Genomic DNA, 56,803 nt, shown 5'->3' with positions numbered 1-56,803 from the left:
AACTTTATTTATCTAAATCACATTATTAAGGTTTCGAGGCTTAATCGTGAAAGTCCAATCTTTATTTACTAAATCAGAAAAGGTATAGGTGTCGTTATCTATATTTGCTTTTACGATATAAGTTCCTGCATTGATAGCAGAAGTACATAATTCATTCTGCTCATTATAATAAGACAATGTGAAATCACCAATGTTTTCAGTATTTGTTAATGAAGCGTCTTTGGAATGCCCATCATATACTAAATTTCGGGGTGCAGCAAAAGTAAAGTTTATAGGTACGAAGGTATTATCTTTTTTATTAAAATAATAGGTCTGTGTTGTATCTCCGACAGAAATAGTGTGTGTTTTACCGGTTAGCCATGCGTACAGGTCCTTATCATTTACATGATTATATGTTCCCCAGTCATCACCATCTATCCTTATTACTTTTTTTTGAGGATTAGAAATAGTACAACAGTAAACCTCACCTTGGGCGTTTGCTGGGGAACTGGATACGGAAGAGGCTTTTACAGAACCGCCATTAATAATAATACCAGAGTTTTTACCGCCGATATCAGTTCCACGTGCGGAAGATGCAGTTACTGAGCCACCATTAACAGTAATATTATTGCAAGAGCCGTAATAGCCGCCACCAATTCCGGCACTATGCCAAGATTCAGCATTTACGGAACCACTATTAATGGTAATATTATCGCAAGAGCCGTCATAGCTGCTACCGATTCCAGCACCATACACACCACTAGCTTTTAAGCTTCCTGTAGTAGCGTTTGAAGCACTGGTTATTATGAGCTGAACTTTGTTATTTTTCTGTAAACCAGCAGAGTCTTGATCAGTTGTTATAAGGTTATTTTTGCCTGTTAAATATATAGTAACTTTAGCCTTAACAATATCAGCTATTTGCAGTGCCGGACCAGCAGATGTTTTGATATTTACGTTATCAAGATAAATGTTGATGTTGTCTTGCTCTGAAGTATTCTTTCCATCAACCACAATTCTATTTGCCGTTTCCTGATCATTACTGCATGTAAATTTGTAATCTCCTGCCGAACTTATAGTATAGTCTTCAGTACTATTGATTAAGTCAATTTCTTTAATCTGTGTATTTTCCGCAGCAGCCATTGCCTCATCGGGGGCATCATTAAACTCAGGAGCCTCTTCTGAACTGAATACAGACAGTTCCTCATCTGTCTCTCCTACTGCTTCCTGCTCCTCATTGGTAAAAATCTCCGGCGTTTCTTCCTCAGACACTATATCCGGATTTCCGGAAGTAAATTCCCCCGCAAATATAGTCTGGGGCATATTGGTGGAACACAGTGCAAGTGCCAGAATCCCGGCTAATAACTTTTTCTTCATACATTCACCTCTCCTTTCTTTATACATGATCTTCTGCATCTTGACTCTTTTGTCCTCTGTTTCTGAATTTGATACATAATGCGGTAATCACGACTGCCACAGTAAAGGAAATGACAGCCACCAACACATAGCCGCCTGCGCCTTCATGCAGCAGAATTGTGCCGTACATTCCCGTGGCGTTTATTGGCTGGCTTTGCATAATCTCCATTGCCCCCACAAGGGACAGGAACAGCAGGGTACACAGAACAGACAGACGGCAGACTGTGCGCCGCTCCTGGCGGCGGTGGTATTCATGCATTCGTTTTTTTACCAATTCGATACGCTTTTCTGTATCATACATGCCTTCCATCCTCCTTTCACAAAAAAGTCCTAAAAAGTCTTTCACTTATATAGGTACAAAAAAAGCGAAAAACTCTCACCTGAAAATCAAATTTTTTTAAAAAAATTTGAGAGCTGCCGAAACAGCTCCCAAAAGCGGAAAATCAGGTTATATTATTGTATCGAACTGCGGAAAATCAGTTTTCCCGCTGTCAGGATCAGTACAGGCAGCAGATAAGCAATATACTGTGCTGCACCGCCGTAGGCGATCAGGAGATTATAAATTGCATGAAAGGTGATTGCCGCTCCCAGCAGGCCGCAGGTTCCGGCAATCTTCAGCCATGTTCTTTGCCACACATATGCAAGGCCGCCGCCGACAATGGCTCCACAGATCACATGCATGGCTCCAGTCCCAATACCACGGAAGAAAATAAAAGAAAAATGTCCGGCTCCGTTTTGGATCAGATAGCAGACATTCTCAAATGTGGCAAAGGAAAGGGCTGTGATCACAGCGGCATTTTTGATTCGCTCCGCTTTTGGCTCAAATATCAGCAGATAAAAGAGCAATGGCAGAAGTTTCATCACTTCCTCCACCACCGGGGCGATCTCTGTGGTAGCTGCAAAGGTGTCCGCTCTGTAAAGTGCAGCGAAAAAGGTGTTGATGTATGCGGAAAGCAGACATGCCCCCATCCCGGCAAAGCAAAACAGAAAGAATTTTCTCTGCCGCTTTCCCATACACAGCGCGGCAATCAGCAGGGGCGAAGCCATGCAAAGAAATACATTTTCAATATATGTCATGCCTGCACCGCCTTTCTTGTGGCTGGCAGCAGCGCAAACAGGCTGCCTGTAAGCAGAAGATCAAACCAGCAATAGGGAGCGGAAATGGAATAGCCCGGCCACAGGCAGCCAGAGATCCAAAGGACATACTCCACCGCCACATAGCACAGTACCCCAATGTGGAAATACCGCATCTTACACGCTGTTCCCGTCTGTATCTGTGCATAAGCAAGACCCCGGATGGAATGATAAGAAACAACGATCATCATGCCACACCAGAGCAGATTGGAGAGAACATCCCCAAAGGTGCAGTAAAACACACAAAGCGGAATACCAATCAAAGGGGCAATCAGGGCTTTTCCTGTCAAAAATCTTCTTTCCCCAGCAGAAGAAAGGGTGTATTGCAGAAGATAAAGGAAAATCACACTGGCTACCCAGCCGAACTCTGACACATAAAAGACCTGCGGCGTTTCAGAAAACAGAAGCAGATACAGCGTCCAGTAAAGAGAGCCAAGGGCAAAGCAGCCGTAAAAACAGGTCAGCAGGAAACAGGTCTGTTTTCGATCTTTCAGATACCAGATACCACTCAGACAAAAGCCCAGCAGGGTGACAGCGAATTGAAAAAGATTACTGATCAGCTCCATCCCCATTGTCCCCCTTTTGTTCCTCCGTCTGCTCCTCTTTGTTCAGCTGGCGGATGCGGAAGCACAGAATAGTCACGCAAACGCCGAGGATAAAAGCCAACAGTCCGATTACCATATATCCCAGTGCGGTGCCGCCGCCTAAAATTGTTGCTGCCGTTTCAAATCCGGAAGAAGTACCGGGCGCAATCTGTCCGGCAATACCTGGCATGACAAAGGAAACCCCAACGATCACTGCAAGGCATGCCGCTATGCAGAATGCGGAGACAATCTGTCTATGCCGCAGTCTCTGCCGTCGTTCTTTTTCCCCAATACGCCGTTTTACCTCAGCAATTCGTTCCTCATTTTTCAACATCTGTAATACCCTCCCGTTGCAATAATCCGCGTAAACGCTCTTTTCCCCGGTACACCATATTTGTGATCTGCTTCACACTTTTTCCCATGACCTTAGCAGCCTGTTGGTAGCTCATACCCTCAAAATAGGTCAGATAAAGAGCCTCCCGATAATCTGGATTTAACTCGTCCATGCAGAGATGCAGGATCTGATTTCGTTCCTTTGTGCGGATGACCTCCTCCACCAGTGTCTGCGCCTCCGGTTCTCTGGTCAAGTCGTCAAGACTGAAGATAATCCGCCGTCTGCTTTTGTGGCGTAAAGCCTTGTGCCGCGCCGCTTTATAGAGATAAGCCTTAAAACATCCATCCCGGATGCGGGGCTTTTTCGTAAACAGCCAGGAAAAGGTTTCCATCATTAAGTCCTCCGCTTCGTGGACATCATGCAGATAACCATCGATGTATAAGGTCAATGGGTCGCCGTATTTTTTTATCAATAGTTCAAGTCCTGTCTCGTCACCGCTCAGATATTGCCCATAAAGCTCTTCATCAGTAGCCATACCGTTCAATTCCTTTCCCTATATTACTCCTCTGTTGTCAGGTGTAATCTCCTGGCTTCTTTCCTTCGTTCTTTTAATAAGCATAGTATACTTTTGTTTACAAAATACGTCAATTGTTTATAGCAATTGTACAAAATAATGAGAGCCACGGTCTGCACTCTGATTCAGAATACAAGACGTGGCTCTCCTGATCATAACCAAGCTCTGATAATTCATCAGAATAGGCATCCATTTTATTCCTGTGTGATGCCGGTTACTTCATAGCCGGCTTCTTTGATTACTTCGCGGATCTTATCCTCGTCCAGTTTCTCCGGAGCATGGATCACTGTGGTTCCTTTTTCGTGGGAGGAAACTACATCTTCCACTCCAAATGCCTCTTTTACTGCCTTTGTCACATGTGCTTCACAATGTCCACACATCATTCCTGTTACGTTTACTGTGATTGTTGTCATTTCTTTGTTCTCCTTGTTTTCTTTTATATTTTCCTGATCTTTTAGATCATGAATTTCACTGTTGCAAAAGTCTGTATTCTCTGCTTTCAGACTTCTGTTTTCTGTTACATTTTTCATTTTTGTATTATCTGAAATATAATGGATTTCTTCCACATTCTGTTTTATTTTTCTGTCTCTGGAAGCATCATGTACCTTAAAGAAATTCAGTCTCAGTGCATTGGTTACCACACAGAAACTGGAAAGGCTCATGGCTGCTGCACCAAACATGGGGTTCAGTGTCCATCCGAAAATCGGGATCCATACACCGGCTGCCAGTGGAATACCGATCACATTGTAGAAAAATGCCCAGAAAAGATTCTCATGGATATTTCTCAGTGTCGCCCGGCTTAAACGTATGGCAGCAGGTACATCACTGAGCCGGCTCTTCATTAATACCACATCTGCGGCATCAATGGCAACATCTGTTCCGGCACCGATCGCAATTCCGATGTCTGCTCTGGTAAGTGCAGGGGCATCATTGATTCCGTCTCCCACCATGGCAACTTTTCCCTGTTCCTTCAGAGAACGGATCACATTCTCCTTGCCATCCGGAAGAACACCTGCAATTACATCATCCACTCCTGCCTGTGCTCCGATTGCTTTTGCTGTATGTTCATTATCACCGGTAAGCATTACTACCCGGATTCCCATGTTCTGCAGTTCTTTTATTGCCTGAGGGCTGTCTTCTTTGATAACATCTGCCACTGCGATCATACCGAGAAACTTTCCGCCTTTTGCAAAAAGAAGTGGTGTTTTTCCTTCTTCTGCAAGTTTTTCCGTCTGTTTCATCAGTTCCGGTGATACAGAGGTTTCATTGCTGATAAATTTCATATTTCCGCCTGTAAGCACGTCACTGTTTAATACTGCACGAAGGCCGTTTCCCGGAAGAGCCTGAAAATCAGAAACCTCCTGCAAGACAGTCTTTTTCTCCTCTGCTCTGGCAATAATAGCTTTCGCAAGAGGATGTTCACTCTTCTTCTCAAGTGCATAGGCACAGCCTAAAAGTTCTTCCTCTGAGATTCCCTCTGCAGGGACCATATCTGTCACCTGCGGTTCACCCTTTGTGATAGTTCCTGTCTTATCTAATGCAACAATCTGGATCTTACCTGCTTCCTCCAGGGATACTGCTGTTTTAAACAGGATTCCATTTTTGGCCCCCATTCCGTTTCCCACCATGATGGCAACCGGTGTGGCAAGTCCAAGAGCGCAGGGGCAGCTGATGACCAGAACAGAAATTCCTCTGGCAAGTGCATATCCGAACTCTTTTCCTGCCAGCAGCCAGACAATGGTGGTGACAACCGCAATACTGATAACTGCCGGAACAAAAACTCCGGAAACCCTGTCTGCGATTTTGGCAATAGGTGCTTTTGTTGCAGCCGCATCACTGACCATCTTAATAATCTGGGAAAGAGTGGTGTCCTCGCCTACCCGGGTGGCCTCACATCGGATAAATCCGGACTGGTTCACGGTTGCAGCAGAGACTGCATCTCCCGGATTCTTGTCAACAGGAATACTCTCCCCTGTAAGTGCAGCCTCATTGACAGCACTGTTTCCCTCAAGGATCACTCCGTCCACCGGAATGTTCTCACCGGGACGTACCACAAAAACATCACCTTTTCGGACCTGTTCAATGGGCACCGTAACTTCCTGTCCGTCCCGGACAACAACTGCTGTCTTAGGTGCCAGCTTCATCAGACCTTTCAGCGCATCTGTTGTCTTTCCCTTAGATCGAGCTTCCAGCATTTTTCCAACTGTGATCAGGGTAAGGATCATGGCTGCAGATTCAAAATAGAACTCCATCATGTAATTCATAACTGCTGCCGAATCTCCGTCCACCTGTGCTCTTGTCATTGCAAAAAGTACATAAACACTCCACGCAAAAGATGCCATGGAGCCAAGTGCTACCAGGGTATCCATATTTGGTGCACGATGCCACAGACTCTTAAATCCGCTGATAAAAAATTTCTGGTTAATGACCATAATGATTCCGGCAAGAAGAAGCTGAACCAGTCCCATGGCAATATGATTATCATGAAACCATGCCGGAAGAGGCCAGCCCCACATCATATGTCCCATGGAAAAATACATCAGCACCAACAGAAAGCCTACAGATGCGATCAGCCTTCGTTTCAGTGCCGGTGTTTCATGGTCTTCCAGTGCTTCCTCTGCCGCAGAAGCAGATATCTGTTCCCCGGATGTTCCCTTTAAGGACGCTCCATAACCTGCATCCTGTACAGCCTTGATGATTGCACCTGCACCGGCAGTTCCCTCCACTCCCATGGAGTTGGTCAGCAGACTGACCGAACAGGATGTCACACCCGGAACCTTGGATACGGCCTTCTCCACTCTGCTGCTGCAGGCTGCACAACTCATTCCGGTTACATTGTATTGTTCCATTTCTATTCCTCCTCATAACTTTCTGGCTTACGATCCCTGATCTGATATCTGCAGATTGCTCCCTGCTTTACAGCTTCCACAGTTTTTACTTCATCAGTTTCTGCAAAGTAACCACCAGCTCATCGATCGTCTCATCTTTTCCCTGGCGGATATCTCTTGCCACGCAGGTACGGATATGCTGAGCCAGAAGCTCCTTGTTAAAGGCATTTACTGCAGCATTCACTGCGGCTGACTGGATCAGGATATCATTACAGTAAGCATCGTTCTCCAGCATCCGGATGATTCCGCGGATCTGTCCTTCCACACGCTTCAGGCGATTGACCAGCTTTTTACGTTCTTCCTCTGAACGGGCAGTGTGTTTTTCGCAGCAGGGACAGACCTTCTTCATACCTTCCTCCTGTATTTCCATACTATCTACATTTCTGTTTTCCCATTTCTCCGCCATAAACTGCTCCTTTTCCCTGACTTCCTTTTCTCTTTTTTGTTACTGTTCACTCCGTTCTCAGCAACACGCTTCGCGGGATATTACCAGTGAACAGTAACCTTTTTTGTATTAGCTGAGGAGTATCTGTGTTTTTACTACATACCCCTCATGGGTATTCTTATATTTTGTACTATATACCCTTGCAGGGTATTTGTCAATTGTTTTTTGTAAAGCGGACATTCGCTCCGCGCACTTGAAACGGTGGAATACTTATCTGCGTTAAAAAAAGCTTCTGCAAAATACATCGCCGACGCAATATATTCTGCAAAAGCTTTCATTTTTTCTATGCACAAGTCCTCATTTGCCCGTGTACTTTCTTTCTCACAAAGTAGAAGCAACATACCTGCATCAGTATGGTAAGAATCCAGGATACAGGGTAGGAAATAAACAGTACGGACAGAGATCTGTGAGATGGAAAGATTCCAAAGATCCATACAATTCTGGTTCCCACAGTACCGATGATGGACAGGATCATAGGCACTCCAGAATGCCCCATTCCACGAAGTGCCCCCGGAAACAGGTCCATCAGTCCGCAAAGAAAATAGGGAACTGTGGCAAAGGTCATAATCTCCATTCCTGCATGGATCACATCCGGCTCCCTGGTATAGATCTGCAGGATCTCAGGTCCAAAAAAGTAAGCGCAGCAGCCCAGAGTCAGAGAACATACCACAGACAAAATAATACAGTCCACAAGAACCCTGTCCATGCGTTTCCATTTCCGGACACCGTAATTCTGGCTGGTAAAGCTCATACATGCCTGGGTAATGGAATTTACAGAGACATACAAAAATCCAAATACATTATTGGCTGCTGTATATCCTGCCATAGCCACAGAGCCAAAGGAGTTGACAGAGGACTGAAGGAGCGCATTGGAAAAATTGATCACTGTACTCTGGATTCCCGCAGGAACCCCTACCTGGAAAATCTGTTTCAGGTATTCTTTCTTTATGGAAAGCCTGGAAAAGCGCAGCTGATAGCTTCCCTCCGACATATAAAGGCACCGTAAAACCAACACACAGGAGACAAACTGTGAGAATACTGTAGCAATGGCAACCCCAGCCACATCCATATGGAAGTACACAACCAGGATCACATTCAGCACTGCATTGATCACACCGGAAACTACCAGAAAAAATAATGGCCTTCTGGTATCTCCCACAGCGCGGAGAATGGCTGCGCCATAATTATAAAGCATAAAAAAGGGCATTCCCAGAAAATAAATCCGCATATACAGGGCAGACTGACTGATTACATCCTCCGGAGTTCCCATAAGCTCCAGGGAAAATCTGGCAAACATCAGTCCCAGGATTCCCATAAGAACCCCACTGATCAGAGCTACCGTAACAGAAGTGTGGACTGTCTCTGACATCTCCTTCGATTTTCCGGCAGCATAAAATCTGGCAGCAAGTACATTGGCTCCCAGGGAAATGCCAATAAATAAATTAGTAAAAATATTGATCAGTGCAGTAGTAGATCCTACAGCAGCCAGCGCCTGACTTCCACTGAACCTGCCCACTACCACAATATCCACAGCATTAAACAGAAGCTGCAGGATTCCGGACAGCATTAAAGGCAATGAAAAAGAGATCAGCTTGTCCATGATCGTTCCATTGCACATATCTATCTCATATTTATTATGTTTCACGTTTCTTTCATTCCTTTCTCAGTTACAGTAACCAGTTTATCCGTTGAAAAGCCCGGATTTCCGGACTATGCCGGAAATCCAGGCCATATTTATCTGTTTATTCCTCAACCAGAGTACCAAAATAATAAAATCCCTTACAGGTATCCAGTCGTACCTTTACATATTTTCCAAGAAGATCTCTGCAGCCTGGGAAATGAACCAGCAGATTATATTCCGTTCTGCCTGTATAGATTCCCTTTTCCTTACTCTCCTCTTCCACCAGGATCTCCTGCACCGTACCCTGGAAGCGGGAAGAAGCCTGACGCCCCTTTTCCTGTACCAGGGAAAGCAGACGGTCAAAACGATCCTTTACCACATCCTCAGGAATCTGGTTCTCCATTTTTGCAGCAGGAGTACCACTTCTCTTGGAATAAATAAAAGTAAAGGCTGTATCAAAATCACATTTATCTACCACATCCAGTGTGTCCCGGAAGTCCTCTTCTGTCTCCCCGGGGAAGCCTACGATAATATCCGTAGTAAGGGAAATATCTGGGATGGCTGTACGGATCTTCTGCACCAGCTCCAGGTATTTCTCCTTGTCATAGCGCCGGTTCATGATCTTTAAGATACGGCTGCTTCCGGACTGCATAGGCAGATGAAGATGATGGCATACCTTTTTGCTTTTTGCCATAGTTTCAATCAGTTCCTCTGACAGATCCTTGGGATGAGAGGTCATGAAACGGATTCTCTTTAACCCCTCAATTTCCTCTACCTGCTGCAGAAGCTGGGCAAAGGTAATAGGATTCTCCAATGTCTTGCCATAGGAGTTTACATTCTGTCCCAGGAGCATAACCTCTGTCACACCGTCTGCCACCAGCTCTCTGATCTCCTGAAGGATAGCTTCCGGCTCACGGCTTTTCTCCCGTCCGCGGACATAAGGAACAATACAATAGCTGCAGAAATTGTTGCAGCCAAACATAATATTTACACCTGTTTTGAAGGAATATTTACGGTCTGCCGGCATCCCCTCTACGATCTCGTCAGATTCCTTCCATACGTCAATGATCTGCCCCTCCGTATTTAAGCTTCTGTAAAAAAGCTCCGGGAATTTATGAAAATTATGAGTACCAAATACCAGATCAACAAAGGAATAATCCTTATGGATCTTCTCGATTACTTCCGGCTCCTGCATCATACAGCCAAACAGTACGATCTTCATTTCTTTTTTCTGTTTCTTAATGCTCTTCAGATGTCCCAGATGTCCGTATATCTTCAGATTTGCATTCTCACGGACAGTACAGGTATTATAGATCACCACATCTGCATCCTCTTCCCTGGAAACCTCTTCATAGCCCATTTTCTTCACAATACCGGCAACGGTCTCTGTCTGAAGTGAATTCATCTGACAGCCGGCATTCTGGATAAAAAAGGCAGGCTGATGATCATATCTCGCTCCGACCAGTTCCTTACATTTTTCGATATATTCTAACTGTATTTTACTTTCCTGTGTATTAATCACTGTATATTTCCTCGTCCTTTCACAAGCTCTGTTCTATACTTATTACAAATTTACGCTTTTCTTATCATACAGAATTTAGAGACATATGTCAAACAAAAAAAGCATCAAAAAGGCAGGCCCGAAAGCCTGCCTTTTTCATTCTCACAACCGTCTGAACCGGTCAATGATTACATTTCTTTTTTACGTCTTCTCACCAGTACATAACCGCCTGCCAGAATAGATGCTGCTGCCAGTGCCAGCATAGTGCCAACCGGTGATTCATCCCCTGTGGAAACTGCTGACTTGGAAGCAGATCCGCTTGTTCCATTCGCATAAGTAGTCGGTGTCAAATCTGAGCTTTCCTCTGTTGTTCCGTCTCCGCCATAAGTACCGCCTGAGCCGGTAACGCCAGGAGTAACAGATGTCTGAGCCAGAGGAGCTGCCTTGAACTGATATCTTACAGATTCAATAATACCGCTCTGTGCCTGCCATTCTGTTCCGCTGTATACCTCTTTCTGGAAGAATACATAAATATCATAGGTTGTCTCTGCATCCTTGTAAATACCTTTGGCAGCGCCGATCTTCCAGGTAGTATGCATATCCTTGGAGGATGGGTTTGCTGACATGCTCCAGTACTGCGGTACCCATCTTACATCACCCTCATGAGGATCTGCATTATCTGTACCTGCACCGATCGCCCTGAAATCATAGAAGGTTCCAGGATAGAAAGTAAGTGCGTTTTCAAAGCCCTGAACCTTACTTTCTGTAACTGCCGGTGTCTTCGGTATTGGAGTAGGTGTTACAGGAGCCTCTGGGCGTTTCTGTGCGCTATTGTCAACCTTTACAGATTTATAGTTTTTAGAATCCTTTTCACTGATCACAGTTACATAGATATCTACATCATATTCCGGAAGGTCTGTCAATGTAACAGTTGTGCTCTTATCAGCCTTGATCTTCTGACCACTTACATTGATCTCAGGAGCTTTATCTCCTCTCTTCACCCAGTCTACCTGGTAAAGTCCATTAATATTCGTATGGAATTTAATCTCATAGCTACTGTGTCCGGTCCATTTTCCACTTTCAATTTTGATCGCAGCCTTTGCTTCCGGTTTCTCGGAAGGAGTTGGAGTTACCGTTACCGTAGGATCTACCAGTGCACCGTCTTCCCCAATGGTAAAGGTCTGTCCTTCATAGGTAAGCTGAGGCAGAACGTCTGTCAGTGTCACATCTGTTACAGAAGCATCCATTGTGACAACCTGTGTTCCTGCTTTTGCATCCTTTACCTGCACGCTGATCGTAGAACCTGTCATCGCACCGGTCACGTTGATTTTGGCATCTTCTCCTGCCAGAACCAGGTTGCTGACAGCATCATTCTGATCCTTATTTTCTGTTACAGATACAGTGCCCTTTACATTTACTGCACTTTCACTGTAGATACCACCGCCAAGTGTGGCGGTATTGCCTGTGATCGTTCCGCCCTGAAGATATACGGCAGCGCCGGAGGCTGCATTGACAGCTCCACCCTGTGCTGCAGTGTTACCTGTGACAGTTCCGCCCAAAAGGTAGAAAGCCGCACCGGAAGCCACATTGACAGCTCCACCATTCACATCTGTGGAAGTATTGGCATTTCCGGAAAGTGTTGTACCATCAGAAATTCCAAATGTACCGCTCTGGACATCAACCATAGGTGCTGTCACAGCTGTTGTACCGTCCCCTGTTCCATCTACTGTGATGGAACCTGTTCCTGCTGCGTTGCCATCTGTATCAGTTAAAGTACCGCCGGCAATCTGGAAAGTACCGCCGGATACTGTGAAAAGACTTCCTGCAAATCCTGCAGCACGTTTGATCTTAATATTCTCTGCCGCAGCGACCAGCATAATATTTTTGTTAGCCGGAACATCAATGGTCTCCCCAAGCTCAATCTCGCTGCTGATCTTGATGTATGTAGGATCATTGGCTTCAGCAGTACTGTCAGGTACTGCTGCAAATGCTTCCTTCAGCGTTGCATATTCAGTATCGCCGATCATGATTTTTTTACTTCCTGTTTCTTCTGCAGCCGGTACCTCAGTAGGGTCTGCTTCCGGTGTTTCCGGAGTCTCTGCAGGAGTCTCCTCTGACGGTGTTCCGTCAGGAGTTTCTACCGGAGTCTCTGTAGGCTCTTCTGCAGGTGTTTCCGGAGTCTCTGCAGGTGTTTCAGTAGCTCCCGGATCCTCTGCAGGTGCATCTGTACCTTCCTCTGCTGCCAGCTCTCCCTCTGCTTCTGCCTGTGCAGCTACTGTATCTGCTGCTGCAAATGCAGCAGAAGGAACCATTCCCATAGATAATGCTCCAGCCATCAAAATGGCAAATAATTGTTTTCTCCTCATTTTATGTCCTCCATAAATAAGTCTTTTATTTCATTTTTGCAATTCAAAACTAATTTTGAGTATAGCACACCTTTTGCAAAAAATCAAACTTACGGACGAATTTGTCCGTTTCCATAGATAATATATTTGGTAGTGGTAAGTGCCAGTAATCCCATAGGTCCCCTTGCATGTAATTTCTGGGTACTGATACCGATCTCCGCGCCAAAGCCAAACTCAAACCCATCTGTAAATCTGGTGGAAGCATTCACATACACTGCCGCAGCATCCACCTGATCCAGGAATTTCTGGGCATGCTCATAATTATTGGTAATGATTGCCTCAGAATGTCCGGTATTATATTGATTAATATGGCTGATTGCTTCTTCTACAGAGGAAACTACCTTCAGGGAAAGAATATAATCCAAATACTCTCTGCCCCAGTCTTCCTCTGTTGCCTGTACAGCTCCGGGGATCAGCTCACAGGCTGCTTCATCTGCCCGGATCTCCACACGTTTCTCCTGCAGGCGTCTAGCCAGAACAGGCAGAAACTCATCTTTTACTTTCTCATGGACCAGTACAGACTCACAGGCATTGCACACACCTACACGCTGAGTCTTGGCATTCATAATAATATCTGCTGCCATCTGCAGATCAGCAGTTTCGTCCACATAAGTATGGCAGTTACCTGTACCGGTCTCGATCACAGGAATCGTACTATTCTCAACTACTGCTTTAATCAATCCTCTGCCGCCTCTGGGGATCAGCACATCCACATACTGATTCATTTTCATAAATTCTGCTGTGGTTTCTCTGGAAGTGTCCGTGATCAACTGGATGGCATCCTCTGTGATTCCCTGCTCCTGCAATACCTCACGGATACATTTTACAATGGCCTCATTGGAATGAATGGCATCGCTTCCGCCTTTTAAGATCACCACATTTCCGGTTTTAAAGCAAAGGGCAAAGGCATCTGCTGTTACATTTGGCCTGGCCTCATAAATAATTCCGATCACACCTAAAGGCACTCTTTTCTGCCCGATCATCAGACCGTTGGGACGCTTCTTCATCCCTAGAACCTCACCTACAGGATCTTCCAGCGCCGCCACCTGGCGAAGTCCCTCTGCCATCCCCTGTATCCGGTCACCGGTAAGAAGCAGTCTGTCCACCAGAGCCTCCGGCATATTATTTTTTCTGCCGTTTTCCACATCCAGGGCATTGGCTGCTGTCAGAGTATCTGCATTCTCTGTCAGTGCCTCTGCGACCTTAAGAAGCACCTCATTTTTTTCATTTGCAGAAAGATTTCTCACAAGAACTTCCGCATTCCTGGCATTTTTTCCAAGAGTATTCAGCATTTCATTCATTTCTCAAACTCCTTTCGGTCACAAGATTTAAGCCTCCGATGTCAGGCAGCAGGTTTCCTCCTCTGTCACCAGGATCTGAGGACAGATATCTGTAGGTTCTGTGGGAACCTGATCAAACATCTGAAAGGAAAAAGCCACTGCCACTCTCTGGATATCCGGATGTTTTTCCAGATAACGGTCATAAAATCCTCCACCGTATCCTACCCGGTGATTCTCCCTGTCAAAAGCCACACCGGGCATGATCATAAGTGCTGTGGGCCATTCCACGATTTCCCCTGAAGCAGGCTCCGGGATCTGGAAATACCCAGGTTCAAGCTGTGAAAAATCAGTAAGCTTATAAAACACCATATCCTTTCCCACCACCTTGGGTACTGCAACCTCTTTGCCAGCCTTCCATGCCTCTTCAATAAGATACTCCGTGATCACCTCATGATTGTAATCTGCATATGCCAGGATCCTGTCTGCATGCTTAAAGGCAGGAAGAGCCACCACTCTCTGAGTGATCGCTTTGCTCATTTCCTCCACCCATGCATCTGTACGCTGTTTTCTGGCTGCAAAAACTTTTTTCCTAATTTCCTTTTTTGTGTCCATATTTCTCTCCAAGGTTTACTATTGTACCATCTGCTTCTTTGATATCAATATTATCCAGCTGAGTACGAAGATTCAGCCGGACATAGGCAATATATTCCTTGCGCAGCAGTTCCCTCTCCTTTTTTTCTTCTTCCGTAAGTCCTACGCTTTTCGCCTTGTGTGCCAGTGTATTGATTCTTTCAATCTTTTCTGCTTCCATAAATAAATTCCTCCTGTATTTTATAATAATTTATCAATAATATCGATGAGATAAAACTCTTCTTTGGACTGACCTACAAATAAGGTACCGTAGTCACGGCCCTCTGTGATCTTGTGGATAATGTGAAAATCAGCTCCATTGGCGATCACCATATCCACCCCTGCAGCAGAGGCAATCCTGGCAGCCGTAAGCTTGGTAGCCATGCCTCCGGTTCCCACAGAACTCTTGGATGTGGATTTTCCCATCTCCAGAAACTCCTCATCCAGATTCTCCACCAGATCAATAAATCTGGCATCCGGATTGATATTAGGATCATCCGTAAAAAGTCCGTCAATATCTGACAGGAGGATGAGCAGATCTGCCTGCACCAGTGCCGCAACTACTGCGGACAGTGTGTCATTATCACCAAACTTCTCCAGTGACTGCAGCTCATAGGTGGAAATAGAGTCATTTTCATTTACGATCGGAATAACCCCCAGATCCAACAGCTCATTAAAAGTATTCTGCGCATTTTTGCGGTTCACATTATTGACCATTGTATTTTTTGTCATCAGGATTTGTGCCGATGGCTGGTTATATTCCAGAAAAAGCTTCTGATAAATCATGATCAGGCGGGCCTGTCCCACCGCAGCGCAGGCCTGCTTGGTCTTAAGCTCTGTAGGCTTTTCCTTCATTCCCAGAGCAGCCACTCCTGTAGCCACAGCTCCGGAAGAAACCAGGATCACATCCTTCCCCTGGCTTCGCAGATCACTCAGTTCCCTGGCCAGAACCTCCAGCTTACGCAGATTCAGTCTCCCTGTTTCCGGATGGGTCAGAGAGGAGGAACCGATTTTAATTACTATTCTCTTTTTATCCTTTAATCTTTCCCGGTAATTCATTTTTCACTCCGTAATTTCAAGTCTTTTTATCGTGTAATACCAAGCTCATCCAAAGCAGTTCTCTGTTTGTTTTCCATAACCACAGCCTCCTCAGGTGTCATATGGTCATAGCCCAGCAAATGCAGCATACTGTGGGCTACCAAAAAACAGAATTCTCTGGTAACACTGTGTCCATATTCCTCAGCCTGGGCAAAAACCTTATCTACAGAGATCATAATATCTCCCAGTAATAATTCATCTGTATCCAGGTCAAAATAGGATTGGTCCTCCTCCACAATGGCGTAATCTGCCGGTGTCTCAAATGGGATCATAGGAAAAGACAAAACATCTGTAGGTGCATGGATCTCTCTGAATTCAGTATTCACTCTCTCAATCTCCTCATTGTCTGTGAGGACCAGATTTACCTGTGCATCATAGGGACAGCCTTCCATATCCAGAACCTTCTGCACTACTTTTTCTGCCAGCTCCTCATACTCAATTCCGATTTCACGGTCTGTCTCATAATCTATCTGTAATGTCATCTCTCATATCCTCCTTTTCGTCCCCTGACAGGGCGCTCCGGCTTCTGCTTTTTTTCATAGGCATCGTAGGCCTGGACAATCTGCTGCACCAACGGATGACGTACCACATCCTTGCTGGTCAGCTGACAAAAACCAATATCATCTATCTTCTTCAGCACCTTCATAGCCACATCCAGCCCGGAAACAGCATCCCGGGGCAGATCCTTCTGGGAAGCGTCTCCGGTAACAATTACCTTGGAGCCAAATCCAATACGTGTCAGGAACATTTTCATCTGTGCAGGGGTAGTATTCTGGGCTTCGTCCAGAATAATGAAAGCATTATCCAGAGTACGTCCTCTCATATAGGCAAGAGGAGCCACCTCGATCAGCCCTCTCTCCATATTTTTGGCAAAGCTGTCTGCTCCCATGATCTGATACAGCGCATCATAGAGAGGGCGCAGATAGGGATCTACCTTACTCTGGAGATCACCGGGCAGAAAGCCAAGCTTTTCTCCAGCTTCAATGGCAGGGCGCGTCAGGATGATCCTGCTTACCTCTTCATTCCGAAAAGCAGTAACTGCCATGGCCATAGCCAGGTAAGTCTTACCTGTACCTGCAGGCCCCACTCCGAAAACAATCATTTTTTTGCGGATCTGGTCTACATATTCCTTCTGTCCCAGAGTCTTGGGCTTTATAGGCCTGCCCTGAATGGTATTGCAGATAAAATCCTTATCTATTTCTGTAAGTACCTCATTTCTCTGCTCCATGGCAAGAGAAAGGGCATAATTTACATTCTGTCTGGTGATGGTATTGCCTCTTTTTGCCAGAACCACCAATTCATCGATCAGTTTTTTCGCAGAGGCTGCATTCTGTTCACTTCCTAATATTTTCAAAACTCCGTCTCTGGAGATCACAGTTACATTTAAGGTCCGTTCAATCAGCTTCAGATGCTCATCAAACTGCCCGAACACATTTGATTCCTGATCAGCCGGTACTTCTGTATGCAATTCAATAATACTGCCTGCCATTTAAAATAATTCCTTTCTGTAGTTACTGTGTTTTATTGTATCACCCTTTTGTATTTTTTGAAATAAAAAATTTAAGGTTTTTCGCAGGGCACTTCTTTTCCTGTCTTTTCAACAATTTCCAGAACACCGGAGCTTATACAGGCAGAGTCTGTGACCCTTATGGTAACACGATTGTCTGTAATCTCTTTTCCCTCTTCCAGAAGTTTTTTCATATATGTGCGCAGACAAAGCTCTGCCTGTGATCTGGCCTCTGCAGGTGTATAAACTTTTACAGACTCTCTGTATTCCTGAAAATCAACTTTTCCCACAGACAGAGGCAAGCTGAAATTCTCATTAAGATACAAGGGATATTCTGCAGAAGATATCCTCCAGTTACTCTTTGGAACATGAAAAAGTTCCAGATACCAGGCTCCTGCCTTCAGATAAAAGCCTGCTTCAGTTTTACCGGTCATCTCTCTTTCTCTATGCTTAAGAGGAAACTCCCTGTGATAAAATACAGGATGAGAAATGTAGATATCCGCATCTGCATGGACATATTCTCTGCGCTGGATCTCCTGGTTATCATTCATAATATGTAATTCACCGGAAACAAGAAGATCTCCAGCATCACAGGTATCTCCAGGTTTTTTCACAGGAACCCCGGCGCGGGCAATGATCCGGACAATTTTCCCCTTTTGCTCCGCCTCCAGATCGCAGGGCATACTGTTTTTTTCTGCTGCCTGCAGTTCCTCCTTCTCTTTTATGTCCAGTATCAGCTTACAGCCTGTGATTCTGGCAGATACCCAGGTAATATCCGGAAAATCCTTTCGCACAGAGGCAGCAAGCTGTGTACAGTTTACCTTCTTTTTGGACATCCCATGGACGATTTCTTCCTTTTCCAGATATTTCAGTATTTCCGGAGTACTGTTTTTTATATTTCCACTGACCTGAATATTCCATATTCTGCCGGACAAAAAAAGCACAAGAATGCCGCCCAGAAGAAGCCCTGCTGCAAAGGCTTTTTTCTTCCTGCCCCGGATCATCCACCAGACCGGAAGCCCTCCCTTTTTTAGGATTTTAATATGAACTCCTGTTTTATTCCTGACAGGCCTTAATTTAAAATAATCTCGCACAGAAACACAGGTCTGTATCCTCCCCTCATCTATATAAGAGATCTTTTCCATAAAAATCCCACGGTTTCTGCACAGATTAAGAAATCGTCCCAATTGCTCTCCCTCTATGCCAAGGATCACATATCCATATAGAAATCTTAATAATTTTCCCATATCCGGTAGTCATCTCTGCTGCAAAAGAATACTGAAAATCGACCCGGTAATCTTCATTTCCAAAGAGGTATACCAGACAATTTCCAGATTTCTGCCACGCAGAAGGACCTTTCCCCGAAGAGACTGGATCAGAATTTCAGAATCTGTATACTGCAGAATCCCTTTATAATTTTCTATCACTGCTTCCCCGCTTCCTGTGAGGGAAATCTTAGTTTCCCCACCGTCCAGATCCGGCGCCAGCTCCAGTGCAGTGACCACCTGTTTCTTCCACTGTCTGTTTTTTTCCATAAAAAAATCCCTCCGGCTTTTACTGTCAGTTTATGCCGGAGAGATTTATGGTATGCAAAAGCCCAGGAAAATACAGGGAAACATTCACTTTCATCGGATCAGGACCATGGAAAACCAGAGGATGGTATTTCCGCCCAGGTTATATTCCATGGACTGCTCTTCCACAATTTCATTTACCACTACGCCGTGGCTTTCCAGACAGGGATGCATTCTGTCCGGATGCCTGCAGGGCTTTCCTTCTATATATGCACATTTCTCACAGATATCACAGGACTCTGTGGAAAGGATAAAGGTTTCATAGCCTTCCTCCTTCAGATATCTGCCTACCTCAGTGGTCAGATCCTCATGAGCCCGCCTGGTAGAAAGCATTTCTTCCATATTCAGGATATCTGACACCTCTGCCACACTGGAAAAAAATACAGCCTGGGGGTATTTTTTGATTCTTTTCTCACACTCCTCCAGAGTGCCCACAGCCGGAGGACAGGCCCAGGTAGAGCCATAGCGGGTACACTCCTGCCTGCAGATCGTCCTGACCCGCTCTTCTATCCTTATATTCTGAGTATCCAGCAGACGATATTCATAAATAGGATACTGTGAAATAAATTCTTCAAATTTCTGTCTATCCATAACCTACTCCTTGTACTATTTATGATATGGCTCATGATTTATGATCCTGTAGCTTCGATAAATCTGCTCAAGAAGGATCATCTGCATCAGCTGATGGGGAAAGGTCATTTTCGAAAAGCTCAGCTTATAATCTGCCCGTTTCAACACCTTATCACTTAGCCCCAGGGAGCCTCCGATCACAAAGGCAATGGAGCTGACACCTGAAACACCAAGACGTTCTATCTTTTCGGACAGCTCCACAGAATCTGCCATCTGTCCGTCAATAGCAAGAGCGATCACATAATCCTGCTCCCGGATATGTTTCAGAAGCCGTTCCCCCTCTGTATCCTTGATCTGCTGATTCACAGTCTCAGAGGCTTTGTCCGGTGTCTTTTCATCCGGCACCTGGCAGAAGGTCAGCTTGCAATATCTGCTAAGGCGCTTGGCATATTCTGCAATTCCTGCACTTAAATATTTTTCTTTAATTTTTCCAACTGATACAATACGGATTTCCATTCTCTTCTTTCCTGTCTTTTAATATTGTAAATAGTATTCTCTGGAAGTAAGCTTGCTGGTTTTTCCATTGGCTGCCACAAGGATCACATTAAATATATGGTATCCCACAGGCACGGATATGGGCTGCTCATATTCTGTGCTGTTCACATCCGGTTCTCTGTCAAAGGCATAATAAGCCTTACATCCATCCGGCACACTGACCTTGATGGTTGTCTCTTTGCTGAAATCCCCTGACTTGGGATAAACAGCAGGGGCTGCCGGAGTTTTCAGCACAATAATATATTTTCCGGAAGCCACTTCACTTATAATGTTTTTGGCATTCACACCGATTGCCTTTATACAGGTAGTTCCCTCATTTAATTCAACGGGCTCCGTATACACAGAACTTTCCAAAGTGGGATCTGTACCGTCCAGAGTATAATAAATCCTCTGGTAATCTCCGGAAAGCTCCAGGTTCTGAAGTGAAGTATAGGTTCCCGGAACAATGCTGAAAGCCGGGGGACTGCACATATATTCCCCACAGGCCTCCTGGATTTTTTTGCTGCTGCTCTGCAGAATATCCCGTACCTCTGCACTCTGTCCATTTTTTGCAAGCAAAGATACCAGCTCCTCATAAACACCTACACCTGCATCTGCATTTTTTACCAGCGGCTTCAGAATCAGGATTCCTTCCTTCAGTTTCCCTTGCTTTTCCAGACATTTTGCCAGAAGAATATTTGCAGACTCGTTATTGGGCTTTTTTTCCAGGGCTGCTTCTATAGATCTGGCCGCTGCCTCATAATGCTCCTGCTCAAACTGCTGGCTGGCATGACTGTATAATGCCGAAAAAGTATGTAACTGCCGGTAGCAGAACACTCCCAGAAGGACTGCAGCTGCCAGGCAGATAACAATAATTCTCTTCCGATTATAAATAAGCTTTGCAGCAGACAGTCCTTCCCTGTCACTTTCTCCACCTGAGTCCTGCTGTTCCTTTTTTCTGAGCTGTGTTTCCACAGAATCAAATTCCCTGACCCAGGGAATTTCCGAAAGGCAATGAGGACAATACAGGGAGCCTTTTTCCACTTCTTTGTGGCAATTGGGACATTTCATAGACACCCTCACTGTTTCTTAAATCTGTTATCCATGTTACTGCGCACAAAGCAGGCAGTAACCCCTTAATTGTTCTCTATATAATTTTCAAACTGCTCCATAGACATAAGCACTTTTCTGGGCTTGGTTCCCTCCTCAGGTCCTACTACCCCTGCATCACAGAGCTGATCCATGATTCTGGCTGCTCTGTTAAATCCTATCTTAAACATTCGCTGAAGCATACCAATGGAAGCTTTCTCCTTCTCAATAATAAACTTTCCGGCTTCCTCAAAATGTACATCCCTGTCTTCACCGGCTCCGCCGGCTGCTGATGCAGGAGAATTCACCTGCTGCTCAATCTGCTGGTCATACTGTACTCCCGGATTTTTATCTGCCAGGAACTCAACCACCTGGCTGACTTCCTCATCTGATACAAAAGCTCCCTGTAATCTGGCAGGCTTCTGATATCCCTGAGGATAAAAAAGCATATCTCCCTTACCCAGAAGCTTCTCTGCCCCATTCATATCCAGAATGGTGCGGGAATCCACTCCAGATGATACAGAAAAAGCAATTCTGGAAGGCATATTCGCCTTGATCAGACCTGTAATAACATTTACGGAAGGTCTCTGGGTAGCAATGATCAGATGAATACCTGCAGCACGGGCCAGCTGGGCCAGACGACAGATGGCATCCTCCACTTCACCGGGTGCTACCATCATAAGATCAGCCAGCTCATCCACAATAATTACGATCTGAGGCATTTTATCCGGTCGGGGCTGCTCTTCTGTGAAATGCATGGTTTCAATCTTACGGTTATATTCGGAAAGATTACGGACTCCGTACTCCGCAAAGGTATTATATCGGTTTGTCATCTCTGTAACAGCCCAGTTCAACGCTCCTGCTGCTTTCTTCGGATCTGTGACTACCGGAATAAACAGATGAGGAATTCCATTATATACGCTAAGCTCTACCACTTTGGGGTCGATCATGATCAGCTTCACTTCCTCAGGCTTCGCCTTGTACAAAATGCTGACGATCAAAGTATTAATGCATACCGATTTACCAGAGCCTGTGGCACCGGCGATCAGAAGATGAGGCATCTTTGCAATATCTGTTACAACTGTTTTGCCTGCAATGTCCTTACCTACAGCAAAGGAAAGTCTGGATTTTGCTTTCTGAAATTCCTCTGACTGAAGGAGATCACGGAGCATGACCGTACTGTTTTCCTTATTGGGCACCTCAATTCCCACAGCTGCTTTGCCGGGAATGGGCGCCTCGATACGGATATCCGGAGTGGCCAGATTCAGCTTAATGTCATCTGCCAGACCTACGATCTTGCTGACCTTAACCCCCATTTCCGGCTGAAGCTCATACCGGGTTACAGTAGGGCCACAGCTCACATTTGTCACTGTCACATTTACTCCGAAATTGTGAAGAACCTCCTGCAGCTTCTGGGCAGTTTTCCGCAGATGGGCATCCGTATCTCCCTGGGATTTTCCGCTGCCTCTTTTCAGCAGATTAAGAGGGGGAAATCTGTATTCTTTTTTCTCTGCAGCTTCCTTCTGGCTGATCTCGTGCTGTATACTTACAATACCATTCTGAATCTCTGCTTCAGAAGATTTCGGATTCTTCGAAGGCTGCCGCTGAGCCTTCTCCGGCTGAAAAGGGGGCACTTCTTCTGCCTCTTCTACATCACTTTCTGTATCGTCTTCTGCATTTTCTTTTCTATTTTCTATATCATCTGGCAGAACCTCCGGCAGTTCATCCGCTCTTTGGATATGGAAATCCACAGCAGAAGAGAATTCTTCATTCTCCTCCGGCTGAACTTCATCCATTTCCTCTGCCATATCTGAAAGGTTATCCGGCTCATCTGTATCTGCAGAAACCGCAGCTTTCTTCCGTGGCTTCCCTGATTTCTTCTTGTTTTTCTGAGATTTCGGCTCTGTCAGTCTGGTACCTTCCAGGAATCCGGCTTTTTTCATATTCTTTGCTTCTTTCGGGTCTAGCAGGAAGTCCTCCTCATTGTCAAGAAAATCCTCCCCTTCTTCTCCTTCATCTGCAATCTCCTCTTCCAGTCTCCGGATTTTTTCCTCTCTGCGTTCCTCACGAAGCTGTTTTCTCTGCTGTGCACGGACCTGACGGCGCATCTGTCTCTCCGGCTGTCCCTCCATATAATGGGCACGACCGTTCTTGACCAGATCAAGGATCCGGATCACCAGCATGGTGACAAAGTCAAGAAGAGATCTCTGGGTAATAATGATCAGGCACACAATATATGCCAGAATAATGATCACTACCCCTCCTGCTGTACCAAAGGCAGATGTGATAGAAATACAGAGTGCTCCTCCAATTAATCCTCCACCGGTTTTGTAATCAGCACTTAAATTAAAATAATCTATCAAAGTAGTGCCTGACATGTATCCGTCTGTGAGAAGCTGTGCTGTTGCGCACATAAAAAGAAACATCACAAAAACTGCTGCCATTTTTTTGTATGCCAGACGGTTCGTTTTATTGATCAGAATAAAGGCTGCCCCTACAAAGAAAATGACAGGAAAAAGATATGCCATCATTCCCATCAGCCCAAAGCAGAAATGACTGATGGCATCCCCTACAAAGCCTCCCATTCCGAAATTACTGACCAGAAGGATCACACAGGCTGCCAGAATTACAAACAAAATAATCTCTGTCTGAAACCCTGCTGTCTCCTGCCTGGATGTGGTTCCTCTGCTGTTTTTCCCCTTTTTTACTGTACGTTTCCTGTTAGATGCTGCCATTTCCAGGCTCCCCTCCTAATTATGTTACTGTTTTCTGTTACTGTCTTCGCCCACTGCCTATCACTTTTTAATAATAAAGCATGGGACTCATCTGATCCGGTCAAAAGGCATAATTGCACAGCAAAACGATCACACCAATGGCAAACGAATAAACTGCAAAATACCGAAACTTTGTTTTCTGCACAAGCTGAACCATAAAACGAATCACCAGGCATCCTGCCACCCCCGCCAGGAGCATTGCAAAAATGCTGGCAAAAATCATTCCAACTGTCATACTGGTCGCACCAAAATATCCTATTTCCGTAAAGAACGCTCCGATTACAGCCGGTAAACTCATAAAAATTGAAAAAAGCAGGGCGAATTTACGGCTGTATCCGCACAACAGAGCTGCACATACAGTCAGCCCCAGCCTGGAAATCCCCGGAAATACAGAAAGCCCCTGACAGATTCCGATCCACATGGCACTGTCCCAGGAGGCTTCCCGGGGTCCCTTCTCGCCACCGGAATTATTCAGATCTGTCACCAGAAGGATAATTCCTGAGATCAGAAAACCAATTCCCTGACAGATAGGAGATGCTCCCGCCAGAACTGCCAGTCTTCTGGAGCTGATACCCAGTAATGCGGTAGGAATCATAGATACAAGCAAAAGTGCCGCAAACTTACGATAGGATCCTGTTACGATCCTGGCATATTTCAAGTGGTTTCCTGTCCTTCTGTTATGAATGTACAAATTCAGATTACCAATGGCATCCATAAGCATTCCCACAGCTTCAAGAAGCAGTCTCTTTAATTCATTCCTATAGAGAAAAATAATGGCTGCAGCTGTACCCAAATGCAGCATGGACTCAATGAGAAGGCCTGCATCCTGTTCCATTCCCAGAAAATGCTCCACCACCCCAAGATGTCCCAGACTGCTCACCGGCAAAAATTCTGTGACCGCCTGGATTACAGCCAATAAAATCAAATATAAAACGATCATAAATGTATTTCCTTTTCCTATATTCGAAAATGTATTTTCAGTTCATACTATCTTAAGATTATAGCACACCTGTATTCAATTGACAACTGCCTCGCAAATAGTGGCATGTGAATAATAACGAACTCATTACTGTTCACACACAGCAAAAACTCCTGTCCGCATTTTTATGCAGACAGGAGCCTGAATATGTATCAGTCCAGTTCAAAGAACCGGGTTTTATTTATTTTTCAGATATTCATCGATACCTTTGGCACCTGCTTTACCAGCACCCATGGCAAGGATAACAGTAGCTGCGCCTGTAACAGCATCACCACCGGCATATACACCGTCTTTGGATGTCTTACCTGTTTCTTCTTCAGCAACGATACATCTTCTCTTATTGATTTCAAGACCTTTAGTTGTAGAAGAAATAAGCGGGTTAGGAGAAGTACCAAGAGACATGATCACTGTATCTACATCCATGTCATACTCAGATCCCGGGATTTCAACCGGACGGCGTCTTCCGGAAGCATCCGGCTCACCAAGTTCCATCTTGACAACCTTCATACCTTTTACATGGCCATTCTCATCAACAAGAATTTCCTTCGGGTTTGTAAGAAGATCGAAGATGATTCCCTCTTCCTTAGCGTGATGAACTTCTTCTGCTCGTGCAGGAAGCTCTGCTTCACTTCTTCTGTATACGATATGTACCTCAGCACCAAGTCTCAGAGCAGTTCTTGCAGCATCCATAGCAACGTTACCGCCGCCTACAACTGCTACTTTCTTGCCAGCTGCGATCGGTGTGTCATAAGATTCGTCAAAAGCCTTCATCAGGTTGCTTCTTGTAAGGTATTCGTTGGCAGAGAATACACCGCTTGCATTCTCACCCGGGATACCCATGAACATTGGAAGTCCGGCACCTGATCCGATGAACACAGCTTCAAATCCTTCGTCCTCGATCAGCTGATCGATGGTTGTGGATTTACCGATTACTACGTTAGTCTCGAATTTAACACCTAATTCTTTAACTTTTTCGATCTCTTTCTTAACAACTTTCTGTTTCGGAAGACGGAATTCCGGAATACCGTAAACAAGAACGCCGCCAAGTTCGTGAAGAGCTTCGAATACAGTTACATCATAACCTGCTTTTGCAAGGTCACCTGCACAGGTAAGTCCGGAAGGACCGGAACCGATCACTGCAACCTTATGTCCGTTCTTAACCTCTGCTCCTACAGGTTTGATATCATGCTCCAGAGCATAGTCAGCAACAAATCTCTCCAGTTTACCGATAGAAACGGCTTCCCCTTTGATTCCACGGATACATTTACCTTCACACTGGGATTCCTGAGGACATACACGTCCGCAGATAGCCGGAAGTGCAGAAGATAATCCGATCACTTTGTATGCTTCTTCGATCTTGCCTTCTTTGATCTGTTCAATAAATCCAGGAATGTTGATGGATACAGGGCAGCCTTCTACACATTTGGGCTTCTTGCAGCCTAAACATCTCTGTGCCTCTTCCATTGCTTCTTCCTGATTATAGCCAAGACAAACTTCTTCAAAGTTTGTTGCACGTACCTTAGGATCCTGTTCTCTTACAGGAACTTTCTTTAACATCTTTGCATCTGCCATTACTCGTCACCTCCACAATGTCCGCATCCGCCGTGATGGGTATCGCCTTCCTGAAGCTTCAGTAATGCACGACCCTCTTCTGTCTTATACATCTGGCTTCTCTTCATAGCCTGATCGAAATCAACCAGATGTCCGTCGAATTCCGGTCCGTCTACGCAGGCAAATTTAATCTCATCGCCAACCTGGAGACGACATGCTCCGCACATACCTGTTCCGTCAACCATGATAGGGTTCATGCTGACAATTGTATGAATGTCAAGCTTTTTGGTAAGAAGACAGACAAATTTCATCATGATCATCGGTCCGATCGCTACGCAGACATCATAGTGTTTGCCTTCCTTTGTTACCAGATCCTCAAGAGTCTTGGTAACCATACCGGAACGTCCATAAGAACCATCATCTGTTGTAACATACAGATTGGAAACTTCGCCAAGTTCCTTCTCAAGGATAACCATATCCTTTGTCTTGGAACCAAGGATAACATCTGCTGTGATTCCATGCTCATGGAGCCATTTAACCTGTGGATAAACAGGTGCTGTACCAACACCGCCGGCAACAAATACCATTTTCTTTTTCTTTAATTCTTCGATATCTTCGTGAACGAATTCTGACGGACATCCGAGAGGACCTACGAAATCGCGGAAAGAATCTCCGGCTTTTAATTCTGCCATCTTGATCGTGGATACACCGATTTCCTGGAATACAATGGTAATTGTACCCTCTTTACGGTCGTAGTCACAGATAGTAAGAGGAATTCTCTCACCCTTCTCATCTAACTTAACGATAATAAATTGTCCTGGCTGACAATGGCTTGCAACACGCGGTGCATGTACAACCATTAAATGAATTTTAGCAGCCAGTGTCTCAGCTTTTAAAATCTTATACATGGTTTTCCTCCTCGCAAATAATAAACCTTCAATTATAATACGTCAAAAAAAGTCAGATGGCAAGTATTCTTTTCCAACAATATAAGATTTTTTCAGTATTTGACTTCATTCCTTCTTCTGCATTTCAATCAGTTCATATAATTTTCCCAGCGCTTCCCGGATACCACCCACCTCATCGATCAATCCCTCTTTCACTGCCTCAGGGCCTTCCAGCATGGTTCCCACATCTTTTACCAGCTGGGAGGTATCCAGCATCAGCTCCTCCAGTCTCTTCTGTGTCATATGGGAATGGCCGGAAATAAAGGTAGTGATCCGGTCCTGGATTTTTTCCATATTCCGGTATGTCTGCGCCACTCCGATAAACATACCATTGGAACGGACCGGATGGATCACCATAGTGGCACTTGGTACTACAAAGGAATAATCTGCAGAAACAGCCATAGGCACTCCAATAGAATGTCCCCCGCCAAGAACCAATGATACGGTAGGAATGCTTAAGGATGCGATCATCTCCGCAATGGCAAGCCCTGCTTCCACATCTCCCCCTACTGTATTAAGCAAAATCAGTAATCCTTCTATTTCTTCATCATCCTCAATAATCGCAAGTTTTGGAAGTATATGCTCATATTTCGTGGTTTTGGAATGAGAGGGTGCAGACTCATGGCCTTCCACTTCTCCGATGATAGTCAGAAGTTCCACCTTATGATTGCGGGAATTTCCGTTCAAAACCGCCTGTCCCATTTCCTTGATCTGCTGGTTTTTACTTTCCTGGGCATTGTTTTCCTGTTCCTGGTTTTCCGGCTTTCTGTTTTCTTCCTCTCCAGCGTTTTGATTTTCCTCTTTCACTTCATATTTATTTTCAGACATAAAAATACCTCCAGTTTTCTTTCTGGAGGTATTTTTGCCTTTTTTATACTAAACTATACACCATTTCTGCGTTCAAAAGGATTTACTGCTCATCCCAGTTTGTCCAGTAATCTGTTACATCATCGTCATCATCCAGCAGATCCAGAGTTCTCTGAAGATCCTTGAGAGCCTGCTCATCTGTAAGCTCCACATAAGTCTGAGGGATCATGGCAACCTGTGCCTCTGCAATAGGCAGACCTGCTTTATCCAGAGCTTCACGGACTGTACTGAAATCATCAGGAGCAGTAAGAACCTCATAGCTATCCTCTTCCTCGCTGAAATCCTCAGCACCTGCATCCAGGGCAAGCATCATAATCTCATCAGCATCCATCTCACATTCTTCTTTGTCAATGATGATCTGTCCCTTCTGGTCGAACATATAGGATACACAGCCCTGGGTACCAATACTTCCGTTACCCTTTGTAAAGGCATTACGCACGTTACCTGCTGTACGGTTTTTGTTATCTGTCAGAGTTTCAACGATGATCGCAACACCGTTTGGACCGTAGCCTTCATATACAGCCTTCTCATAATTATCAGCAGAATCAGCACCTGCAGCCTTTTTGATGCCACGGTCAATGGTATCATTAGGCATGTTGTTGGCTTTTGCTTTCGCAATTACATCACGAAGCTTGCTGTTGTTATTTGGGTCCGGGCCACCTGCCTTCACAGCCATAACCAGCTCACGGCCGATTACTGTAAAGATCTTTCCCTTCTTTGCATCGTTTTTCTCTTTCTTATGCTTAATGTTTGCAAATTTTGAATGTCCTGACATTTCACTTTCTCCTTTTGTTATACACTTTTTTATTTACACTTCCTGTATTCAGGAATTATTTTTATCTGCCGGATTCTTTTCCTCTGCCAGCTTCTCGGCACGTACCTTACCGATCGTCTTATTTCCGATAGACAGAATGGTAAACATATAACCATTTGCCTTAATGACCACATCAACATCCTTCTTTGAGGGAACATGCCCCAGAAAGCTGGTAAGGTATCCATTCAGTGTCTCAAACTCCACATCTCCAAAGTCGATATCCAGTTCTTCCTCCACATCCTCCAGATAAGCCAGTCCGTCAATGATCAGACTGTGATCTTTCTGAGCTCGGATGGTAACCTCATCCTCATCATACTCATCCAGGATATCACCTACGATCTCCTCCAGAATATCCTCCATGGTAACAATTCCTGCAGTCTGTCCATATTCGTCCACTACCACGGCCATATGGATTTTTTTCGCCTGCATGGTATGAAAAAGATCTCCGATACTTCTGGTCTCAGGGATCAGCGAAGCCTCTCTGATGATTCCGGGCAGCTCCTTTAAGGGCTTAAATTTGGCCCAGGGATTCTGAGTCATAAATTTCAGTGCATCCTTATAATGAACGATTCCCCTGATATTGTCAATATTTTCCTCATAGACCGGATAGCGGGAATTGCCCTCCTCCAGCATGGTATCGATCATATTTTTCAGCAGAACCTCCTGGTCAAAGGCCACCACATTGGTCCTGTGGGTCATAATATCATGAGCCTCTGTCTCATTAAAGGAAATAATATTCTGGATCATCTCCGCTTCGTTCTCCTGGATCACGCCCTGTTCATGGGCCTCATCCACAATGGAAATGATCTCCTCCTCTGTTACCGCCGCTTCTGTCCGGTTCAGCTCTACCCCAAAGGGTACAGCCGCCAGCCTGGCGATCCAGGTGATAAACAGAGTAAAAGGCCTGAGCACCATTACCCAGAAATGCACCAGCTTCAGATAACGGTATGCATATTTCTCCGGATGATAGGTACCCACCCGGCGAAAGGTAAGGATTCCAAGTCCTGCAAGCAGTATCACACATACTGCTAGAACCAGAACAAGAGCCGCTGCATGCTGTATGTATGGACGAAAAGCCGCCACTGCCCATGGCACCAGAAAAGCACCAAAACAAATTCCCGATGCCATGACCATCAGAGGGATGGCATTGACAAACTGAGCCGGCCTGTCGATCAGCTCCAGAAGCATCCTAGCTTTCTCGTCTCCTTCATCCGCTTTCTTTTGTGTATCATTCTCACTGATATTCCGCAGTGCTGCCGCAAACCCATAAAAAATGCCGTTCAGCCACAGCAGAAACACCAAAACAAATACGCCCCAGAGGGGCATACTACTGCCGTCTTCCATTACGCTTATCATTCTCCTTTATAAAGAAAACGCATAGTTACTGGTAAAATATATCACTTTCGCCCATATCCGTCAAGCGATAAGTACGTCTTTTCAGAAGCTGAGCTCCAGGCTGATCTCCAGTGCATGGTTTACCTTATCAAGCATAGCATCATCCAGATGACAGACCTTATCCTTCAGTCTTCGCTTATCTATGGTACGAAGCTGTTCCAGCAAGATTACAGAATCCTTTTCTATTCCATACCTCACTGCATCGATCTCTATATGTGTAGGAAGCTTTGCTTTATTCATTTTAGATGTAATGGCAGCACAGATCACTGTAGGACTGTGCCTGTTGCCTACATTATTCTGGATGATCAGTACCGGACGGATCCCGCCCTGTTCGCTCCCCACTACAGGCCTCAGATCCGCATAATAGATATCCCCTCTTTTAATTACCACACAATTCACACTCCGATTCTGTTTGGGATTTTTACTTTAAGTATTTCCAACTTTCTCCTGTGTATACATGCGTGGTTGATTTTCCTTTATGGCTCTGCCGCCTGGTGGCATTTGCCCCTAATTGTATTTTTCGGTTTCCTTTCCGTCCTTTATATAGACTCTGGGAACCCTGTCACTGATCTCGCAGGCGAATTCATAGGAAAAACGCCCGGAAAGATCTCCCATCTCCTCAATACTGATAAATTCATCTCCATCTCTGCCGATCAATGTAACCTGGTCTCCCTTCTTCACATCCGGGATTTCTGTCACATCTATCATGAACTGATCCATGCAGACTCTGCCCAGGATCGGCGCCTTCTTTCCATGGACCAGAACCCATCCTTTGCCTGAAAGCTGTCTGGGATAACCATCCGCATAGCCCACCGGCACTGTTGCCACACGAAGCTTCCTGTCTGCCACATAGGTTCCTCCATAGCTGATCGCTGTGCCCGGAAGTACATCCTTTACATATGTAATATGGCTCTTTAACTCCAGAACCGGAGACAATTTCACAATATCCCTTTCCACCTGAGCAGAAGGATAAATGCCATAGATCGTAATTCCCGCTCTGACAATGCTTAAATTTGCTTCCGGAATACGGATAATACCTGCACTGTTGGAGCAGTGGCGCAGAGGAATCTCAATTCCTGCCTCTGAAAGCAGACTGCAAAAATCCAGGTAACGCTTCAATTGAACCATGGCAGGGCTTCTGTCATACTCATCTGCCCTTGCAAAATGAGTAAACATTCCCTCGATCTCCAGCATGGGAAGTGCTGCGATTTTTTTGATTTCCTCCACGCTTGACGGCTCATCGGCAAAACCGATTCTGGTCATCCCCGTATCCAGCGCAAGATGAATATGTATGGTCTTTCCCTGAGACACAGCCTCTGCGGAAAGCTTTGCAGCCTCCTGGTATTCACACACAGCAGGGCGCAGATCATAGGAAACCAGCTCAGGGTAAAATTCCTCAAATACAATTCCCAGGATCAGGACAGGCTTGGTGATCCCTGCCTTTCTCAGAGCAATGGCCTCCTCTGCTGTAGCTGCAGCAAACCCCCAGATATAATCATAACCCTCTACCATATGGGCAATCTGCACAGCGCCATGACCATAAGCATTTGCCTTGATCACAGCGATCATTTTTGTGTCACTGGCAATATTTTTTCTCATCTGTCGGAAATTTTCCTCCACCGCATCCAGAGAAACCACTGCTTTTACTCGGTTACATTTTTCCATAATAATCTCTTCCTCTTTTTTGTATTCTTTATCTGTCCCACATTCCACCAAAGGAATTCCGGACACTCAAGATCTCTTACTGCATCTTCAGCACTTCAGGCAGAAACCGGATGATATCTCTGGCAGTCATGCCTCTTTCTCCCACATTCTCAGCTGCCATATCTCCTGCCAGTCCATGGATCAGTACTCCCAGAGCTGCCATCTGACCATAAGCAGGCTTTTTTTCTGCTGCCAGAAACATACATAAAACTCCTGCCAGTACACCGCTTAATACATCTCCGCTGCCTGCAGTAGCCATGCCAGCATTACCACTCATGTTCAGATATTTTTTTCCTTTCTCAGAAGCCACTACTGTACAGGCATCCTTCAGGACACATACGGTATGAGTTTCTTCTGCATACAGAGAAGCAGTCTCTGCTAGGTTCTCCCTGATCTCGCCAATGCTTTTCCCGGTCAGACGGCTCATCTCTCCCAGATGGGGAGTGAGGATCACCTGTCCGCCCAGATATTTCTTCCATTCTTCATGCATTGCCAGCAGATTCAGTCCATCTGCATCCAGGATCACAGGCTTGCCACACCAGGCAGCATGAGACAGGAACCACTGCACCCTCTCTCTGCTTTCTCCTGACATTCCCAGCCCCGGGCCGATCACAAGCACATCACACCAGTCCAGCATTTCCTGATTGCTTTTCTCATTAAACTCGCAGGTAACCATAACCTCCGGAAGCTGTGTCTGAAGAGGAATCCTGTTCTCCTCTACAGTCTGAACCTTCACCATACCTGCCGAAGCTCTGAGCGCCGCAGCGCTGCTCAGGCAGGAAGCCCCGCACATTCCACGGGAACCGGCTACCAGAAGCACTTTTCCGAAAGTCCCTTTGTTTCCCCAGGGAATTCTGGAGGGCAGCATTGACAGATCCCCTTTCTCCAGATATGCCATAGAAGGCTCTCTGTCCTGATCCGCATAAATGCCTATATCTGCAACGATCAGCTCTCCTGCATACATTCTTCCCGGATAAAAGCACAACCCTCTTTTGCAAAAAGCAAAGGTCACTGTAAGATCTGCCTGAAATCCAATCCCCATCTCCTGGCCTGTATCTCCGTTGATGCCGGAAGGAATATCAACAGCCACCCGGAAAGCCCCGGACTGGTTCAGCATGTGGATGATTTCTGCATATCTGCCCTCTACAGGTCTGGACAGACCAACCCCAAAAAGGGCATCTACTATAATAGTATATTCATCCGGCTGCAGGTTATGCTCCAAAGGTACCTGATAATATTTGGCAATCTGTAGCTGCTGTCTGGCCTGATCTGTCAGCTTCTCTTCCTGGCCGGCCAGATAAATCCCGACTTTGATCCCCTTCAGATGGAGAAGTCTGGCAATGGCCATCCCGTCACCGCCATTATTGCCATTTCCGCACACCACCAGTACACGATCCTTGTTACACAGATATTTTTCCATAGCCTCCACTGTTTTCAGTGCAGCTCTTTCCATAAGTACCATACCCGGAACCACGGCAGATTCTATTGTGTTCCGGTCCAGCTCTTTCATTTCACCGGCTGTTACCACAGGTTTCATTCAGCCACCTCCTGTCATTGGAAACAGTATACACCTATTTTTTCAAAAAGAAAAGCTATGATCTAACGACCACAGCCATTCAAATCGTCACCGTCCGCTCTGTTGCCGGCAACTACATACGTACTATTATTACTGGTTCTCATGTTCCTTACGATATTCACTCAGATTATAGGAAAGGGTCATCAGACTCTCTGACAGATGTACATTTTCCACCATAACATCCTCCGGTGCATCCAGATCAATATGTGCAAAGTTCCAGATTGCCTTGATCCCGTTTTCTATGAGAATCTTCGCCATTTCCTTGGCCTTTGCCTTAGGTAAGGTCAGAATCGCGATCTCCACATTATTCTCTTTGAGAAAAAGTGGAAGGTCACTAAGCATCTGTATCTCAATTCCTCTCACTGCAATCCCCTCCAGCACAGGGTTTACATCAAAAATACCAACCAGCCGAAAACCGCGCTTCTCAAAATCTACATAATTGGCCAAAGCCTGTCCCAGATTACCGGCACCCAGAATAATCATCGGGTGTACTGTGTCAAGTCCCAGAATCTTACCGATTTCAGTATATAAATAACGTACATTATATCCATACCCCTGCTGTCCGAATCCACCGAAATTATTCAGGTCCTGACGGATCTGTGAAGCAGTCACGTGCATTTTCTTGCTGAGATCGTTGGACGAGATCCGTTCTACATTCTCCTCCATCAATTCTCCCAGATAACGGTAATATCGAGGCAAACGTTTGATCACCGCTTTTGAAATTTCCTTAGGTTCCACAAATATTCCCTCCTTATACATCCTAGGTCAATTATAACCAGATGTTATTTTATTGTCAAATTAAATTTGTACTTTATTTACAAATTTTTTTCATTAAATTTAGACTATCTGATAGAATGTGCAAAATTTCATCCAAATCATAAATAAAAACACTTTTTTTCTTTCAAAAACAGTCCGGTTCAGTTATAATAAATTCTGTATGTGTACATTTCAGCAGTGAAAGCGGATATTCGCAGGCTGCTGCAATAATATAAATTTCGGAGGAATTTGTATGATCCTATCATGTCAGAATATCTGCAAATCCTTTGGCGAGAAGGTAATCCTTCAGGATGCCAGCTTCCATATAGAGGACAGGGAAAAGGCAGCCCTGATCGGCAACAACGGTGCAGGCAAAACCACCCTGCTGCGTATTATCATCCACGAACTGTCCCCGGATTCCGGAAATGTTATTCTTGCCAAAGATAAAAGTATCGGTTACCTGGCCCAGTACCAGGATATCCATGGGCACCACACCATCTATGAGGAGCTGATTTCTACTAAGCAGCACATCATTGATATGGAAAACCGTCTCCGCTCCATGGAGCATGAAATGAAAACTGCTGCAGGGGAAGCCCTGGACAGCCTGATGAACACCTATACCAGACTGAGCCATCAGTTTGAGCTTGAAAATGGTTATGCATATAAAAGTGAGATCATGGGTGTATTAAAGGGACTTGGCTTTACAGAGGAGGACTTCGAAAAACAGATTGAAACTCTTTCCGGCGGTCAGAAAACCCGGGTTGCCCTAGGCAAGCTTCTGCTCTCCAATCCTGACATTCTCCTGCTGGATGAGCCCACCAACCACCTGGATATGGAAAGCATTTCCTGGCTGGAAACCTATCTGCTGAATTATCCGGGAGCTGTTTTCATTGTATCCCACGACCGTTATTTCCTGGATAAGGTTGTCACTAAGGTAGTAGAAATTGAAGCCGGCAATATGCGGATGTACAGCGGCAATTACTCTGCCTACGCTCTGAAAAAAGCCCAGCTCAGGGATGCCCAGTATAAAGCTTACTTAAATCAACAGCGGGATATTAAGCATCAGGAGGCGGTCATTGCCAAGCTGAAATCTTTTAACCGCGAGAAATCTATCAAACGTGCCGAAAGCCGCGAAAAAATGCTGGATAAGGTGCAGCGGATTGAAAAGCCGCTGGAGATCCAAAATCAGATGCGGATTTCCCTGGAGCCCAGATACATCAGTGGAAATGATGTACTCACTGTGGAGGATTTATCCAAAGCTTTTCCCGGACAGACTTTGTTTTCCAATATTTCTTTTGACATTAAGCGCGGGGAACGGGTAGCTCTCATCGGCAATAACGGTACCGGCAAAACTACCATGCTGAAAATCCTTAACGGTCTGGTAGATGCTGACAGCGGACGCTTTGCTCTCGGCTCCAAGGTACAGATCGGATATTATGATCAGGAGCACCATGTACTCCACATGGAAAAAACTATTTTCCAGGAAATTTCAGACACTTATCCAACGCTTACAGAGACAGAGATCCGAAATATGCTGGCAGCCTTTCTCTTCACAGGGGATGACGTATTCAAGCTGATCTCCACCCTTTCCGGTGGTGAGAGAGGCCGTGTCTCCCTGGCAAAGCTTATGCTGTCAGAGGCCAACTTCCTGATCCTGGATGAGCCTACCAACCATCTGGACATTGCCTCCAAGGAAATCCTGGAGGAAGCTTTAAACAGCTATACCGGTACTGTACTCTATGTCTCCCATGACCGATATTTTATTAACCAGACAGCTACCAGGATCCTGGATCTGACCAACCAGGCCATTGTAAACTACATTGGTGATTATGATTATTATCTGGAAAAGCGGGAAGAACTTACAGAAAAATATGCTCCGGCCGCAGCCCAGGCTGAAGCAGAGGTCAAACAAGCCTCAGACAACAAGCTTTCCTGGCAGCAGCAGAAGGAAGAGCAGGCGCGGCAGAGAAAACGCGAAAACGAATTAAAGAAGGTGGAAGCCCGGATCGAAGAACTGGAAACCAGAGATAAGGAAATCGATGAAACCATGGTTCTCCCGGAGATATGCACCAATGTGGCAGAATGTGCCAGATTAAGCAAAGAAAAGACAGCCATCACAGAAGAACTGGAGGGCTTATATGAAAAATGGGAAGAGCTTGCATAATGCAGGCCCTTCCCTTTTTATTTTGTATCTTATATCAGATTACCTCTTACATCAGGGATGTAAGCTTTTCACGGATTGCTTTAATAAACTGCTCACTGTTTAATACTTCTACATCCTTTAAGGTTGTGATCAGAGCCAGATCCTTGGTCATTCTGCCATCCTCGATGGTTCCCAGAGTGGCTTTTTCCAACTTATCTGCAAATTCCATCAGTTCTTGATTGCCGTCCAGCTCTCCCCTCTTTCTGAGAGCACCTGTCCATGCAAAAATAGTAGCAACGGAATTGGTGGAAGTCTCTTCCCCTTTCAGGTGACGATAATAATGTCTCTGCACAGTACCGTGTGCAGCCTCATATTCATAATATCCGTCCGGAGATACCAACACAGAAGTCATCATTGCCAGAGAACCAAAAGCAGAGGAAACCATATCACTCATAACATCTCCGTCATAGTTCTTGCAGGCCCAGATAAATCCCCCTTCTGCCTTCATAACACGGGCAACGATATCATCGATCAGGCTGTAGAAATATTCAATTCCGGCAGCCTCAAATTTCTCTTTGAATTCCTGCTCATAAACTTCTGCAAAAATCTCCTTAAAGCGTCCGTCATAAATCTTGGAGATTGTATCCTTGCCTCCAAACCACAGACTCTGCTTTGTATCCAGTGCATAATTAAAGCAACACTTTGCAAAACTTGTGATGGACGCATCCAGGTTATGCATTCCCTGAAGAACACCTGCACCCTCATAATGATGGATCAGTTCCTTTTTCTCCTCACCGTTCTCACCCTTAAACAGCAGATAGGCATCTCCCGGTCCGTCAATATACATTTCTGTATTCTTATATACATCTCCATAAGCATGACGGGCAATGGTAATGGGTTTCTTCCAGTTCTTTACGCATGGCTCGATCCCTTTCACTACAATAGGGGCACGGAACACGGTTCCGTCCAGAATGGCACGGATGGTACCGTTAGGACTTTTATACATTTTTTTCAGTGTGTATTCTTCCATTCTGGCTTTATTGGGAGTGATAGTTGCACATTTTACAGCAACGCCATATTTCTTTGTAGCTTCTGCTGCATCTACAGTTACCTGATCATCTGTTTCATTTCTGTATTCCAGGCCAAGATCGTAGTACTCTGTGTTCAGATCAATAAAAGGAAGAAGAAGCTCATCCTTGATCATCTTCCAGAGGATTCGGGTCATCTCATCTCCGTCCATCTCTACAAGCGGTGTCTGCATCTGAATTTTTTTCATAAAGATCCTCCTCTTTGTATGGGTTTCATCCCTTTAGCATTTGCTGTAACTGTTCAGCGTCACTACACTGAAGCATTACAATTTACGTATCATTTTAGCGGAAATAGATTCGTTCGTCAATGCCTGTTTCATATTCAGTTCTCCTGAACCCTGCAGATTCCTGGGCAGCCCCAGGTCTCTGGCCGATTCCTTCAGGCATCTTTTAATTTCCACATTGGTAAGGGTAGGATATTTTTGCAGAAGAAGGGCTACCGCGCCACTGACTAACGGTGTGGACATAGAGGTTCCGCTTTTTACCCCATAGGCAAAATCTGTTCCCGGAGCACAGGACAGAATGCGATTGCCCGGAGCTACCAGATCCGGCTTGCAGATGCACTCCGAAGTCGGTCCCCGCCCGGAAATAGCCGTTCTGCCTGTCAGCAGGTCGCTTGACCCCACAGTAATGATCTTACGGCTGCTGCCCGGAGCCGTAACGCTTCCTGACCGGGGACCCTGATTTCCTGCAGCAGCCACTACTACCAGCCCTGCATCCCACAGTCTTTCCACCCCTTCGATCAGCTGTCTGTGATCCTGTTTTCCCCTGCAGGTTGTCCCTATGGAAATATTTACTACCTGAATCCGGTAAACATCTTTATTTTTCAGAACCCAGTCAAAAGCCTGCAGTACATCCCTCTTTTTTCCATTTCCATATCTGTCAAGTATCTTCAGGGCAACCAGATTGCACTCCGGGGCGATTCCCCTGATCCTTCCTCCTGAAGCGCTTCCGTCTCCGCCGATAATGCCGCTTACATGGGTTCCATGGGAATTGTCATCATAAGGTAACATATGCTTTCCCACAAAGTCCTGAAACCCGATAATCCGGTCTCTGAAATCTATATGAGGATAAATGCCGGTATCCAGCACACACACGCAGACATTTTTTCCGGTATAGCCTGTATCACCTAACTGATCTATGTCAAAATTTTCCATATAAAAATCCTCCGAAAAAGCAGAAGATATTGCTTACTCTACTTTATTCGGAGGATTTTTAAATGCAACTTCATATATGCTTTGAACACATATTTCTGCCGATTTTTCATAAAATGTATAAATCCCGGATGATAGACCAATACTTAAAAAGTGATATATCTCACAGCAATCCGTCAAATATGTCATCCAAGGGGAGGAATATTCTATGATCTTACTGTTGATACTTATCTTTCTGTTGTTTCAGCTCTTTATCCTGCTCTGCTGTGTAGCAGCCGGAAACGACGCTGCTTCCCAGGAAATCTCCGACCAGGAACAGCTGGAATTCATCCGTGAATGGAAGAAAAAGCACCCGCTGCGGTAGTCATCCTATCTGGCCACATCTGCCTCAGATAACCGGAAGCCTTCCCGCACCTTCTTCATCAGCACCTTAGCCTTATCCACTGTGTTCTGATCCGGAATCATAACATATGCCTTAGAGCTCATGGAATAAGGCTTCTGGGTATCCCCTGTACCATCTACGCTATAAGACAATACCTGCCAACTTCCGCCCTCGTCCAGCTGTTTGCGCACCAGAGAGGCCATCACATCATAGGGAACATTGGTTTCAAAAGCACCATCCAGGCTGTCCAGAACAGAAAGGTAATTCTTCAGGAACGCAGGCTGGGTTGCCTTATCGACTACACCCTGGATCACAGCCATCTGATTGCGTCCTCGCTGACGGTCTCCCTCTTTAAAAGCATAACGTTCTCTGGCAAAGACAAGAGCCTGTTCGCCGTTCAGGTGGTTTTCACCCTGATTAAAGTGATATCCCGTAGTATTACCGGAATCAAAATCATAATCAGAATTAACAGTAACTCCGCCAAGGGCATCAATAATCTGCTCAAATCCTGCAAAGTTCAGTCTGAAATAGTAATTGATATCGATATCATAAAGCATATCCAGGGTATCCATACATACATTTACACCATAGATACCTGCATGGGTCAGCTTATCCGGCACACCGTTGGAAATAGACAGGGGCACAAAATAATCTCTGGGTGTGGAGACCATAAGGATCTGCTTTGTAGTAGCATTAAGGGTAAGGATAATATTCACATCGCTGCGGCTGGAGGCAGTCATTCCGCCTCTGGTATCAATACCGCTGACAAAAATAGTATATACCTCATCTGTAACCGCGTCATCCTTTGCAGAAGTATCTGAAGAGGTCTGCTCCTTATCAGCAGAGGATGGCTGCTGGGCTGCAGGAGTATTTCTCTCAACCACTGTAGCAACCTTCAGGGAAGCAATCTCTCGGATCTGGGATGGAAAAGATCCGTACTGATCCATCTCTGCGATCACATCCAGGTAAGCCTTATTCAGCAGGATGGCACCGCAGGTTCCATGATTCAAAGCATCTGCCAACTCTCCCAGGCCTGCATATTCGGCGGTCTGTACATCAGTTCCCAGCTCATTATACACCTGCTTCAGAGCTGCATCTGTGTTAGTACGGTCCAGTTCTCCCAGAATACCAAAGGTGTAACCGGATGCATCTGCCAGCTTCTGGGCTTTATCATCCTGCTTTACATACACATTGATCTCTGTATACTCCTGATTTACTCCGGTAATACTGTCCAGGGTAGATACTGTCTTGTATATATACAGACTGGCCAGTCCCAGCACTACTGTGATCAAAAGAGTCAGCACTATACCGATACAAAAGGGAACCGGTTTTCGTACTTTTCTCACCAGAAAATATACGATCACCAGAAGTAAAAGAAGCCCGGCAGCTATTATGCCGATATATTTCATGGAAATAAGCTTCGTATAAAGGAGCAGCACTAAAAAAGCGCACTCAACAACAAATAAGATCAGGGAAATGACAATTCCGGGAATCCGATCCTGTTTTTTTGATTTAACCTTCATCTTATATCCTCTCTACGACTGAAAGCTGCCTGTAAAGACAGGCAGCCCAATCACTTTCTAAGCTATTCTACAACCACTGTCAACTCAGCACTATTGGACATATTGCCGGCTGTGTCAACCACATAATAGTTACAGGTATAGGTACCTGCTACCGCAGTATTCACCTGTCCTGTGATCTGGATTCTCTTCCACAGTTCAGAGGTCTCATCTGTATCATCCTGGATATCCTTCACATATGAAAGCAGATCCACAGAGCTCCCCACAGAAGTAGTCACATAATAATCTGTAAGATAAATTTTCGGGCTGGTAGATGGCATAGCATCCGCCTTTGCCTCCTGCTCCTGTTCTGCCAGAGCAGCAGGATCATCTGAGGCAGGAGTTAATTCAGGGGTTGGTGTTAAAGACAGATCTGTACTGCCAAACTCAGAATCTCCTGTTTCCACATCCTCCACCGGAACCTGGGTAGGCTCTGCATCCGTTTCCATCTCAGAATCAGACTTTGTTCCTCTCTTCACTACCCCACTGTCCCGCATTTTCTCGGGATCAGCCTCTAAATTTCTCTTAAACTTGGTAATATTATTAGATTTATCCTTTGCCACATAGGTGACAACCACGTGGGAATCATCCACCTCATACACAGATTCCACAGTCAGAGTATCTGTCACATCTCCGTCCACATCATCACTGGCAGTAATACCCTGGGTCAGGTCTGCATCACTCATAGAAGGGTCATATTCTGTCACCGCCTGATCTGAGCAGACAATCTCAGGCCCTTTATGATCGGACTCTGTTCTCAGATATACGACTCCGCCAGCCAGCCCTATGCAGACAACCAGCATCACTGCAATCCATTTTTTTGCCATAATCATTGCTCCTTACTGGTTTTTACTGTCATTGTCTTTGCCATAATACTTTCCGTAGTATTTTCCATAGTGCTTACCATAATATTTACCATAGTAGCCCTGCTTGCTCATATCTACTTTATTCAGGATCACACCAAGGATCGGGCAGTCACATTTCTCCAGCTGCTCCTTAACCTCCTGGGCAAAACGATAACTGATAGCTCCGGACTCCATGACAATGATGGATCCGTCACATTCATCTGCAATAACCGCACTGTCAATGACACTTCCAAGAGGAGGAGTATCGATGATTATGTAATCATAAACCTTCTTTACAGCTGCAAGCACACGCTTGAAGTATTCTGCACCAAGAAGCTCTGCAGGGTTTGGCGGTACCGTTCCTGCATAAATAATATTAAATCTTGGGATATTGGTTGCATAAATCACGTTCTCAATGGTCTCCTGATGAGAAAGGAGGTGGGAAAGACCCTTGATCTCCTGATCAACCTCTGTTCTTCCCAGAAGTACAGATTTACGAAGGTCCGCATCGATGAGCAGAACTTTCTTTCCGGAATCTGCCAGAGATAAAGCAAGATTCAGTGATACAGTACTCTTACCTTCATTTGGAGTACAGCTGGTAATGGCAATTACCTTTTTCTCTTCTCCACAGAAAAGGAGATTGGTTCGTAAGGATTTATAGGACTCATTGGCACTATAATCCAACATTGGACGATATATATTAACTTCTTTCATGACTTATCTTCTCCCTCTTCCCCTTTTTTGCTTTTTCTGTTTCTTTTTCTTCTTATTCTTACGGTCCTCTTCAGACATAGGGATCGTACCCAGTGTACTCAGCTTCAGGTAACGCTCTACATCCTCCTGTGTCTTGATGGTATCATTAGACAGATAAGAAATCAGGATCACTGCTGCTGCAATAAGCACACCTACAAGTCCGCCGATCACACCATTCTTGGAAATGCTGGGGCTTACCTTCTGCTCCGGAATATTGGCAGTCTCAACCACATTTACCGCATCGATATCCATAACATTCTTGATATGGTTGGCAGCCACATCACGGATAGCATTGGCAATCTCACAGGCCACATAAGGATCTGCATCTCTCACAGAAATTGACAGGATACGGGTATCTGTGGCAGAATCCACTGTCATCTTCTTGAGAAGCTCCTCATGAGTCATATCCAGATTCAGCTGGGTAATAACTCCCTCCGTAACCGTACGGCTCTTGATCAGCTCTGCATAGTCCTTGGTCAGGGACAAACTGGTCTGCATATCCTGGCTGGTCAGAGTATTGCTGTCCTGCTTGCTGAGCACATACATCTTGGTAGTAGATTCATACTGTGGAGTGACAAACAGAATTGTCGCTGCCACTACCACCAGTGCAGCAAGCACACCGGACAGTATGATGGCCCAGATCTTATCCAGCAATACATAGAATACTTCCAGTAAATCAATTTCCACTTCATCGTTGTTCTGTACATTGTGTTGTTCCATTTGGCTTTATCTTTCCTTCCTTCTTTTCGCATCCTCCAGAATTTTCCGGGGATTTTCTATAAATAAATGGTCTGCATAAGCTTCTCCCATTTTTTTCGCAACATAATCATAGGCCTCGCCCATCCTGGAAATACGGCTTCTGGTATTGTGACAGTCCGAGCCTACAAACTTCACCAGATCATATTTCATCAGCTTCCTGCAATATCGTTTGGTGGAAAAGCCTTCCTTACCTACAATACTGTCTGCATTGATCTGCATGGATACTCCCATATCCACAAGTTCCTCCACGAAGCCCAGGTCTGACCTTGTGGCCTCATACCTTTCTATATGGGCTGCAATGGGCTTATAGCCACTGGAAATCAGCTTGTTCAGCCTTTCCCTTATGTAAGAGCCCTCTGAGCTCTCCGAAAACTCCGCCAACACATACCTGGAACCTGCCATAGTGCTGACCTCTCCCTCTCTCAGCATACGGTACATCTCCATATTGGCATGGAACTCACAGCCAAGATATACCTGAAGATCATCACCGATCTCCGCTGCTGCCTTCTGTACAAGCAAAAACTGCTCCTGCACTCTGGACAGAGGAGTCTCAAACATACGAAATCTGAAATGAGGGGTGGCAATAATGTTCCTTACACCCTGATCATATTCCATACGCAAAAGCTTCTTCGTATCCTCATAATCCGAGGCACCGTCATCCACTCCCGGTACAATATGACAGTGAATGTCATAGATACCTGTTCTGGACATATTTATCAATCCTCCTTCGCATGGTAAAAATAGCATACCATCTTTTTCATTAAACCATTTCTCCAATAAAATGTCAATATACTTGCTTTACAGAATATGAAAAAAAGCGTAGTTTATAATAGAATTTGTCAGTTTCATTTGCTATAATCATACATAGAATGCAAAAGAAAAAAAGCCTGGAAACAAACAGGCTATACAGGAGGCACTTATGAAAAAGCAAAACAAATTACTTTCCCTATTATTATCTCTGTTTCTGCTGCTGTTCACCCTGGCCCCCCAGTCGGCACTGACAGTATATGCGGATGCAAACGGAGACATGGCAGTCCATTTTATTGATATCGGGCAGGGAAATGCCATTCTGGTGCAGTCAGGAGGCCAGAATCTTCTCTATGACGGAGGAGACCCAAGCCATGCTGATCTGCTCATCTCTTATCTGCAGCAGCAAAATGTAGAAACCATTGACTATATGATTGCCTCCCACTATGACGAGGATCATATCGGTGGACTTGTTCCCTGCATAGATGATTTCTCTGTAAGCAATATTTTCGGCCCGGATTATGTACATACGTCCAATTTGTTCAACAATTTCATGAATACTGCCACCGCAAATGCCATCATCGTACAGTATCCTTCTGTAGGTGCGACCTTTGATTTCGGTACCGGAAGCTTCACTGTACTGGCTCCGGACGGCATCAGCCAGAACAGTAATGACAACTCCCTTGTGATCAAGCTTGAAAATGGCTCCAACAGCTTTATTTTTACAGGCGATGCCGAGGAAACCAGTGAACAGGATATGATCAGCACGGGCATGAACCTCGACTGCGATGTGCTGTCTGTAGGCCATCACGGATCCGCAAGCTCCACAACCTGGGATTTCCTTGCAGCAACCTCACCCTCCTACGCAGTGATCAGCTGTGGGATCGATAACCAGTATCATCACCCGTCCGCTGATACCATGGGACGTCTGTCCGATATGGGAATCCCTGTATTCCGTACAGATAAACAGGGCACCATCATTGCAGTATCTGACGGAACCGGCATAAACTGGAATCAGGATCCCTGCAACGATTATTCCGCAGGCGGTTCCTCTGCGGTATCCTCAGGACAAAACGAAACAACCGTATCCGATCCGGCTCCTGCACAGACCGAAAATACAGAAACTGACATCGGCACAATGGTATGGATACCTGCAACCGGCGAGAAGTATCACAGTATTCCCAACTGTGGAAGAATGAATCCGGATAATGCCCGGCAGATTTCCAAATCTGACGCAGAAGCCAGAGGCTATCAGGCCTGCAAAAAATGCTGGTAATATTTAGACATGAGGAAAAAAATGAACACAACAGCAAATCTTGGCAAAGCACCGATACGTTCTCTGGTGCTCCAGCTTGCCATCCCTTCTATGACCGCGCAATTTGTAAATGTCCTGTACAGTATTATTGACAGGATGTATATCGGACACATTTCCGAAAACGGTGCACTTGCCCTCGCAGGCGCAGGCGTATGCGGTCCTATCGTTACACTTCTCACTTCTTTTGGCACCCTGGTAGGAATCGGAGGTTCCATTACCATGGGAATCCGAATGGGCGAAAAGAATCACAAAAAAGCAGAACAGGTACTGGCAAATTCTTTTCTGATGCTCAGTATTTTTTCTGTTCTGCTGACTGTCTGCTTTCTTCTGCTAAAAAATAAGCTGCTTATGTGGTTTGGTGCAAGTACGGCTACCTTTCCATTTGCCAATACCTATCTGACCATTTATACAATAGGTACCTTTTTCGCACTGATGGCTACAGGACTCAATTATTTTATCAACTGTCAGGGATTCCCCCTTGTGGGAATGTTTACCGTACTGATCGGCGCAGGATGTAACATCCTGTTAGACCCGATTTTTATCTTTGGTTTTCATATGGGAATTTCCGGTGCTGCCATTGCAACTGTTATTTCGCAGATACTCTCTTGCATCTTCGCAATGACCTTTCTGTTTGGAAAAAAGGTTCCTGTAAAGATCACTTTCGGGCAGTACAGCTTAAAAGTTATAAAAAAAATCCTTTCCCTGGGATTTTCTCCTTTTCTGATCCTGGCCACAGACAGCCTGATTCTGATCTTTATGAATACAGTGCTCCAGAAATATGGCGGTGCTTCCCAGGGCGATATGCTGATCACCTGTGCCACCATTGCTCAAAGCTATCTGCTTCTGATCACCTCACCTATGATCGGGATCAGCGGAGGTACACAGGCAATCCTGAGCTACAATTACGGTGCCAGATGCGTAAACAGGGTCAAAGACGCAGAAAGGAACATTCTGGGAGTAATGCTTATCTTTACCACCATCATGTTCCTTCTCTCCCGGTTCATTCCCCGGTACTTTGTTCTTCTGTTTACCACTGATCCACAGTATATCAGATTCTCTGTCTGGGCCATCCGTACCTATACACTGATGATCATTCCGCTGAGCTTCCAGTATGTCTTTGTAGACGGGCTGACTGCCCTGGAATGTCCAAAGACAGGACTTGCGCTCTCCGTTACCAGAAAATCTCTTTTTGTGATCAGCGCAGCTGTCCTGTCCTCTTTCTTCGGTGCAAAAGCGGCTTTTTTCGCAGAACCTGTTGCTGACGGAATCTCCTCCGCCCTCTCAACAGTCGTATTCCTGCTCCTGATCAACCGTCATCTGAATAAGCGCTGCCGGATGCCGGTGAAAGATATGTAACCGAATATCCGCTTGGCCAAAGTCAAGAAATAACATTACAGACATAATTTCTTCTTCATATCTTTCATTACATAAAAATAAAGCAGGATCAAAAGTGCTGTCGCCACGATCCAGGCAAAGGGACTGGCCATACAAGCCATCCTGTAGCTATGTTTATGGGCAGCCACAATAGCCATCACTCCTCTGCCAAACAGCTCCGCCACACCGGAAAGCATAGGCAGAAGTCCATAGCCCATCCCCTGGAATCCATTGCGGTAGCAGTTAACCACATAAAGTGGAATCATAAACATCCCTACACACTGCAGGTAAACATCCACCATTGGGATCACCACATCCGCATTATCTGAGATAAACAGATATGAGAAGTACTTCCCTGCATAGAACAGGATAAAGCCCACTGCTACTGCATAGATACAGCCGATCACATCTGCCGCACGGAATCCCCTGCGCACGCGGTCCAGCTGGCGGGCACCAATATTCTGTGCATTATAGGTAGACATTGTAGTGCCCAGAGCCACAAAGGCCTGTGTAAAAATATTCTCAATCTTGGATCCCGCAGTGAAGGCAGCTACTGCACTTGAACCCAAAATATTCAGCGAACTCTGTACCATCATAGTTCCAATCGCGGTGATAGAATACTGCAGTCCCATTGGAATCCCAACACTGATCTGTTTTTTTGCAATATTCGGGTCAAATCTCCAGTCCTCCCTGTCCATCCGAAGCTCCGGAACACGTTTCCGAATATAGATCAGGCAGAGAAGGCCTGACACTCCCTGGGAAATCACAGTGGCCCAGGCAGCTCCCGGTGCCCCGAAATGAAATACAATAATAAATACCAGATCAAGAACAATATTCAGTCCGGCTGCAAGGATCAGAAAATACAACGGTGTCTTGCTGTTGCCCAATGCCCTGAGGATACTGGATACCAGATTATACAGCACCTGGGTAAAAATTCCTCCGCAGATAATCATAATATATCCATAGGCTCCGTCAAAAATATCCTCCGGAGTATTCATAAATATAAGCAGCCTGTGCATCCCCAGCATGCTCACTGCAGTCATGATCACTGCGATTACCGCTGAAAGAATTGCTGCATTTCCCACAGTCTTGCGCATCTCACTCATACGACCGGCGCCAAACTTCTGAGATGTCAAAACTGTAAAGCCTGTAGTAAGACCCAGCAGACATCCAATAATAAGGAAATTAATCGTACCTGTCGCCCCAACTGCCGCAAGACCTCCTGTACCTACAAACTTTCCCACGATCACAGCATCTGCCATACTGTACAGCTGTTGAAACACATTTCCAAGAAAAACAGGAATCGTAAAATCAAGCACCATCTTCATCGGCTTTCCTGTTGTCATATCTGTCTGCATCCTATTGCATCCTCCCACAATTTAATCCGATACCATATTGAAGGTAATTTCTGTATTGTTATACACGATATGCCAGGAAAATGCAAGAGTCTTTTTCTCTTTTATCCCTAATCTGTAGTTGAATGGTTCCCCTACAATACCGATTTGATAATCTTTCGTTATCTACACTTTAACCTTACCTCTCCACTATTGGTCTGGATCACCAGATTTCCGCCCGTTCCTTTCTGTGTGTAAGAAATATCACAGTCATCCTGGTCTTCCACCATCTTACCGGTCAGCGCATCATCTACATTGATATCTCCCATATCAGTATTCACCTGTATGTTCCATGTGCGCATCACGTCTTCTTTACCAATAAAACAAAGATCACCCATATCCGTTTTCACTTTCAGATTATTGAAATCACAATTTTTAAAAAATACATCTCCTGAATCCGTCTGAACAGCTCCATTTTCGATTTCGCATCCATTCAGCAATATATTGCTCATATCCGATTTAATATCTGCAAGCTTCCATTTCTGACCTTCCGGCACGTAAAGTGTTACCACATTTTCATCTGTAGTAAGTGTTCCTTCACCCAAAAGACCCGACAAAAATCCAATATCAACATGATAATAAGTCTTCCCATCATTGCTATTTTCCTGAATCCTTAATTCACCATTCTTTACCTGATAACTGATCGGATCCTTTTTCTGATCGGATGCCCGATAAGAAATATAACAGTACTGATCATCTGAACTGACTACTTGCAGATTCATATCTGTCATGGAGATGTCTGCTGAGTCAAAATCATCAAGCTTTGTTTTCTCAAGAACCATCTCATTATCGCTTTTTTTTGCAGCTCCATCCATTTTGTTTAAATCTGCTGATTTCACATATTTACTTCCACCGCTCGCAACACCGATGCCCGTCAAAGCTACACCACATACACAGCATCCGACTCCTGCTGCAAGCCATGCCTTTGCCCATCTTTTCATCGTTCTAACCTCTCTCTCTTTCTGCCCGTGATCCGGCGTACCAGCTTCGCAATCAGCATGCTGCTCCATTTACATAGATATACGCACAACAGTACACCAAGGATGCCAGCGCCCACAGCCAACAGCCCACTTCCTGTAAGCATTGCAAAACCGCTCATAGAAAACGGAACTGCCAGTATACCGCGGACAAGGATTTTCCCGCCAATAATCATCAGACATGCCGTAAATAAAACTACACATAACAAAATTGCAAATACACACACAACTAATGCAAGAACGACTGCAGCAAATGCTGCCAGAAGCGGGACTCCTACCGGTGCTGCAAATAATACCAGTAACGCAATCCATACCACATGTTTTCCGGAACCTTTCTGTTCTGCTCTGGTCTGTCCATCTGTTTCATAATTCTGATGATCTTCTATTTTCTTATTCAGAAGATTCGCCATCAGTTCTCTGGCAGCCTCCTTCGGCGTACCAAGTTCTTTCATCAGTTCTTCTGCTCCTTCCTCATCTGTCTCCTGAAAATACTCGGTAAAATATTCCATTGCATCTTCATAGTCCTGTCTCGGAAGCTTCCGCAGATATTTATGCAGCTGGTTTAAATATTCCTCTCTGCTCAACCTCTTATCCTCCCTTCAATAATCCCATCTACAGTGTCTTTGTAGATTTGCCATTCATTGCTTAGATATGCAATCTGTGCCTTGCCTTCTTCTGTAAGGGAATAGTATTTTCTCTTTCTTCCCTGATACTCCTGCGAATAGGTAGTCAGATATCCAGCATTTTGTAACTTCTTCAATATGGGATAGAGCGTAGATTCTTTAATGTCAGCAGCCTTCTTCACTGTCTGACTGATCTCATAGCCATAAGAATCTTTGCTTTCTACCACTGACAGTATCATGTATTCAATCAATAATGCTGATACCGGAAAATACATTAAATCACCTCCTGGTATATATATAAAATATTTATATATATAATTTTTACATATACTATACTTCGTTGCTACCACAATGTCAATACATATATAAAATTTTTATATATATTTTTCGGAGCTCAATCGTTATGATATCTCTTGGAGTATATGACATCCCTGGGGATATCAGAAACTATCTGACATATAAAAATGTGTATGCAGATTATCGCAAGAGCCGCAACAAGGATAAATTTTATGAAGAACACCGGGCAGAACTTTCCCTGTATGATACAGCACTCCGAACACTAAAAGAAAAAGCTTCCGGAAACAAATTGCCTTCCATGATAGCACTCTTATCACTGTCAGCTTCTTCCCAATTCCTGGCAACAAAAAAGCCAGGTCCTCTAATCTCTCGATTAGGGAACCTGACATATCATTTTCTGCAGATAGAATCTTTTTTATTATTCTGCCTCTCTTTTGATCTCTCCAACGCAAATTTTCCGTATGCACAAATTCTTCCAAAGTAGTATGAAATTCTCTTTTTACTTCTTCATCCAGATCAAAAAAGCGATATCCCAATCTCCTTGCAAGCAATTCTCCAATTGTACTATTCTATTTGATAAGATAAGCACTCAATTTCCCTCTTCCTTTTTGCTCAAGTTTACCAGCTTCACAAAGCTCTTTAAGTAAACGGAATGCTTTCGTTGTTCCTGCGCCAATCAAATCCTCTACTTCTTTTCTTGTAACACTTCCATTTTCCTGCGCGTATTGAACAATGAGCTGTTTCTGCTCATTCAGAGAAATATCTCCCCCTGTATTTTCCAGCACTTGTCCTTCGCTTTCTTTCTCCTCATTCCTATTGGGAAGTGTCACACGGAAAACGCCTTTTGCCGTTTCAAACTCAGGCCGGAATGGAAAGGCTTTATACGCACGTTCAATTTTTCCGATTCCTGTACCATAACTCTCAATCAATCTCATACGGTAGAAAACAGCCGCAAGATTTGGATTTCTTGATTGTGAAACACCAAGGAAAATGGATTTCAATTCCAGACCAGATACAAGACCTCCAAGAGAAACAAATTCAATCCTGTCCTCATAGACATTGACCAGATTGCTTCCGCTGAAAGAGTAATCACGATGAACAATACTGTTCAGTAAAGACTCTCTTACTGCTTCTTCTGGATAATCTCTTCTATCAGTTCGATCCAACCCCGAAAATGTTGCTTTCGTTTTATTGATCAAATCAATAAATTGATAAACATCTTCAAGCTGTTTCAAAATAGATCCCTTAAATTCCTTTCTATCTCGGAATAGTTCCTTGTCCGTTCCTTGAAAAAGAGCAACCTTTGTAGTTGTTTCACACTGATCTGACAGCAGAAAGGCTAAATTTGTATACAAGCCATCTTCACCAATCAGCTTAAGAGTCCGCATTTGCGATGGTCCGATTTCAATCGACCTTCTTTGCATTTCCGTCCGGAGAGTATGGAAAGTTAATTCCTGATTCATACTTCTACACTGTTCAAAAGATCTACCACTATTTTGAAAAATCATCTCCCGGATTCCCTCTTCCGTCATTGGCTGTGTAGAACTTCCTTTTCTTACATACACACCACTTGGCTTCAAACCTTTTTCACGGAGGTAGTATGGTCTGTTCGTTCCTGTTGTTACATCAATTTCGATAACTTGCTTTTCTTCTATTTCAACCGTGTTGACTCTAACAAACGGCATTATATCCGGTGCTAATGAATCCTTTAAAGAATTCACAATTTGGAGCATCACACCATCCGGATCATTAATACCCAAAACTGCTCCATCTTTTCGGACGCCAACATAAACCGTACCACCTTCTGCATTTGCAAATCCCATGACCTCTTTTCGAATATCAGTGACATACTCCTGCTTAAATTCGATATTCTGATTCTCGAATGCTAACATCTTCTGCTCCTTTCTTGTTTCTTTCTTTTTCATTATAGAAGAGAAAGAAAGAAAAATCAATAGGTGTAGAAGCAAATTATTTGTCGATTACTCAAGATATAACAGATGCCCAATGTCTTCCACAAATTCCCGGTAACGAAATACAGTGTTGTTGGAAAAATATGCATTCTCCTCCACAAGACACAATTTATGGGAGAGAGACAAAAGAATAAGCTTATCTTCCACATACTGGTGCAAAACGTGCAAGATATAACAGCAGTCTTATTGTATAGCCACCGGCGTTGAGACATGCAGTATGTGCATAGCTGTCGATTCCTTTGGTCATTCCCTACTGTCTGATCCATTTTCTTGATGTTTCCTTTATAGTATAACAACTGTGTCTGCTAATATTGATATGATTCTTGGGAAGAATCGTGAGAAAGAACAAGAGCTTGAAAAAGAAAAGGATTTATAGACTGTTATTTTTCATCGGTATTTGGCATTTCAAAATTCGGGTATTGAGGATTACTATCTACCATGTTAAAATAATGATACAGAAATTCATGTTTACTATATCCCATTCTAAAGGAAAGCAGGTGGTGTTTTCACGATGAATAATACAGAAGAAACACTAGATTTTGAACAAAAACATAAAGAAGATCTGCAACGCCTTAGAGGTTTCCGTCTTTTAGATGATGATTTTATGAGTAAAGTTTTTGAAGATACGGCATGTGCTGAATTTCTACTTCAAATCATTTTACAAAGGCATGACCTTAAAGTACAATCTGTGCAGGGACAATATGATATAAAAAATTTACAGGGACGTTCTGTTCGCTTGGATATATTAGCTGTCGATACTAATAAACGCACTTATAATATAGAAATCCAAAGAAGTGATCGTGGTGCTGGTGCAAAACGTGCAAGATATAACAGCAGTCTTATAGATGCCAATATAACTGAAGCCGGTGATAAATATGATGCCCTCACTGAAACCTATGTGATTTTTATTACTGAAAATGATGTATTAAAATCCGGGCTTCCAATCTATCACATTGACCGCATCGTCCAGGAAACCGGTGAACCATTCGGCGATGAAGCTCATATTATTTATGTAAATTCCCAAATCAAAGACGAAACAGAACTCGGAAAATTAATGCACGATTTTTCCTGTACCGATCCGAAAGATATGTATTATAAAATACTTGCTGACAGGGTACGTTATTTCAAAGAAGATGAGGAAGGAGTTTTGACTATGTGCAGAGAAATGGAAAATATGCGAAAAGAAAGTTCTCATGAAAAAGCCGTAGAAATTGCTAAGCGTATGCTGGCTTCCGGTAAACTCACTTACGAAGATATTGCCGTTTTTACAGACCTGACCTTAGAAGAAATCAAGGCTCTGGCTGTACAGAAAACTGCATAAAAAAATGACTCCCCATGAAACGCATTTAATATACATGTCATGTGGGAGTCATTTATTGTTACCATAGTTTTTCTATATTTCCACTTCCCTCCCATATTTTCTGCTATACTCCGCCGTTATCAATGCTCCGCTGCCTTTCCCGGCCTGGATTATGATTAATTGATCAGACCAGCTGCTGATCAGGCGGTTTCTTCTGGGAAAGGTGTATCTGGATGGTGGAGTTCCGGGTGGATATTCTGACAGGAGCAAACCTTTTTCCTCTATACATTTCATCAATTTGTGATGTTCACTTGGATAGCAGATATCCAGACCATTTCCTAATATCGCTATTGTATATCCACCGACGTTGAGACATGCAGTATGTGCATAGCTGTCGATTCCTTTGGCCATTCCGCTGACAACTGCAATCTGGGTCTTTGCATATTCCGATGCCAGAAATACCGTTTTCTGTTTTGCTTCCTGGCTGCATCTTCTTGCTCCTACTATTCCAACTGTCTGATCCATTTTCTTGATGTTTCCTTTATAGTATAACATAGGTGGCGCGTCAGCAGGTTCTCTGGCACGCAAGGGATAACACTCGTCATTCTAGCATAAGATGGAGATATTTTTATTTTGGCAATCATCCAGAATCCTTTCCGCTTTTTCCAATGAATGATTCCTGATGATACTTTCTTTTTGTCTTGCAGCCAGTCCTGACATTTTGCTTAGGGTTTTATAGTCAGCCTGATAAATTTTTTCCGCATCTCCCAGTTCTTTTATCAAGTATCTGGCTGTAACAGGCCCGATAAATGGTATCTGCGTAAGCCATATCCAGTATATCATTATTTAACCACCACCATTTTACTATTGCTTTTGTCCAGTTCCCGGCATGTCAGAACTTTTTCTATATCTTTTTGATGAATTTTTTCTTCTCCGTCCAGATCCGCACTGGTCCTGGCAAGTCTTAAAAGTTTGTGGATCACACGGGCACTATATCCATACTTTTCACTGGTTTCCCGTAAAAGTCCCAAAGAATCCGCATCAAGGATGCAATATCTCTGTATGAGTTCCGTTGTCATCTGTGCATTACAATTGATCCCTTTTTCCTGCGCATATCTCTCCTGCTGTATCTTTCGGGCTTTTTCTACCTTTACACGCAATTCTTCTGAAGAAGCCCCTGATTTCTGGTCTGCTATTGCAAAAGAATCTACAGAATGGACTTCTTTCTGTATATCTATCCGGTCCATGATAGGACCAGAAATCTTCCCCCTGTATTTAATGATCTCATAATCCGTACACTTACATTTTGCACCTGGATAATAACCGCATGGACAGGGATTCATAGCTGTAATAAACATAAAATTGGAAGGAAACGTATGAGTACCGTTCACTCTTGAAATAGATACTTTCTTATCTTCTATCGGCTGGCGTAATGCATCAAGGGTCCGCCTTGAAAATTCAGCAAGTTCATCCAGGAACAGTACCCCATTATGTGCCAGTGATACTTCCCCCGGCATTGCATAGGCGCCGCCGCCGATCAGAGCATTCAATGATGCATTATGATGCGGGGCACGGAACGGTCTGTATTTCATCAGAGCGTGTCCATTGGGAAGCAGGCCGGAAATACTGTATATTTTTGTTACTTCCAGACATTCTTCCTCTGTCATTTCCGGGAGGATCGTTGGAATCCTCTGCGCGATTATGGTCTTTCCACATCCAGGTTCCCCGACCATCAGCATATTATGGCCTCCTGCCGCAGCCAGAACAGCCGCTTCTATCAGCTCATCCTGTCCTTTCACATCTTTAAAATCCAGAGCTGTCCCTGATTCTTCCGGACCGTTTTCTTTTTTACCCACATGGATTTCTCCCCCTGATGTTTTTCCTTCAAGACAACGGATCACGCCTGTCAGATCATGAAATCCCAGAATTTCTACTCCATGCACCAATCCTGCTTCTTTGAGATTAGCCTCCGGTACGATAATCTTCTTTATTCCTTTCTTCTGGCCGGCAATGATCATCGGCAGAATCCCTCTGCAGGCTCTTAACCTTCCATCTAATGACAGTTCTCCGATAAAGCCATATTCCTTCAGGTTCTTCACCCCTATATCTCCATTCTGGCAAAGCACTCCAACCGCCATTGCAAGATCAAAATGAGAACCGCTTTTCTTTTTATCACTGGGTGCAAGACTGATGATCACACGCTTTTTAGGAAAAACATAACCACTCTCATCAATCGCTGCCTGGATCCTCTCCGCCGCTTCTTTTACAGCCTGATCCCCAAGCCCAATGATCGATATCACGGGCTGTCCCTCCAGCATCTTTACTTCTATATCCACAGGATACCCATCAATCCCCTGAATTGCAAAACTTCTTACCACAGTAGCCATAATTCATCTTCCCCTATCATCTTTCTGATGTGCTGTTCCTGCACTATATATTTGTGTCCTATATCTTCCACAAACTCCCTGTATTGATAAATACTGTTTTTCGGAAAGTACGCCAGTGTTTTCTTTTTCTCTGTGATTCCATCATCCGCAATCCCTATCATCGTCCGATAGCTGCTCCATAAATAATCTTCCGGATAATCTGCCATCTGTGCTTTTACCGGATTCAAATGTATGTAACGGCTTGTCTGGAGAAAATAGGCATCTTCTTTTACAAGACAGGATTTATACCGGCTCTCAAAAACATGCCCTCTGTAACCATACTTATGGTTATAATAAATGGCATAACACTCTGACATATATTTCATAAACTTCCCGATTTCTATATTGCCTGTTTCAAGCAGCAGATGGACATGATTTGTCATCAGACAATACGCATGCAGCCAGCAGTTATATTTACTCAATGACGTCTTTATTATCTGCAGCAGTACCTGATGATCCATCTCATCTTCAAATATTGGTTTTCTTCTTACTCCCCTGTGCATAATATGGTAGATTGCGCCCGGAAACCAGACTCTTAATTTTCTTGCAATAGTTATTCCTCCTTTAATGTTGTTATGTTTTATATTATCATGCATGATTTTTTTAATAAAAATCTGTCAGTCATCACAGATTTTTATTTCGATGTGTTTTCCAAGAGCATTGGCATATTTCTCTAATACTATCAAGGTGGGTACTCTGCCTCCGCTCTCGAAGCGGGCCAGATTTGACGGCTTGATCCCGGTAATATCTGAAATCTCCTGCTGCGTCATCTTCTGGTTATGTCTTTCATCTACCAGGCTTCGGATCGTTTCTGCCGATTTATTTAACACGGTTTCCTGTATCTTTTCTGTATAAATCGCCAGACGCCTTTCACGGGCTTCCTTTTCTGAAAAATACTCTTTCATATTTTCCTGCATATGCTTCTCATCCTTTACTCAACATAATTTTTAAGCAAATTATATCACGGATGATATGTCTCCGCAAGATATTTATACTTTCTTTACAGAACTTTTAGAGCTTGTTTAATTATTTTATAGGTACTTCATGGGGTCTGACCCCAATGTGGTCAACTTAAGCCCAGAATGGTTGAATTTTCAGCATTCTGGGCTTATATTCTGGATTTTTTTATATAAATATCTTGACATATCCCCCTAAATATGTGGTTTATAGATTAAGC

At 44.4% G+C, this 56,803-nt stretch carries 55 protein-coding genes and 1 pseudogene; 5 read left to right on the top strand and 51 right to left on the bottom strand.

All coding sequences use genetic code 11. The features are described from left to right. Window positions 1-12 precede the first annotated feature (12 nt). The 33 genes from H8Z82_RS12620 to H8Z82_RS12460 all read right to left on the bottom strand — a co-directional run bounded on the left by H8Z82_RS12620 (window position 13) and on the right by H8Z82_RS12460 (window position 34,502). Window positions 13-1,353, bottom strand: coding sequence for a hypothetical protein (locus H8Z82_RS12620; protein ID WP_186995304.1), 1,341 nt, complete (start codon window positions 1,351-1,353; stop codon window positions 13-15). Between the two features lie 19 nt (window positions 1,354-1,372). Further along, entirely contained in the window at window positions 1,373-1,693 is a 321-nt protein-coding gene (locus tag H8Z82_RS12615; RefSeq protein WP_243176474.1) for a hypothetical protein, read from the bottom strand. Between the two features lie 152 nt (window positions 1,694-1,845). Next, window positions 1,846-2,469, bottom strand: coding sequence for a PrsW family glutamic-type intramembrane protease (locus tag H8Z82_RS12610; RefSeq protein WP_186995302.1), 624 nt, complete (start codon window positions 2,467-2,469; stop codon window positions 1,846-1,848). After that, window positions 2,466-3,092, bottom strand: coding sequence for a hypothetical protein (locus H8Z82_RS12605; protein WP_026076964.1), 627 nt, complete (start codon window positions 3,090-3,092; stop codon window positions 2,466-2,468). The genes H8Z82_RS12610 and H8Z82_RS12605 overlap by 4 nt, the downstream gene beginning before the upstream one ends. Next, a complete protein-coding gene (locus tag H8Z82_RS12600; RefSeq protein WP_186995301.1) occupies window positions 3,076-3,444 on the bottom strand; it encodes a DUF4179 domain-containing protein in 369 nt (122 codons plus the stop codon). Before H8Z82_RS12600 ends, H8Z82_RS12605 begins: the two co-directional genes overlap by 17 nt. After that, on the bottom strand, window positions 3,431-3,979 hold the full coding sequence (locus H8Z82_RS12595) for an RNA polymerase sigma factor (protein ID WP_243176473.1): 549 nt from the start codon (window positions 3,977-3,979) through the stop codon (window positions 3,431-3,433). Before H8Z82_RS12595 ends, H8Z82_RS12600 begins: the two co-directional genes overlap by 14 nt. 233 nt (window positions 3,980-4,212) lie before the next feature. Further along, window positions 4,213-6,867 (bottom strand): heavy metal translocating P-type ATPase, encoded by a 2,655-nt coding sequence (locus H8Z82_RS12590; RefSeq protein ID WP_186995300.1) that lies wholly within the window; start codon window positions 6,865-6,867, stop codon window positions 4,213-4,215. Window positions 6,868-6,952: 85 nt separating this feature from the next. Then, entirely contained in the window at window positions 6,953-7,312 is a 360-nt protein-coding gene (locus tag H8Z82_RS12585) for a metal-sensing transcriptional repressor (protein ID WP_019161649.1), read from the bottom strand. 322 nt (window positions 7,313-7,634) lie between these two features. After that, entirely contained in the window at window positions 7,635-8,969 is a 1,335-nt protein-coding gene (locus tag H8Z82_RS12580) for an MATE family efflux transporter (RefSeq protein ID WP_186995307.1), read from the bottom strand. 124 nt (window positions 8,970-9,093) lie between these two features. Beyond that, entirely contained in the window at window positions 9,094-10,494 is a 1,401-nt protein-coding gene (miaB, locus tag H8Z82_RS12575) for a tRNA (N6-isopentenyl adenosine(37)-C2)-methylthiotransferase MiaB (protein ID WP_186995299.1), read from the bottom strand. A 167-nt stretch (window positions 10,495-10,661) separates the two neighbouring features. Further along, window positions 10,662-12,839: an LPXTG cell wall anchor domain-containing protein gene (locus H8Z82_RS12570; RefSeq protein ID WP_243176472.1), complete on the bottom strand. Its 2,178-nt coding sequence runs from the start codon at window positions 12,837-12,839 to the stop codon at window positions 10,662-10,664. Window positions 12,840-12,928: 89 nt separating this feature from the next. Continuing rightward, a complete protein-coding gene (locus H8Z82_RS12565; RefSeq protein ID WP_186995298.1) occupies window positions 12,929-14,179 on the bottom strand; it encodes a glutamate-5-semialdehyde dehydrogenase in 1,251 nt (416 codons plus the stop codon). A gap of 27 nt (window positions 14,180-14,206) precedes the next feature. Next, window positions 14,207-14,770 (bottom strand): 5-formyltetrahydrofolate cyclo-ligase, encoded by a 564-nt coding sequence (locus tag H8Z82_RS12560; RefSeq protein WP_186995297.1) that lies wholly within the window; start codon window positions 14,768-14,770, stop codon window positions 14,207-14,209. Next, window positions 14,748-14,969: a DUF896 domain-containing protein gene (locus tag H8Z82_RS12555; RefSeq protein ID WP_186995296.1), complete on the bottom strand. Its 222-nt coding sequence runs from the start codon at window positions 14,967-14,969 to the stop codon at window positions 14,748-14,750. The genes H8Z82_RS12560 and H8Z82_RS12555 overlap by 23 nt, the downstream gene beginning before the upstream one ends. A gap of 20 nt (window positions 14,970-14,989) precedes the next feature. Beyond that, window positions 14,990-15,847, bottom strand: coding sequence for a glutamate 5-kinase (proB, locus tag H8Z82_RS12550; RefSeq protein ID WP_186995295.1), 858 nt, complete (start codon window positions 15,845-15,847; stop codon window positions 14,990-14,992). Window positions 15,848-15,873: 26 nt separating this feature from the next. After that, on the bottom strand, window positions 15,874-16,368 hold the full coding sequence (ybeY, locus tag H8Z82_RS12545) for an rRNA maturation RNase YbeY (RefSeq protein ID WP_019161639.1): 495 nt from the start codon (window positions 16,366-16,368) through the stop codon (window positions 15,874-15,876). Next, on the bottom strand, window positions 16,365-17,375 hold the full coding sequence (locus H8Z82_RS12540; RefSeq protein ID WP_019161638.1) for a PhoH family protein: 1,011 nt from the start codon (window positions 17,373-17,375) through the stop codon (window positions 16,365-16,367). Before H8Z82_RS12540 ends, ybeY begins: the two co-directional genes overlap by 4 nt. A 71-nt stretch (window positions 17,376-17,446) precedes the next feature. Beyond that, complete coding sequence (locus H8Z82_RS12535; RefSeq protein ID WP_186995294.1) at window positions 17,447-18,640, bottom strand: sporulation protein YqfD; 1,194 nt, start codon at window positions 18,638-18,640, stop codon at window positions 17,447-17,449. A 9-nt stretch (window positions 18,641-18,649) separates the two neighbouring features. Next, complete coding sequence (locus H8Z82_RS12530; RefSeq protein WP_186995293.1) at window positions 18,650-18,928, bottom strand: YabP/YqfC family sporulation protein; 279 nt, start codon at window positions 18,926-18,928, stop codon at window positions 18,650-18,652. A gap of 90 nt (window positions 18,929-19,018) precedes the next feature. Further along, entirely contained in the window at window positions 19,019-19,555 is a 537-nt protein-coding gene (locus tag H8Z82_RS12525; protein ID WP_019161635.1) for a DUF2284 domain-containing protein, read from the bottom strand. A 15-nt stretch (window positions 19,556-19,570) separates the two neighbouring features. Beyond that, entirely contained in the window at window positions 19,571-20,050 is a 480-nt protein-coding gene (gene rlmH / locus H8Z82_RS12520; protein WP_019161634.1) for a 23S rRNA (pseudouridine(1915)-N(3))-methyltransferase RlmH, read from the bottom strand. 18 nt (window positions 20,051-20,068) lie between these two features. Further along, window positions 20,069-21,139, bottom strand: coding sequence for a chitobiase/beta-hexosaminidase C-terminal domain-containing protein (locus H8Z82_RS12515; RefSeq protein ID WP_186995292.1), 1,071 nt, complete (start codon window positions 21,137-21,139; stop codon window positions 20,069-20,071). Between the two features lie 65 nt (window positions 21,140-21,204). Beyond that, window positions 21,205-23,892 (bottom strand): FtsK/SpoIIIE family DNA translocase, encoded by a 2,688-nt coding sequence (locus H8Z82_RS12510; protein ID WP_186995291.1) that lies wholly within the window; start codon window positions 23,890-23,892, stop codon window positions 21,205-21,207. Window positions 23,893-23,992: 100 nt separating this feature from the next. Then, complete coding sequence (locus H8Z82_RS12505; protein WP_186995290.1) at window positions 23,993-24,871, bottom strand: undecaprenyl-diphosphate phosphatase; 879 nt, start codon at window positions 24,869-24,871, stop codon at window positions 23,993-23,995. 216 nt (window positions 24,872-25,087) lie between these two features. Continuing rightward, entirely contained in the window at window positions 25,088-26,482 is a 1,395-nt protein-coding gene (gene gltA, locus H8Z82_RS12500; protein WP_019161630.1) for an NADPH-dependent glutamate synthase, read from the bottom strand. Continuing rightward, window positions 26,482-27,369 carry a sulfide/dihydroorotate dehydrogenase-like FAD/NAD-binding protein gene (locus H8Z82_RS12495; RefSeq protein ID WP_186995289.1) on the bottom strand — a complete coding sequence of 296 codons (888 nt, stop codon included), beginning with the start codon at window positions 27,367-27,369 and terminating at the stop codon, window positions 26,482-26,484. Before H8Z82_RS12495 ends, gltA begins: the two co-directional genes overlap by 1 nt. 105 nt (window positions 27,370-27,474) lie before the next feature. Next, the gene (locus H8Z82_RS12490; protein WP_019161628.1) at window positions 27,475-28,236 is read right to left on the bottom strand and encodes a ClpP family protease; all 762 of its coding nucleotides are present in this window, start codon (window positions 28,234-28,236) and stop codon (window positions 27,475-27,477) included. A gap of 82 nt (window positions 28,237-28,318) precedes the next feature. Further along, window positions 28,319-29,050, bottom strand: coding sequence for a YebC/PmpR family DNA-binding transcriptional regulator (locus H8Z82_RS12485; protein WP_019161627.1), 732 nt, complete (start codon window positions 29,048-29,050; stop codon window positions 28,319-28,321). A 48-nt stretch (window positions 29,051-29,098) separates the two neighbouring features. Next, entirely contained in the window at window positions 29,099-30,445 is a 1,347-nt protein-coding gene (locus H8Z82_RS12480) for a hemolysin family protein (RefSeq protein WP_243176471.1), read from the bottom strand. A gap of 81 nt (window positions 30,446-30,526) precedes the next feature. Further along, the gene (locus H8Z82_RS12475) at window positions 30,527-30,874 is read right to left on the bottom strand and encodes a type II toxin-antitoxin system PemK/MazF family toxin (RefSeq protein ID WP_186995288.1); all 348 of its coding nucleotides are present in this window, start codon (window positions 30,872-30,874) and stop codon (window positions 30,527-30,529) included. A gap of 117 nt (window positions 30,875-30,991) precedes the next feature. After that, window positions 30,992-32,149: an alanine racemase gene (gene alr / locus H8Z82_RS12470; protein WP_186995287.1), complete on the bottom strand. Its 1,158-nt coding sequence runs from the start codon at window positions 32,147-32,149 to the stop codon at window positions 30,992-30,994. A gap of 76 nt (window positions 32,150-32,225) precedes the next feature. After that, window positions 32,226-33,725 carry an NAD(P)H-hydrate dehydratase gene (locus H8Z82_RS12465; RefSeq protein ID WP_186995286.1) on the bottom strand — a complete coding sequence of 500 codons (1,500 nt, stop codon included), beginning with the start codon at window positions 33,723-33,725 and terminating at the stop codon, window positions 32,226-32,228. Window positions 33,726-33,854: 129 nt separating this feature from the next. Further along, window positions 33,855-34,502, bottom strand: a complete 648-nt coding sequence (locus tag H8Z82_RS12460; protein ID WP_019161622.1) for a redox-sensing transcriptional repressor Rex — start codon at window positions 34,500-34,502, stop codon at window positions 33,855-33,857. A 271-nt stretch (window positions 34,503-34,773) separates the two neighbouring features. Between H8Z82_RS12460 and abc-f the strand changes: the two genes are divergently transcribed. Next, window positions 34,774-36,684, top strand: coding sequence for a ribosomal protection-like ABC-F family protein (gene abc-f, locus H8Z82_RS12455; RefSeq protein ID WP_186995285.1), 1,911 nt, complete (start codon window positions 34,774-34,776; stop codon window positions 36,682-36,684). A gap of 46 nt (window positions 36,685-36,730) precedes the next feature. Here abc-f and H8Z82_RS12450 read toward each other — a convergent pair whose 3' ends face one another. Both H8Z82_RS12450 and H8Z82_RS12445 read right to left on the bottom strand, forming a co-directional pair. Further along, complete coding sequence (locus H8Z82_RS12450) at window positions 36,731-37,939, bottom strand: NADP-dependent isocitrate dehydrogenase (protein ID WP_173742842.1); 1,209 nt, start codon at window positions 37,937-37,939, stop codon at window positions 36,731-36,733. Window positions 37,940-38,014: 75 nt separating this feature from the next. Then, on the bottom strand, window positions 38,015-38,908 hold the full coding sequence (locus tag H8Z82_RS12445) for a S8 family peptidase (protein WP_186995284.1): 894 nt from the start codon (window positions 38,906-38,908) through the stop codon (window positions 38,015-38,017). A 205-nt stretch (window positions 38,909-39,113) separates the two neighbouring features. Between H8Z82_RS12445 and H8Z82_RS12440 the strand changes: the two genes are divergently transcribed. Beyond that, window positions 39,114-39,269 carry a hypothetical protein gene (locus H8Z82_RS12440; RefSeq protein WP_019161618.1) on the top strand — a complete coding sequence of 52 codons (156 nt, stop codon included), beginning with the start codon at window positions 39,114-39,116 and terminating at the stop codon, window positions 39,267-39,269. 5 nt (window positions 39,270-39,274) lie between these two features. Here the strand turns inward: H8Z82_RS12440 and H8Z82_RS12435 are convergent, their stop codons facing one another. From H8Z82_RS12435 to H8Z82_RS12415, 5 genes are all read right to left on the bottom strand, one after another. Further along, window positions 39,275-40,810, bottom strand: coding sequence for an LCP family protein (locus tag H8Z82_RS12435; protein ID WP_186995283.1), 1,536 nt, complete (start codon window positions 40,808-40,810; stop codon window positions 39,275-39,277). A gap of 62 nt (window positions 40,811-40,872) precedes the next feature. Beyond that, window positions 40,873-41,673 carry an immunoglobulin-like domain-containing protein gene (locus H8Z82_RS12430; RefSeq protein WP_186995282.1) on the bottom strand — a complete coding sequence of 267 codons (801 nt, stop codon included), beginning with the start codon at window positions 41,671-41,673 and terminating at the stop codon, window positions 40,873-40,875. A gap of 12 nt (window positions 41,674-41,685) precedes the next feature. After that, window positions 41,686-42,405, bottom strand: a complete 720-nt coding sequence (locus H8Z82_RS12425) for a polysaccharide biosynthesis tyrosine autokinase (RefSeq protein ID WP_019161615.1) — start codon at window positions 42,403-42,405, stop codon at window positions 41,686-41,688. A gap of 3 nt (window positions 42,406-42,408) precedes the next feature. Further along, window positions 42,409-43,164 carry a YveK family protein gene (locus H8Z82_RS12420; RefSeq protein WP_019161614.1) on the bottom strand — a complete coding sequence of 252 codons (756 nt, stop codon included), beginning with the start codon at window positions 43,162-43,164 and terminating at the stop codon, window positions 42,409-42,411. 6 nt (window positions 43,165-43,170) lie between these two features. Next, on the bottom strand, window positions 43,171-43,914 hold the full coding sequence (locus H8Z82_RS12415; protein WP_019161613.1) for a CpsB/CapC family capsule biosynthesis tyrosine phosphatase: 744 nt from the start codon (window positions 43,912-43,914) through the stop codon (window positions 43,171-43,173). A 208-nt stretch (window positions 43,915-44,122) separates the two neighbouring features. On the opposite strand from H8Z82_RS12415, the gene H8Z82_RS12410 reads away from it, so the two are divergent. Both H8Z82_RS12410 and H8Z82_RS12405 read left to right on the top strand, forming a co-directional pair. Next, a complete protein-coding gene (locus tag H8Z82_RS12410) occupies window positions 44,123-45,226 on the top strand; it encodes a ComEC/Rec2 family competence protein (protein ID WP_186995281.1) in 1,104 nt (367 codons plus the stop codon). A 21-nt stretch (window positions 45,227-45,247) separates the two neighbouring features. Continuing rightward, complete coding sequence (locus H8Z82_RS12405) at window positions 45,248-46,621, top strand: MATE family efflux transporter (RefSeq protein ID WP_186995280.1); 1,374 nt, start codon at window positions 45,248-45,250, stop codon at window positions 46,619-46,621. Window positions 46,622-46,656: 35 nt separating this feature from the next. Here the strand turns inward: H8Z82_RS12405 and H8Z82_RS12400 are convergent, their stop codons facing one another. The 6 genes from H8Z82_RS12400 to H8Z82_RS12375 all read right to left on the bottom strand — a co-directional run bounded on the left by H8Z82_RS12400 (window position 46,657) and on the right by H8Z82_RS12375 (window position 51,822). Then, entirely contained in the window at window positions 46,657-47,997 is a 1,341-nt protein-coding gene (locus tag H8Z82_RS12400; RefSeq protein WP_186995279.1) for an MATE family efflux transporter, read from the bottom strand. A gap of 158 nt (window positions 47,998-48,155) precedes the next feature. Continuing rightward, a complete protein-coding gene (locus H8Z82_RS12395) occupies window positions 48,156-48,974 on the bottom strand; it encodes a DUF4097 family beta strand repeat-containing protein (protein WP_186995278.1) in 819 nt (272 codons plus the stop codon). Further along, a complete protein-coding gene (locus tag H8Z82_RS12390; protein WP_019161608.1) occupies window positions 48,971-49,594 on the bottom strand; it encodes a DUF1700 domain-containing protein in 624 nt (207 codons plus the stop codon). The genes H8Z82_RS12395 and H8Z82_RS12390 overlap by 4 nt, the downstream gene beginning before the upstream one ends. Continuing rightward, a complete protein-coding gene (locus H8Z82_RS12385; protein WP_019161607.1) occupies window positions 49,591-49,908 on the bottom strand; it encodes a PadR family transcriptional regulator in 318 nt (105 codons plus the stop codon). Before H8Z82_RS12385 ends, H8Z82_RS12390 begins: the two co-directional genes overlap by 4 nt. 165 nt (window positions 49,909-50,073) lie before the next feature. Next, window positions 50,074-50,490: a nucleoside/nucleotide kinase family protein gene (locus H8Z82_RS18055; protein WP_408610029.1), complete on the bottom strand. Its 417-nt coding sequence runs from the start codon at window positions 50,488-50,490 to the stop codon at window positions 50,074-50,076. Window positions 50,491-50,499: 9 nt separating this feature from the next. Then, on the bottom strand, window positions 50,500-51,822 hold the full coding sequence (locus H8Z82_RS12375; protein ID WP_186995276.1) for an RNA-binding domain-containing protein: 1,323 nt from the start codon (window positions 51,820-51,822) through the stop codon (window positions 50,500-50,502). Between the two features lie 589 nt (window positions 51,823-52,411). Between H8Z82_RS12375 and H8Z82_RS12370 the strand changes: the two genes are divergently transcribed. After that, on the top strand, window positions 52,412-53,221 hold the full coding sequence (locus H8Z82_RS12370) for a PD-(D/E)XK nuclease family transposase (protein ID WP_186995275.1): 810 nt from the start codon (window positions 52,412-52,414) through the stop codon (window positions 53,219-53,221). Between the two features lie 72 nt (window positions 53,222-53,293). Here H8Z82_RS12370 and dprA read toward each other — a convergent pair. The 5 genes and pseudogenes from dprA to H8Z82_RS12345 form a co-directional block, all read right to left on the bottom strand. Further along, a pseudogene (gene dprA / locus H8Z82_RS12365) lies at window positions 53,294-53,791 on the bottom strand (DNA-processing protein DprA); the annotation flags it as partial. A 15-nt stretch (window positions 53,792-53,806) separates the two neighbouring features. Next, window positions 53,807-54,043 carry a helix-hairpin-helix domain-containing protein gene (locus tag H8Z82_RS12360; RefSeq protein WP_186995273.1) on the bottom strand — a complete coding sequence of 79 codons (237 nt, stop codon included), beginning with the start codon at window positions 54,041-54,043 and terminating at the stop codon, window positions 53,807-53,809. Beyond that, window positions 54,043-55,587 (bottom strand): YifB family Mg chelatase-like AAA ATPase, encoded by a 1,545-nt coding sequence (locus H8Z82_RS12355; RefSeq protein WP_186995272.1) that lies wholly within the window; start codon window positions 55,585-55,587, stop codon window positions 54,043-54,045. The genes H8Z82_RS12360 and H8Z82_RS12355 overlap by 1 nt, the downstream gene beginning before the upstream one ends. After that, entirely contained in the window at window positions 55,572-56,129 is a 558-nt protein-coding gene (locus H8Z82_RS12350; protein WP_243176469.1) for a transposase, read from the bottom strand. Before H8Z82_RS12350 ends, H8Z82_RS12355 begins: the two co-directional genes overlap by 16 nt. A gap of 114 nt (window positions 56,130-56,243) precedes the next feature. After that, window positions 56,244-56,543: a helix-turn-helix domain-containing protein gene (locus H8Z82_RS12345; RefSeq protein ID WP_019161589.1), complete on the bottom strand. Its 300-nt coding sequence runs from the start codon at window positions 56,541-56,543 to the stop codon at window positions 56,244-56,246. Window positions 56,544-56,803 lie beyond the last annotated feature (260 nt).

The sequence above is a fragment of the Blautia difficilis genome (genome assembly GCF_014297245.1).
Taxonomy (GTDB): domain Bacteria; phylum Bacillota; class Clostridia; order Lachnospirales; family Lachnospiraceae; genus Blautia_A; species Blautia_A difficilis.
The sequence above is the reverse complement of the archived record's forward strand: the minus strand, read 5'-3'. Positions and strand labels throughout refer to the sequence as shown.

Bases quoted from the DNA above. Each gene is read 5' to 3' on its own strand.
- H8Z82_RS12395 (WP_186995278.1), bottom strand. From the start codon at position 48,974: ATGAAAAGATGGGCAAAGGCATGGCTTGCAGCAGGAGTCGGATGCTGT.
- H8Z82_RS12355 (WP_186995272.1), bottom strand. From the start codon at position 55,587: ATGGCTACTGTGGTAAGAAGTTTTGCAATTCAGGGGATTGATGGGTAT.
- H8Z82_RS12615 (WP_243176474.1), bottom strand. From the start codon at position 1,693: ATGTATGATACAGAAAAGCGTATCGAATTGGTAAAAAAACGAATGCAT.
- abc-f (WP_186995285.1), top strand. From the start codon at position 34,774: ATGATCCTATCATGTCAGAATATCTGCAAATCCTTTGGCGAGAAGGTA.
- rlmH (WP_019161634.1), bottom strand. From the start codon at position 20,050: ATGGAAATCCGTATTGTATCAGTTGGAAAAATTAAAGAAAAATATTTA.
- H8Z82_RS12345 (WP_019161589.1), bottom strand. From the start codon at position 56,543: ATGCAGGAAAATATGAAAGAGTATTTTTCAGAAAAGGAAGCCCGTGAA.
- H8Z82_RS12510 (WP_186995291.1), bottom strand. From the start codon at position 23,892: ATGGCAGCATCTAACAGGAAACGTACAGTAAAAAAGGGGAAAAACAGC.
- H8Z82_RS12515 (WP_186995292.1), bottom strand. From the start codon at position 21,139: ATGAAATGTCCCAATTGCCACAAAGAAGTGGAAAAAGGCTCCCTGTAT.
- H8Z82_RS12560 (WP_186995297.1), bottom strand. From the start codon at position 14,770: ATGGACACAAAAAAGGAAATTAGGAAAAAAGTTTTTGCAGCCAGAAAA.
- H8Z82_RS12480 (WP_243176471.1), bottom strand. From the start codon at position 30,445: ATGATAAGCGTAATGGAAGACGGCAGTAGTATGCCCCTCTGGGGCGTA.
- H8Z82_RS12465 (WP_186995286.1), bottom strand. From the start codon at position 33,725: ATGAAACCTGTGGTAACAGCCGGTGAAATGAAAGAGCTGGACCGGAAC.
- H8Z82_RS12400 (WP_186995279.1), bottom strand. From the start codon at position 47,997: ATGCAGACAGATATGACAACAGGAAAGCCGATGAAGATGGTGCTTGAT.
- H8Z82_RS12440 (WP_019161618.1), top strand. From the start codon at position 39,114: ATGATCTTACTGTTGATACTTATCTTTCTGTTGTTTCAGCTCTTTATC.
- H8Z82_RS12490 (WP_019161628.1), bottom strand. From the start codon at position 28,236: ATGTCTGAAAATAAATATGAAGTGAAAGAGGAAAATCAAAACGCTGGA.
- H8Z82_RS12370 (WP_186995275.1), top strand. From the start codon at position 52,412: ATGAATAATACAGAAGAAACACTAGATTTTGAACAAAAACATAAAGAA.
- H8Z82_RS12610 (WP_186995302.1), bottom strand. From the start codon at position 2,469: ATGACATATATTGAAAATGTATTTCTTTGCATGGCTTCGCCCCTGCTG.
- H8Z82_RS12430 (WP_186995282.1), bottom strand. From the start codon at position 41,673: ATGGCAAAAAAATGGATTGCAGTGATGCTGGTTGTCTGCATAGGGCTG.
- H8Z82_RS12570 (WP_243176472.1), bottom strand. From the start codon at position 12,839: ATGAGGAGAAAACAATTATTTGCCATTTTGATGGCTGGAGCATTATCT.
- H8Z82_RS12360 (WP_186995273.1), bottom strand. From the start codon at position 54,043: ATGATATACTGGATATGGCTTACGCAGATACCATTTATCGGGCCTGTT.
- H8Z82_RS12420 (WP_019161614.1), bottom strand. From the start codon at position 43,164: ATGGAACAACACAATGTACAGAACAACGATGAAGTGGAAATTGATTTA.
- H8Z82_RS12450 (WP_173742842.1), bottom strand. From the start codon at position 37,939: ATGAAAAAAATTCAGATGCAGACACCGCTTGTAGAGATGGACGGAGAT.
- proB (WP_186995295.1), bottom strand. From the start codon at position 15,847: ATGAATTACCGGGAAAGATTAAAGGATAAAAAGAGAATAGTAATTAAA.
- H8Z82_RS12580 (WP_186995307.1), bottom strand. From the start codon at position 8,969: ATGTGCAATGGAACGATCATGGACAAGCTGATCTCTTTTTCATTGCCT.
- alr (WP_186995287.1), bottom strand. From the start codon at position 32,149: ATGGAAAAATGTAACCGAGTAAAAGCAGTGGTTTCTCTGGATGCGGTG.
- H8Z82_RS12605 (WP_026076964.1), bottom strand. From the start codon at position 3,092: ATGGAGCTGATCAGTAATCTTTTTCAATTCGCTGTCACCCTGCTGGGC.
- H8Z82_RS12435 (WP_186995283.1), bottom strand. From the start codon at position 40,810: ATGAAGGTTAAATCAAAAAAACAGGATCGGATTCCCGGAATTGTCATT.
- H8Z82_RS12540 (WP_019161638.1), bottom strand. From the start codon at position 17,375: ATGGCAGGCAGTATTATTGAATTGCATACAGAAGTACCGGCTGATCAG.
- H8Z82_RS12375 (WP_186995276.1), bottom strand. From the start codon at position 51,822: ATGTTAGCATTCGAGAATCAGAATATCGAATTTAAGCAGGAGTATGTC.
- H8Z82_RS12585 (WP_019161649.1), bottom strand. From the start codon at position 7,312: ATGGCGGAGAAATGGGAAAACAGAAATGTAGATAGTATGGAAATACAG.
- ybeY (WP_019161639.1), bottom strand. From the start codon at position 16,368: ATGACATTACAGATAGATTATGAGACAGACCGTGAAATCGGAATTGAG.
- H8Z82_RS12555 (WP_186995296.1), bottom strand. From the start codon at position 14,969: ATGGAAGCAGAAAAGATTGAAAGAATCAATACACTGGCACACAAGGCG.
- H8Z82_RS12505 (WP_186995290.1), bottom strand. From the start codon at position 24,871: ATGATCGTTTTATATTTGATTTTATTGGCTGTAATCCAGGCGGTCACA.
- H8Z82_RS12530 (WP_186995293.1), bottom strand. From the start codon at position 18,928: ATGGAAAAAAACAGACAGTGGAAGAAACAGGTGGTCACTGCACTGGAG.
- H8Z82_RS12415 (WP_019161613.1), bottom strand. From the start codon at position 43,914: ATGTCCAGAACAGGTATCTATGACATTCACTGTCATATTGTACCGGGA.
- H8Z82_RS12425 (WP_019161615.1), bottom strand. From the start codon at position 42,405: ATGAAAGAAGTTAATATATATCGTCCAATGTTGGATTATAGTGCCAAT.
- H8Z82_RS12565 (WP_186995298.1), bottom strand. From the start codon at position 14,179: ATGAATGAAATGCTGAATACTCTTGGAAAAAATGCCAGGAATGCGGAA.
- H8Z82_RS12485 (WP_019161627.1), bottom strand. From the start codon at position 29,050: ATGTCAGGACATTCAAAATTTGCAAACATTAAGCATAAGAAAGAGAAA.
- H8Z82_RS12405 (WP_186995280.1), top strand. From the start codon at position 45,248: ATGAACACAACAGCAAATCTTGGCAAAGCACCGATACGTTCTCTGGTG.
- H8Z82_RS12350 (WP_243176469.1), bottom strand. From the start codon at position 56,129: ATGCACAGGGGAGTAAGAAGAAAACCAATATTTGAAGATGAGATGGAT.
- H8Z82_RS12495 (WP_186995289.1), bottom strand. From the start codon at position 27,369: ATGTATAAGATTTTAAAAGCTGAGACACTGGCTGCTAAAATTCATTTA.
- H8Z82_RS12535 (WP_186995294.1), bottom strand. From the start codon at position 18,640: ATGGGAAAATTATTAAGATTTCTATATGGATATGTGATCCTTGGCATA.
- H8Z82_RS12525 (WP_019161635.1), bottom strand. From the start codon at position 19,555: ATGGATAGACAGAAATTTGAAGAATTTATTTCACAGTATCCTATTTAT.
- H8Z82_RS12385 (WP_019161607.1), bottom strand. From the start codon at position 49,908: ATGTATTTTCCGGTATCAGCATTATTGATTGAATACATGATACTGTCA.
- gltA (WP_019161630.1), bottom strand. From the start codon at position 26,482: ATGGCAGATGCAAAGATGTTAAAGAAAGTTCCTGTAAGAGAACAGGAT.
- H8Z82_RS12590 (WP_186995300.1), bottom strand. From the start codon at position 6,867: ATGGAACAATACAATGTAACCGGAATGAGTTGTGCAGCCTGCAGCAGC.
- H8Z82_RS12445 (WP_186995284.1), bottom strand. From the start codon at position 38,908: ATGGAAAATTTTGACATAGATCAGTTAGGTGATACAGGCTATACCGGA.
- H8Z82_RS12620 (WP_186995304.1), bottom strand. From the start codon at position 1,353: ATGAAGAAAAAGTTATTAGCCGGGATTCTGGCACTTGCACTGTGTTCC.
- H8Z82_RS12410 (WP_186995281.1), top strand. From the start codon at position 44,123: ATGAAAAAGCAAAACAAATTACTTTCCCTATTATTATCTCTGTTTCTG.
- H8Z82_RS12600 (WP_186995301.1), bottom strand. From the start codon at position 3,444: ATGTTGAAAAATGAGGAACGAATTGCTGAGGTAAAACGGCGTATTGGG.
- H8Z82_RS12595 (WP_243176473.1), bottom strand. From the start codon at position 3,979: ATGGCTACTGATGAAGAGCTTTATGGGCAATATCTGAGCGGTGACGAG.